The sequence below is a fragment of the Paraburkholderia sacchari genome (genome assembly GCF_000785435.2).
Taxonomy (GTDB): domain Bacteria; phylum Pseudomonadota; class Gammaproteobacteria; order Burkholderiales; family Burkholderiaceae; genus Paraburkholderia; species Paraburkholderia sacchari.
This window is the reverse complement of the sequence record NZ_JTDB02000004.1, coordinates 400135-456269: the sequence shown is the minus strand read 5'-3', so window position 1 is coordinate 456269 and position 56135 is coordinate 400135. Positions and strand designations below refer to the sequence as shown.

Here is a 56135-nt window from a genome sequence, read left to right as displayed (position 1 = left end):
CCCGCTAGATGCGGTGCCGTCGCTTGCGCTAGGCACTAGCCCGGTCACGCTCAAGGAAATGGTTTCGGCATACTGCACGATCGAGAACCGTGGCGCGTATATCGAGCCGCGCATGGTGACGCGCATCGAGGACCGCGAGGGCAACGTGCTCGCCGATTTTCCGGCGGCGCGGCCGGAGCAGGCGCTGCCCGCCAGCGCGGCGCTGAAGCTCGTGGACGTGATGCGCGATGTCGTGGACCGTGGCACGGGCACCGATATCCGCAGCCGTTTCGGAATTCGTGCCGACGTGGCCGGCAAGACCGGCACCACCCAGGGCAATACGGATAGCTGGTTCATCCTGATTCATCCCGAGTTGGTTGCGGGCGCGTGGGTGGGATTCGACGATGCGCGCGTCACGCTGCGCAACGACTACTGGGGCGAAGGTGCGCATAGCGCGTTGCCGATGGTGGGTGCGTTCTATGACATGGCGCTGCGTGCGCAGGTGGTCGATTCGCACGCGCAGCTTGCGCCGCCGCGCAAGGTGGTGCGCCCGAGCAGGCCGCGGCCCCGGCATCATTTCTTGTTCTGGAGTTTTTGAAGTGAAGAAAGGCCGCAAGCTGCGGCCTTTCTGTGCACTCGTCATGCCAGTCGGAGCATGAGTGTGAGGGGATGAATCGGTGACGGTGTGAACCCGTACGATTCGTAGAAGGCCGCTGCTTGTGCGTCAATCGCATGCACGAGCATCGCGCGCACGCCAAGCTCCTTTGCAATCGCGCTAGCGCGATTGACGGCGTCTTTCAGAAGGGCGGCGCCGAGCTGGATACCTTTTGTATTTATGTCTCGCGCCAGCCGGCCAAGCACAACCACTGGAATTGGATCCGGCAGGTTTCGGCGAACATTGCCGGTTGCATCGACATGGGCAACGGCTCCAGCCGCGAGAGCATAGTAGCCGTAGACCCGGCCGGCATCGTCGGTCGTTACAAATACACGGCTTGCCCCACTGTTGTGGTTAATCAGAGCGCGCCGCTTCAGACAGTCGTCAAGCTCCAGCCTCCCGCAGGAAAAGCTGGCAACGTCGTGCTCGGCCAACAGCGGCTGCGGCGAGGAAAGCTTCCGAGTCATTCGCCGTTTTCATCCCAAGGGGTCTTCACGTCCATCAGACGTGCAAGACCCGCGTTTGTGACTTTCGGCGCGTCCAGCAACTCGGTGAACCGCTTGAACCTTTCTGAATCAAGCCCAAAGAAAGTGCGATCCAGGACAACGGTCTGAGCGCGCTGGCAAGCGGCCTCCAACATAAAGTCAGAACGGTTTTTGCCAAGCAGGCTCGCCGCGTAGTCGATCAGGTCACGTTGCTCTGGCAGAGCGCGGAGATTAATAGGTGCGTCGCGCATGATACCCTCCATGCTGTATATGCATTAGATATACGCATGGAGGATCAATGTATATCTGATGTCAATACGCGATGTGGCAGGCAGTGTTCAGATGAACCCCTCTAGTGAAAACGCGACAGCACCATAAATCAACGCGCCTTCACTGACTCCAGCAGCCATTGCGCGAGCCGCTGAGCGCCGTCCGGCATTTCGGCATCGGCGCGCCAGCAGAGATAGTAGTGCCGCCCGTCGTCGAGCTCATGATCGAACAGCTTGCGCAACGTACCCGACGCAAGTTCGCGCGAAACCAGCGGCGCGCGCATGAGCGCCGCGCCCAGATCGGCGAGCGTGGCGCTCAAGGTCAACTGACCGTCTTCGAAGAGCGGGCCCTCGGTGCGCGCGACGTGGCGCACGCCCATGCTTTGCAGCCAGTTCGCCCACGTGCTGCGATCCTCATCGTGAACGAGCGGTACGCCCGCAAGGTCCGCTGGCTTGCGCAGCGGCCCGTAGCGCTGCAAAAAGCGCGGCGTGCAGACCGGCACGACCGCGCCCGACATGAGCGGCGTGCTCGTATATCCGATCCAGTCGCCGGTGCCGAAGCGGATCGACAAATCGGCGGCGTCGCTGCGGTAATTGCGGTGATTCGCGTAGAGCACCGTCACGTCCACGTCTTCATTGGCCGCGAGAAAGTCGTGCAGCCGGGGAATGAACCAGCCCATGCCAAAGAGCGGAATCAGACTGATCGTGATCTGTCGCCGCGACGAGCGCTCGCGCACGAATCCCGTGGCGCTGCGCAGCACCGAAAACGCCGCGCTGATCGAACGGTAGTAGTCGCGGCCTTCGTCGGTGAGCACGAGCGCACGGCCACGGCGAATCGTCAGCGGCGTATGCACGAACGATTCGAGCAATTGCAGTTGGTGGCTTACCGCCGAGGCCGTGATGTCGAGTTCGCGCGCGGCGCCCGCGACCGAGCCATGACGCGCGAACGACTCGAACGCGCGCACCGCCCGCAGCGGCGGATCGTCGGCCATTGGCTGAATTTTTTTCATGTGTCGAATTATATCGAAAGGTGTGAGATTCGCATGAAATCAAAATAACGCATATAAAACAGTGATTTAAATGCATTTATAGGGAGGTGCTATATCGATCGAACCAAACGTAATTTAGACCGCAGCACGCAAAAGACTAATCTTTTTCATTATTCAAGGCCGCGCCCCCCAAGCCCCCGGGTGGGCAGGCATGCGCCTCCATAGCACCTCAATACACGGGCTCATCGGGATCGATCGACATGAAAAAGAAAGCTCTGCTGTTGCCGCTCGCCGCGCTTGCGGCGTCGCTTTTCACGGGCGTTGCGCACGCTCAGGACGAACAGGTGGTGCTTATCGGGCTTGCCGCACCGCTTACCGGCGCATCGGCGCGCATCGGCAAGGATCTGGAAAACGGCGCGCAGCTCGCCGTCGACGACGCCAATGCGAAACATCCGACCATTGCGGGCAAGCCCGTGGTCTACAAGCTCGTGAGCGCCGACGATCAATCGGACCCGCGCACCGCTGTCACGGTCGCGCAGCAACTGGTCGACCGTCACGTGATCGGCGTGGTCGGCCACTGGAACACCGGCTGCAGCGTGCCGGCAGCGCGCGTCTATCACGACGCGGGCATCGCGCAGATCGCACCGGCCTCGACGGGCCATCAATACACGCAGCAGGGCTTCGACACCGCGTTTCGCATCATGGGCCACGACGACGATGGCGGCGCCTACACCGGCGCGTATGCCGTGAAAACGCTGAAGGCGCAGCGCATTGCCGTGATCGACGATCAAACCGCGTTTGGCGCGGGGCTCGCGAACCAGTTCATCAAGGGCGTGCAGGCCAACGGCGGCACGGTGATCGACCATCAATACGTCACTGACAAGACGCTCGATTTCAGCGGCGTGCTCACGGCAATCAAGGCGAAGCGTCCGGATCTGGTCTTCTTCGGCGGCCTCGATGCCCAGGCCGCGCCGCTCGTGAAACGCATGCGCCAGTTGCATATCCAGGCGCCGCTGCTCGGCGCGGGCGGTTTCGTGAGCCAGACCTTCCTCACGCTTTCCGGGCCTTCGGGCGACGGCGTGACGGCGCTGGAGCCGGGGCGTCCGCTCGATCGCATGCCGGGTGGCGAGGCGTTCGATGCGCAGTACCGTGCGCGTTGGCACGCGCCGATCGAACTGCACGCACCGTTCGCCTACGACGCGGCAGCGACGCTGATCGCCGCTACCCAGCAGGCCAATTCCGTTGCGCCGAAAAAGATTGTCGCGGCGCTGCATTCGATTCATCGTGATGGCGTGACCGGCGCGATTGGCTTCGATGCGCAAGGCAATCTCGTGGATCCCGCCTATACGATCTATCAGGTGAAAGATGGCAAATGGGCTGTGGTGGATGTGCTCGGCGGCACGGCCACGAAGACAGCCGCCAGGACTGTCGCGAAGACCGCTGCCCGCTGAACGCAACGACGCAACGACTTAACGACGTAACGAGGAGACGAAGATGACACAGCAACAAGGCGAAGGCGCTGCGGACCAGACGGGCGTGAACGGCGAGACGCTCGGCATACTCGCGCGCCGGCGTATCGAAGCGGAAATCATCAAGCCGATCTACGAGATCCTCAAGCGCGACTTCGGCATCGAGCGCGCCCAGGCCGTGATCGCCGAGGCCGTGCGCGGCGCGGCGATCGATGCGGGCCGCCAGTTCGCGGCGCGCGAACCGAACGGCACGAGCATCGCGTCGTTCGTCGCGCTTCAGGTGCTCTGGGAAAAGGACGATGCGCTAGAAGTTGAAACGCTGCGCGCCGACGATGATGCCTACGATTACAACGTGCATCGCTGCGCTTACGCGGAGATGTATCACGCGATGGGCCTTGGCGAGATCGGCCATCTGCTGAGCTGCGCGCGCGATGCCGAATTTATTTCGGGCTACGATCCGCGCGTCGAGCTCACGCGCACGAGCACCATCATGCAAGGCGGCAAGCGCTGCGATTTCCGCTACCGCATGCGCGATGCGAAGCCGGCAGAAACGGCTCAATCCGCCAAGTCCGCCAAGTCCGCCAAGTCCGCCGAGGAGCGTTCCGATGACTGAGCACTCGCAGCATGGCGTATTGGACCTGGCCGCATTGCGCGTGAACGGCGCGCGACTGTGGGATTCGCTCGAACGCATGGCGCAAATTGGCGCGACGGAGAAGGGCGGCGTGTGCCGCCTCGCGCTCACCGAACTCGACCGCGAAGGGCGCGACCTGTTCGTGCAATGGGCGCGCGAAGCGGGCTGCACGATTCGCGTCGACAAGATGGGCAACGTGTTCGCGCGCCGCGAGGGCCGCAACCCCGATGCCGCGCCCGTGCTGACCGGTTCGCACGCCGACACCCAGCCGACCGGCGGCCGCTACGACGGCATTTATGGCGTGCTAGGCGGGCTCGAAGTGATCCGCGCGCTCAACGACGCTGGCGTGCAGACCGAGCACCCCATTGAAGCGGTGATCTGGACCAACGAGGAAGGTTCGCGCTTCGCGCCGGCGATGATCGCGTCGGGCGTCTATGCGGGCGTGTATGCGCTCGACTACGGGCTCTCGCGCACCGATGCATCGGGAACGACGATAGGCGAAGCGCTCGCGCAGATCGGCTATGCGGGCGATGAGCCGGTCGGCGGCACGCCGGTGCACGCCGCGTATGAACTGCATATCGAGCAGGGCGCGATTCTCGAGCGCAGCGGCAAGACCATTGGTGTCGTGACGGCGGGCCAGGGGCAGCGCTGGTACGAGATCGAACTCGTGGGCGTGGACGCGCACGCGGGCACCACGCCGATGGACTTGCGGCGCGATGCGCTGGCCGGTGCAGCGCGCATGATCACGTTCGTCGAGTCGCTGGGGCGCAAGTACGCGCCGTATGGGCGCGCCACGGTCGGCGTGATCGAGGCGAAGCCCAACTCGCGCAACACGGTGCCGGGGCGCTGCTTTTTCACGGTGGAGTTTCGTCATCCGGACTCGGGCGTGCTGGCCGAACTCGATGCGCAATTGCGCGCCGAACTCGCGCGCGTGGCGCAGGAAGCGCAGCTTGGCCATACGATCACGCAGATCTTCGACTATGCGCCGGTGCCATTCGCGCCCGCGTGCATCGACGCCGTGCGGCGCGCGGCCGTGACGCTGGATTTGGCGCACGCCGATATCGTCTCGGGCGCGGGTCACGATGCCTGCTATCTCGCGCGCGTGGCGCCCACCGGCATGATCTTCGTGCCGTGCATCGACGGCCTCAGCCATAACGAAGGCGAGGCGATCACGCCAGAGTGGGCCGAGGCTGGCGCTAACGTGCTGCTGCAGGTGATGATGGAGAGTGCGTTGGCGGGCGGTTGAGCGGTTGCTGGCGCGCGCTGGTGTAGCTGGCTATCGCGTACGCGTTTACGCAATTTATGCATCGGGGCATGCAATCTTTGCTGTGTTTTGCGGATCAGGGCGGTATCGTGGAATTAACCGGCAACGAAATGCGACCTAGCGAGACTTCAGGTGCTGAAACTGCTCATTCCCATCATCGATCGCCATGGCGCCCAGGAAGCGGCGCGTCATGGCGCGTTTCTGTTCGCGGAACGCTGCGTGTCCGAGGTCGAGATCGTCGAGGTGCTCGATGATCTCGGCCTCGACCGCAGTGTGGCTTTCCATTCGATCGGCGCATTGCGGCGGCTCGAAAAGCAGGCGATGCAAGACGCGCTTTTACAAACGCGCGCAATTCTCGACGATGCGGGTGTGCCCTATACGTGGAAGCGCGTATTCGGGCCGCCCGAGCGCGTGATTGCTTCGTCTGCGAGACTCGGCCATGCCGATATGGTGGTGCTCGACGCGACCGGCCTGGGTTTCTTGCGCAAATGGAGCATGCTCGCGCGGCTGCGCCGCCTCACGCGTACGCCCGTTACGCTGGTGCAGTAGTTCTGCTCGCCACCTGCGTGGCCCCTCCCGCCGGGCGGGAGCCAGCCCGGCGAGACAAGGTTCACAAGGGCTTTAAGGCTTCACGGTATGCCAAATACCCTTGACTCCATCACCATTCATTTGACCCGGTTGTTTGTCGTTTGCAAAGCGATACAGCGGCTGTCCCTTGTAGGTCCACTGATGCTTGCCTGAGCCGGCGTCGATGAACCCCCAGTCGCCGCCCGGTTTGTCGTACGAATCCGCAACGGCAGCGGGCCACAGCGAGGCGCAGGCGTCAACACAGGCGCTCTTGCCTGGCACCGTATCCTTGTCGAATGCGTAGAGCGTCATCCCGTTGTCATCAACCACCACCCCGTTCGAAATCTTTGGTGTCTCGGCGTATGTCGACACAACCGGCAGCGTACAAGCCAGGATGCACAACAGCGTTTTGTTCATGTTTTCACTCCTTTTATTGGCGCGGCGCGCGGCATGATCGCGCGACCACGCAGTATGAAAGCCGCAAGCGGGGCACTCCTGCAAGAGGCGGTTCCTCCCTGAGCGCGGCAAGTGATAAACGCTTGCCGGCGCGAAATATTCCATCCTGTGCCTGCTTGCGTGGCCTTTATTCCGAACCCATCGAAATCATTCATACCTCGCATGAAGGAATAGCGTTGGCTGCGGCTTTTTGAAGCCTCTACCGTTCTTCCACAGCGCATCTATTGCGCGACCTCGATGGGAGAACAACAGATGGTCATTGAATCGTCCGTACTGGACGAGTGGTATCCGGTAGCGGTAATAGAGGACGTCAAGCCCGGCGTCATGTATTCGACGCGCCTGCTGGGCACGCCGCTCAACTACGTGCTCGACGACATGGGCGCCGTGCGCGCAACGCGCACGGACACGGGCAGCCCCTGCCAGGCGCGGCGGCGGCTGCATACCCTGTGGCTTTCGCTAGGCGAGCCGCCGGTGGAGACGTTTGCGCTACCCGAATTCGACGAGCCCGGCCGGCGCATTCTCGGCGCAGGCTCGTTCGCCGTGCGTGCGTCCGGGCTGCGCGTGATCGAGAATTTTCTCGACATGGCGCATTTCCCTTATGTGCATACGGGGCTGCTGGGCGAAGAGCCGCACACCGAGGTCGCGCCGTACCGCGTCGAACTCGAAGGCGGTGAGTTGTTCGCGCACGACTGCCGCTTCTATCAGCCGATGAGCGCGGCTTCCGCGCAAACGGGTATTGACGCCCACTATGTGTACCGCGTCGCGCGTCCGTTCACGGCGATGCTGTACAAGACCAGCCCGCAGCAGCCTTCGCGTCGCGACGTCATTTGCCTGTTCGTGCAGCCGGTCGAGGAGAGCCGCTGCATCGCCCACACAGTGCTGGTCTACCTCGACGACACCACCTCGGACAGCGGTCTGAGGCTCTTTCAGCAAACCATCTTCGGGCAGGACCTGATGATCCTGTCCAATCACGTGCCGCGCACGTTGCCGCTCGATCCCGCGTTCGAGATTCCTACGCGCGCCGACGCCATGTCGGTCGCCTACCGGCGCTGGCTGCGCGAGCGCGGCGTTGCTTACGGCACATTCAGCGCTTCAGGCACCGTCGGCATCTCTTCATCCGCTGCGCATTGAGCTTCGATCATGGATCAAACGATAACCTCGCTCCCGCGCGGCTGGCAGATGGTGGGCCGCGCCACCGACGTGCCGTTTCGGCACGTCTTTCACACGCAGTTACACGGCGTGGAGCTTGCGCTCTGGCGCGCCGACGACGGCACGCTCAACGCCTGGGAAAACCGCTGCCCCCATCGCAGCGTGCGCTTCACGCTGGGCACGAACACCGGCGAGACCTTGCGCTGCCAATACCACGGCTGGCAATACCGCGCCGGCGATGGGCGCTGCACGCATATTCCCGCGTTCTTGCAAGGGCAGCCTCCGGCGAGTCTGTGCGCGCGCTCGTTCTCGGTTGCGGAGAAAGACGATTGCCTGTGGGTCAACCTCGATCCAGCAGCGAAAAACATCGTGACCGATAGCCTGGATCATTCCGCCGCACCCGGCGTGGCGCTGCGCAGCCTGCCGTTCAATGCGCCGCTCCAGGCCGTGGCGGATGCGCTCGCCGCATATGCGCTTGCGGACGGCGAAGCCGTGCATGCGAGTGTTTCCGTGCGGCGGCGCGGCGAGCGCGTTGGCGTTGCGTGGCAGAACGCCGATGGCGCGCATTCGGTTCAGTTCTGGCTGCAACCGGCCAGCGACGCGCGAACGATCGTGCACGGCAATGCAGCTTTCGCCGCGACGGCGCAGATCGATCTGCCGCGCTTTCATAACCGCTTGCTGAATTCGCTGCGCCGCACGGTGGAGCGCGATACCCTTGCACCTGAATCGTTGCGCGAGCAACGTGTTATTCCGATCGCGGTCCGTTCAGGTACATCGAGTGCTGCGAAACGCTGGCTGACCGCGACGGTGCTGAGGCGCGAGGTGACCGCGCAGGACATTGTCGCGTTCGAGTTGAGCGTGCCCGAGATCGAGTCGTTGCCGATGGAGCCCGGCGCGCACATCGACGTGCAGACGCCCGCGGGCTGCGTGCGCCAGTACTCGCTCGTCAACGCGCCGGGCGAGCGCGATCGCTTCGTGATCGGCGTAAAACGCGAAATCGGCTCGCGCGGCGGATCGCGTTCGCTGCACGATGCATTGGACGTGGGCGCACAGATTCTCGTTTCGCCGCCCAAGGCGCATTTCCGGCTTGTGGAGGATGCGCCTGCCGTGCTGATCGCGGGCGGCATCGGCATCACGCCGATTCTCGCGATGGCCGGGGCATTGCAGCATGCGGGCGTACCTTACTGGCTGCACAACTTCGTGCGCAGTCGCGAGCACGTGGCGTTTGCGAGCCGGCTCGCCGAACTCTCTCGCGTGGAATTGCACGAGGGCCTGGACGCCGCCGGAACCGGGGTTGTCTTGCGGGAAACGTTGCGCGATGCCGTGGAGGGCGCTCATGTCTATGTGTGCGGCCCGCGTCCGCTCATCGAGTTGGTGCGCGAAAACGCGCGCGAGTTGGGGTTTCCCGAGTCGCACATTCACTTCGAGCTGTTCGCCAACGAGGTCTCGCATTCCGGTGACCAGCCGTTTCGCGTGCGCCTGCAACGCAGCGGGGAGGAGTTCGTCGTGCCGGCCGGTGTGAGTCTTGCCGATGCCATCGGTGCGCGCGGCGTGACCGTGCCCACCTCGTGCGAGCAGGGCGTGTGCGGCACGTGCCGCGTGGGTGTCGCGAAAGGCGAGCCCGATCATCGCGACGTCTACCTCTCCAACGACGAAAAACAGCGCGGCGACTGCTTGCTCGCATGCGTCTCGCGCAGCCGCTCCGACTTGCTGATTCTCGACCTTTAAGGAAGCGACTGTGATCAAGCTCTACGACTACGAACTCTCGGGCAACTGCTACAAGCTGCGCTTGATGATGAGTCTGCTGGAACTGCGCTACGAGCGCGTGGAGGTCGAGTTCTATCCGGGCAAGGCGCACAAGCAGGAGGCCTTTCTCGCGCTTAACCCGCTGGGCCAATTGCCCGTGCTCGACGACGATGGCTTCGTGCTGCGCGACGCTCAGGCGATTCTGGGCTATCTGGCCGCGCGCTATGACACGAGCCGCCGCTGGTATCCGACCGACGATCCACGCCGGCTAGCCGAGGTGAACATGTGGCTCGCGTTTGCCGATGGCATCACCGCAACTGCGTCGGCCGCACGCCTGGTTGAAGTCTTCGGCTACGACCTCGACGCCGACGCAGCCCGCAGCGGGGCGCATGCGCTCTTTCGCGTGCTGGACGAGCGGCTCTGGTTCGCCGAGCGCGACGACGACGGATGGCTCTGCGCCGGCACGCATCCGACCATCGCCGATATCGCCTGTTTCCCATACGTGACGCTCGCCGAAGAGGGCGGCATCTCGCTGCTCGACTATCCGGCCATTCGCCGCTGGACCGACCGGATCAAGGCGTTGCCAGGTTTCATTGTGATGGCTGGAATTTTCCCCGGCTCCGCTTCGCAGCAAGTTAATCAGCCATCCTGATAGTTGGAAAGACCTTCAGGCACGCTGATTCATTTCATTTAGATACACGTACCGCACACAGCAGAGAGGATCATATGGCTCAATCGAAGCGCTATCTGCCCGCGGACTCGCGGGAGCCCGTCGACGAAGTTTTGCCCACGGGACGGCTCGCGCTGCTCGGCATGCAGCACGTGATGGTGATGTACACGGGCGCGATCGCCGTGCCGCTAATTATCGGCATGGCGCTCAAGTTGCCCAAAGATCAGGTGACGTATCTCATCAGCGTCGACCTGTTTGTTTCGGGGCTCGTGACGCTCATTCAGTCGGTGGGTTTCAGGAATTTCGGCATTCGCCTGCCGATCATGATGGGCGTGACGTTCACCAGCGTCGGGCCGATGATCGCCATTGCCTCGAATCCCGCGCTCGGCTTGCCGGGTATCTTCGGCTCGATGATTTGTTCCGGCATCGTCGGGCTATTGGCTGCGCCACTCATGGCGAAGCTCCTGCGCTTTTTCCCGCCAGTGGTGATCGGCACCGAGATTCTCGTGGTGGGATTGTGCCTGATGGGCGTGAGCGCGAACTGGGTCGCCGGCGGAATCGGCAATCCCGACTACGGCAGCACGCATCTGATCGGTATGTCGTTTCTCGTGCTCGTATTCATTCTCGTGGTGACCAAGTACTTCAATGGTTTCGTGCGCAATATCGCGGTCTTGCTCGGCATCGTCTTCGGCATGGGGCTCACGGCGTTTACCGGCACGATCGATTTTTCCGCCGTGCATCATGCAGCGTGGTTCGGCATGGTGACGCCGTTTCATTTCGGCGCGCCGAAGTTCGATTTGTGGTCCAGCGTGGCGATGTCGATCGTAATGCTCGTGACGTTTATCGAAGCAACGGGCATGTTCGTCGCCGTGGGCGAGATGACCGGCAAGCCTGTGGACGCGAAGCAGATGGCCAACGGTTTTCGCGCCGATGCCGCCGGCACGCTGCTCGGCGCGTTCTTCAATATCTTTCCCTATACCTCGTACGCGGAGAACATCGGGCTCGTGAGCATTACCGGCGTGCGCAGCCGCTGGGTTTGCGCGGTGGGCGCGGTACTGCTCATGATCATGGGGCTGGTGCCGAAGATGTCGGCTCTGGTGGCGTCGGTGCCCGCCTGCGTGCTAGGCGGCGCGGGCCTGATCATGTTCGGCATGATCGCGGCATGTGGCGTGCGCATTCTTGGTCAGGTCGACTTCACGGAAAACCGCTTCAATGCCTATATCGTGGCGATCAGCGTGAGCGTCGGTCTGCTGCCGGTGGTCAATCCCGACTTCTTCAACCGGTTTCCGCAACAACTCGCGCCCTTGCTTCACAGCAGCATTCTGCTCGCGGCCGTGACGGCGGTGGTGTTGAATCTGTTCTTCAATTTGATCAGAGGCTCGAAGGCCGAAAAGGCCACTTTCGCGCCAATCGAAACGGTGCAGTCGAATTCCTGAAGCGTGTAGCGCCTGCACGAGTTGCGCAGCCAGGTGTGGCGCGGGTTGTGGCGCGAGTTCCGCCGCGGGTTGGGCCGCGGGTTGCGCCGCGGGTTGCGCCGCGGGTTGCGCCGAATAGGCGAACCCGCTTCCGCATGCGATTCTCCCCCCGGCGAGCCGCGGGCTTGCGTGCTCAATACAAGGAGGAGGATTGCATAACGTCGACTTGAAATCGTTGCAGCTATTCGCAACGCTGCTCAGGGAGTGCAACGTCACGCGCACGGCGCGGCAGCTCAACATGACGCAATCGGCGGTGAGTCATACGCTCAACCGCTTGCGCGATCTGTTTCGCGATCCGCTCTTCGTCACGGCCGGGCGCAGCCTCGCGCCGACGCCGCGCGCACTGGAACTGGCCGAGCCGCTGCATCGCGCGCTGGCCGTGGTGGGCGCGCTGATCGAGCCTGACGACGGGGTCGATCCCGCAACGTTCGAAGGCACGTTCGAGATTGCCACCACCGATTACATCGGCTTTCTGCTGCTGCCCGTGCTGATGGACCGTTTGAGCGTGGCGGCGCCGGGAATCGCAATCAACGTCAAGCCGCTCGAACCGGACGACGATCTGGCCGCGCTGCGCGAAGGCGCACTCGATCTGATTCTCTGGAACGAGGATGCGGCCCCGTCGAACTATTACGTGCGCAAGCTCTTTACCGACCGGCTCAAGTCGATCGTGCGCACAGGACATCCGCATATTCAGGGCAGTCTGTCCGCCGAACAGTTCCGCGCCGGGCGGCACATTCGCGTGAGCGGCCATTACGGCGCGGTCAAGGAGGCGGTGGACGCGTTCTACGAGCATCTCGGCATTCGCGTGAGCACGGCCGTGACCGTGCCGCATTTCATGCTCGCGCATATGCTGGTGTCGCAATCGGACATGATCGGCATGATTGCCGAACTGACTGCGCGGCGAATCGTCGGCAATCTGCCGTTGCAGGTGCTCGAGCCACCCGTGGAAATGGCGCCGTTCACCGTATCGGCGGTCTGGCACGCGCGCCGCCATACCTCGGGCGCGCACCGATGGCTGCGCGGGGAAATCGCGGCTGCGGCCGAACAATTGACTCAGCAGCCGGCGGCAGTCGCATGAGACTCGGGCTCGCCGCTCACCACAACGCTATACGCTGCAACACGCGGTCGCGAAACACGAAGCGATGCAGCAGCGCTGCCGCGACATGCAGGCAGATCAGCGCGAACAATGCCCATGCGAGTACGCTGTGAACGTCGCCCATGGCATGCCCGAATGACGATCCCGCCGGCGAGAGCGCGGGCAGCGGCACGACGCCGAACAGCGTCAGCGGCCAGGCCCGCGACGAGGCATTGATCCAGCCGAGCACCGGCACGGCCACCAGCAACGCGTAAAGCGCAATGTGCGTAAGCGAGGAGAGCGTGCGCAGCGGCTGCGAAAGTTCGCCGGCGTGCGGGGGCGGGCGATGCGTGGCGCGCCAGAGAATGCGCAGCGCCATGGCAGCGATGAGCGAGGTGCCGACGATCAGGTGCGCCGCAATCAGGCCGACCGGCTGCGTATCGCGGTGGACATCCGGCATGGTCCAGCCCAGCACGAACTGCGCGCCCACGAGCGCGACAACGAGCCAATGAAGAAGACGCGCGGGCGCATCGTATCGTAATGGGGCTTGCATGGTGACCTCGGCGCAGGAGAGTGGATTCGAGGTCGGATTGTAGCGGCAGAGGGTTAACTAAAAATTAAGAGGGAAAGAACCGTTAGCGAGTAGTTAATGTTTTCGTCAGAAAACATTGTTACGCTCGCTTATCTGGCGAACCGCGGACGATCCAGATTGGCATTCGAAGGGGGGCGTGTAATGTTTTTGCAAACCTGGCTTTTGCAGCTTTGCCTTTCCGCTGTGCGACGGCGCGCATGGGCGGCGTCATGGTATTAGCCGCCGCGTTTGTCGATATCGCTTCGGTTGCCGTCGTGCCAGCGCATGTGGCGCTGCTAACGATTTTTCATGTGTTGGCGCAGTGCCTCGCGATTCTGTGCGGCCTCGGCGCCATCCTCGGTATTGTCTACACTGCGGTGGCGTGCTGGTTGATCGGCCGCTTTTTTGCGCGTGACGTGGCTGCGCCGCAGCGCTTTCCCGCCGTCACCATCGTCAAGCCGCTGCACGGCGACGAATGGCAGCTCGAAGCGCATCTCGCCAGTTTCTTCGAGCAGGATTATCCGGGGCCCGTGCAGTATCTTTTTGGCGTTGAGGATGCGTGCGACGCGGCGCTCGCAGCCGTCGAAAGCCTGCGAACACGCTATCCCGGCGCGCACGTCACCGTGGTAGCCGATGCTCGCCTGTACGGGCCGAACCGGAAAATCGCGAATCTCGTGAACATGCTCGAAAAGGCCGAGCATGAGGTGCTGTGTTTCGCCGATAGCGACGTCTGCGTCGAGCCGAATTATCTGCGCCATATCGTCGGGACGCTGCAGCAACCGGGCGTGGGGCTCGTGACGACGGTTTATCGCGGCCGCCCTGCGCCGGGGTTCTGGCCGCGCCTTGCCGCCGCGCTGACCAACTATCATTTTCTGCCTGGCGTGGTCACGGGTCTTGCGCTCGGCCGCGCCCGCCCGTGTTTCGGCCAGTCCATCGCCATGACTCGGGAGATGCTCGAGCGCATTGGCGGTCTGGCCCAGTTCGCGCATCACCTTGCCGAGGACCACGCGGTGGGCCAGGCCGTGCGGCGCGCGGGCGCCACCGTCGCGATTCCGCCCATTGTGGTCGAGCACGCTTGCGCGGAGAATACGTTTTCCAAGGTGTTCGCGCACGAATTGCGCTGGAGCCGCACTATCCGCGCGGCGGACCGTTCGGGGCATCTGGGCGCGGTGCTCATGCATCCGTTGCCGCTCGCGCTGCTTGTGGTGGCGATGTCGGGCGGCGCGCTCTCTGCATGGGTGCTGGCCGGCGTTGCGTTGTGCGTTCGCGCGCTGCTGGTCTGGAGAACCGATCGCGCCACCGGGAAAAAGTGCAGCGGGTTGCTGTGCCTGCCGCTTTGGGATGCGGCCCAGTTCGCGATCTATGTGGCGAGCTTTTGCTCGTCGGGCGTGGTGTGGCGCGGCACGCGCTTTCGCGTCGATGCGAATGGGATGCTGTCACCCGTTCACGACAAGTGAGCGGATCAAAAATATTAGCGGATGAAACACCTCGGACGTATTGCTGCGCTGTGCGGTCTGGCGGTTGCCGTGTGGCTCGTATGGCGCGACCATCCCGCGGCCGTGCTGCAACTGCTGCAAGGGGCGGGCATGGGCCTCGTGCTGGCCGCCGTGCTGCATATCCTGCCGATGTGCGCGAACGCCTGGGACTGGCGCACCCTGATCCGCCGGGCGCAGCGCCCGTCGTTCGCGACCATGCTCCGGCTCGTGTGGATTCGCGAGTCCATCAACAATCTCTTGCCCGTTGCGCGCATCGGCGGGGAAATCGTGTCGTTCCGCCTGCTCGGGCGTGCCGGCATGCGCCCCGCGACGGCGGCGGCGAGTCTTGTCGCCGACATGCAGCTCACCTTGATCAGCCAGCTCGTCTTTGGGCTGATTGCCGCCGGCTATCTGCTCGAACATTCGAGTTCCGATGCCGCGCGCGTGGCGGGGCGGCTGGCGTGGGGCATCGCCGCATTCGCGCCGGTGCTGATGCTGTTCGCACTCGTTCAGCATGCGCGGCCATTCGAGCGGGCCGCTCACGTCATCAACCGGATCACGAGCGGCAAGGTGGTCGATCTGGTGGGCAAGTCGGCGCGCGTCGATCAATCGGTCAAGCTGATCTGGCGGCAGACGGGCGTGGTCGTGCGTTATCTGCTCATCTGGCAGACGCTCCAGTGCGCGGGCTACACGCTGGAGATCTGGTGCGCGCTGCATGTGCTTGGCGCGCAGGCGAGCTTCGCGCAGGCGTTCGTGATCGAGGCGCTGATTCAGCTTGTCAGTAGTGCTGCATTTCTGGTGCCGGGCGGTCTGGGCGTGCAGGAGGGCGGCTTCGTGTTGATCGGCGGGCTGCTCGGTTTCGATGCGCCCACCTGTCTTGCGCTCGCCGGCGCGCGGCGCGTGCGCGATCTGCTGTTTTATGTGCCGGGCTTGCTTGCGTGGCAGGCGGCGGAGTATGCGCTGCCGGCGCGGCGCCGGGCCGCGCGGGTGCAGTAGCGGGTCCGCTTCGGCGCATTTCCGTGCGGATATGCCCATTCGATCTCACGGTAGGTTTCCATTTCCGAAATGCGGCGCTCGAGAACGAACAGGGCGCTCCACTGTTCGGGATCGGCTAATGGCGCCGCGCTTTTGGCGTGGATTAGCGCGTCGACGCGCTGCGGCAATGGTTCGTTCCGGTGTGCGTCGATGCAATCGCGCATCGCGGCTGCGATATTCCGGATGCGCAGGCGGATGCACACGGCGGCCAGTTCGTCCTTGCTCGAATAGTATTCGTAGAAGCTGCCGGTGCCCACGCCCGCCAGCGCCACGATCTGGCGAATCGACACCGCGCGGTAGCCGCGCTCGACCAGCAACTGGATAAACGCTTGCTGGATGGGTTCGGTGGTGGCGAGCGCCCGTGATTGGGCGGGCCGGCGGCGCCTGGTCGCCGTGGCTGCCTCGGCAACAGGCGTGGGCGGCGTGGCTTTTTTCAAACCCGTACACCCCCGCGAGCATTCCTCCCTAAACTGGTATGTGAATCCCGCGTCGACTGATGGCAGTGCAGTTCGCGTGCCGGTAGATGTCGACGCAGGATAACGGAACAGGAAAGGGACATTGCGATATGAACTGGAAAACCCACGAAGTCACGAATGTCGTGCCGGAATTGAAAAATTATAACCTTTACAGCACCGATATCGCGCTGCAAGAGGCGGTCCGGCGCGGCGGCGGCGCGGCCTTTGAAGAGGAATTGACGCGCCATGGCGCGCTGCTCGGCAGCGAAGAAATGGTGCAAATGGCCGAGGACGCCAACCACTTCAAACCCGAACTCCACATGTTCGACCGCCAGGGCAATCGCATCGACCGCGTGGAATTCCACCCCGCGTGGCACGGCTTCATGAAAATGGCGCGCGAGCATGACCTGGTCTCGCGACCATTCAGCGATTCGCGTCCGGGCGCATGGGCGGCGTATGCGGCGGGATTTTCGATGCATGGCCAGATCGAGGCTGGATCGCAATGTCCGAATTCGATGACCTTCGCATGCATTCCGGTGCTTCAGAAGGAACCCGAACTATTCCAGCAGCTTGCCCCGAAGCTCTATTCGCGCAGCTACGACGCTCGCGATATTCCATTCGAGCAGAAGTCGTCGATGCTGGTCGGTATGGGGATGACGGAGAAGCAGGGCGGCTCCGACGTGCGCGCCAATAGCACGCGCGCCACGCCGCTGCGCGGCGAAGGGCGCGGTGCGGAGTACGAAATTATTGGCCACAAATGGTTCTTCTCGGCGCCCATGTGCGATGCGCACCTCGTGCTCGCGCGCACGGACAATGGTCTTTCTTGTTTCTTCGTGCCGCGCTGGCGTCCGGACGGCAGCAAGAACGCCATTCATATCCAGCGCCTCAAGGAAAAAGTCGGCAACCGCTCGAACTCCAGCAGCGAGGTCGAATTCCTTGGGGCTTGGGGGCGCATGATTGGCGAAGAAGGGCGCGGCATCCCGACCATCATCGAAATGGCGTCCTATACGCGCCTGAATTGCGTCATGGGAAGCACCGGCACGATCCGCCAGGCGCTCGTGCAGGCGATTCACCATGCGCGCGGTCGCCAGGCATTCGGCAAATATCTCGTCGATCAACCGCTGATGCGCAACGTGCTGGCCGACCTGGCACTGGAAAGCGAGGCCGCGACGCAATTGATGATGCGCCTTACCGAAGCGTTCGCGCGCGCGGAAGACTCGCCGCTTCAGCGCGCCTACAAGCGGATCGTGACGCCTGCGGCCAAGTACTGGGTCGCCAAGCGCAGCATCGAGTTGACCGGCGAAGCAATGGAAGTGTTTGGCGGCAATGGCTATATGGACGAAGGTCCGATGGGGCGCCTGTATCGCGAAGCGCCGGTCATTTCGATCTGGGAAGGATCAGGCAACGTGATGGCGCTCGACATGCTGCGAGCGATCGGCCGCGAGCCGGACGCGCTCGAAGCGCTGATGGGCGAGCTGGCTTCGGTGTGCAGCAGCGACGCGCGTTTGCGCCCGAGCCTTGAAGCCATTCCACGCGCGCTCCGGCAAGATGGCGATACGCTCGAATTCCTCGCGCGGCGCGAGGCGCAACGGTTGATTCTGCTGGTGCAGGCGCGTTTGCTGCGCGAATTCGCGCCCGCTCCGGTCGCGGACGCGTTCATCGCCAGCCGCTTCGACGACCAGTGGGGCCGCGTGTTCGGTACGCTGCCCGCCGGCGTGAAGGTGGACGCCATTCTGGAGCGCGCGTTTCCGCCCGGGTAATCGCGCTCGGGTTGCAACAGTTGGCCGATGCGTTTTCCCGAGCGCATCGGCACCCTGCGCATCGAGCCGGAACTGCTCGGCGATCCACGGCGCAAAGCGCCTCCTAGTCGCTGTCGTTTTCGCTGTCGCTATCGGGCACCTTGTTCCAGCCCGGCCCCGGATCGAACGACTTCGTGGCTTGCGCTTTCACTGCGCTCTCCATGCCGAGATCGCGCTCGTAGACCTGCCCAGCATGACTCACCATGAAGGTCTTGATCCCGGTTTCGCCGTACTTTACCGGCCAGGCGATAACCGCGAAGCCCCCAAACAATTTGCCTTTCACAACGTAGTCGTAAGCGCCGCCCGGCGCATGCGGCCCCTGTGATTCGAGCAGCTTGAAGTGATACCCATAGTAGCCGGCATTCTGCGCGTTGCGCGAACTCGCGTCGACGAAGGCCTCGCCGAGCGGACTCGGCGGGTCATCCGCTCCGGTGGGCCAGTACAGGCCGTCGTGCTTGCCTGGCGAACTCACCATCTTCGAGGCGTAGGCCAGCACACCCTGGTCGTCGTGATTGGTTTGTGCGTACTCGCGCTGCGCATCGTAGATCGCGAGCATGGTTTGAATCACGGCGAGTTCGTTGCGGCCGATGCGTCGCAGGCGTATCTCCTCGGCTCCGGCGCGCGTATCGAAGTGCCATCCCTTGTCGGTTTTGACGAGCGGGATGGGGAACGTCCAGCCTTCGTCGCCCACGACGATATGCGAGCGAGTGCTGTCCGTGGGCTCGATCTTGTGGGATTTCGCCCATTGCGCCACAAAAGTATCGCGCACCGGTGCGCCGAAGGGCGGAATCAGGGTCCGGAAATCCGCCCCGAAGAGTGCGCGAAGGCGGTCCTCGCGATCCTTGATGACAGCGTCGCCAAACGCGTCCATTGCGGCTTCGGGCTTGCTGAAGTTCTGTTGCGCATGCGCCGCGGGCATCGTTGCGGCCAGCAGCGCGACCGCGGCCACGAGGTTTACGAACACCAGGGATACCAGTGCCATGGTCCTGTGCACACTTCCGGGACGAGCGTTCATTTCAGTTCTCCCTAGCGTCTGCCACCGCGTCCACCGGCGCGTATGCCGCCTCCGCCGCCGCCCCGGCTGAAGCCCGAGCCCTGCATGCTCCGGCTGCCCCGGTCGAAGTTGCGCTGCGAGGCGCGGCCGCTCGAGCCGACACCTGAAAACGCGCTGTCGCGCCCGCCTCCATATCCGCCACCGTATCCTCCGCTCCGATTATTGCTGGCACGATTGAAGTTGCTGTTGGCGCTTCTATCCGATGCGCCTGCGCGATTGGCCCCGGCGGAGCGGTCTGCCATCGACGCGCGATTGCCGGCACCACTCCTGTCCGCACCTGTGGCCCGATTGCCCCCGCCCAGCCGGTCCGCCGTGGCCACGCGGTTGCCTCCGTTAGCGCCGCGCCCGCGATACTGGGACCGCTTGTCGGCGCCCCGCGAACCGGCGAACTTGTCGCGCGTGGCGTTATCGCGGTAGGCCACGCCCTGGCGATGGCCCGCATCGTGCTGCCAGCGGCCGTTCCGTTCACCGTTCTTGAGCTTCGAGTTGTCGAAGTTCCTGTCGATGTTCCTGGCCCTGTCGGAGTTGATGTTGACGTCGCCGCCTCCCCAGCACGAGTTGCAGTCGCTGAAGATCGCGCCGGCGGCGGCAAGCCCGATGCCCCAGGCGAATCCGGTCGCGAGCGCCGCCCCGGGGTAGTAGCCGGGGTAGTAGGCCGGATAGGGCGGCCAGTAGTAGGGCGGATAAGCAGGGTAGCTCCACCCACCATAAACGACGGCCGGGTCGTAAGCGGGAACGTAGATCACCTCGGGGTTGGCGGGCTCGATCCGCACGACGGACGTCTGGCCATTGCTTGCAGGCTCGACGGTTACCTGTTGCTGTTCGTTCGACTTCAGGTTGCCCGCTTCCTGCGCGCGCGCCCGCAAGCGCTGCACGGCGGCGAACACGTCTTGCTGCTGGGCGAGGAACGCGTCGCCGAGCTTCTGGGTCCAGTCCAGCTTGTCGTACATCGGTTCCAGGATCTGCGGGAAGGCCACCAGCGACTTCACACTGGTATCCCAGGACTGGTTCTGGACCGCCTGCACGGCGGCGTCGCCCTTGGTGTTCGGGTTCTCCTTCACCCAGCGGGCCGCGTAGACGATTTCAAGCGGATACGTGGACGCCATCAAAACCTGAGCGAGAACCGAGTCCGGATAGAGCGCAATTGGCGCAACCAGCGCTTCGAGCTCCTCGGGCTTGTATGGAGTGGGTCCATCAGGACCACCGCGGTCCGCAAAGGCAGGCGCCGCCACCAGCAGGATCAGCCACAACAAGGCGGCCTTGACCCATCGTTTGTTCCAGTTGGTCATGTCCCCTCCCTACGGCGGATGTCGACGCGGACAACGATGCGCTTTTTGCGGGCTCTTTACCGGGTTACTACAAGCTGGCTGCCACCTCGTTATTAACGATGTATTGAATTCTGGGGGGCATTTGTCGGATATGATTTTTTGGGCTTTTCTATCGTAATTGCCAGTTACTTACAAAGCAAGCTTGCCAGGAGGGAACAATATGAACTCCGAACATTCATGAGACGGTTTCGCGGCGAATAGTGAAAGCGAATAGGTTAAAGTGTTACGAGACGATCGCAGAAGTGAACAAAGCTGCATACCTTCGCACACCGATTGTTTGCCGGCTGCAACGGCGTGAAAAATTCAATAGGACTTTGGTCCTATACGGAAGAGTGAAATGATGCCGGAGTGACAGGCTTATAACGAACCGGTCACATACATCTGCCAGTGTATGGAAAGATAAGGTCTCGCTTGGAAGGTGAAGCAATGAAAGATCTGGCCAGTCAATACGCGCGCCGTCAGGAAATCGGCGGCAAGGTCGCACGGCTTTTTGCAAAGCGATCGGAAATCGCACAAGCGCAATTCAGCCAGCGTATGGCCGATGCGGCAGAGCGGCTCTGCGCGAGCAGTCAATCCGCAGCCGATCATCGCGCATGGACGGCGGCGCTGGACCCGTGGGCCGGTTACCGTTATGCCGTGGACGTGGTCGAGCGCTCCATGCTCTTCTGGGACACCTTGCGTCAGCGCGGCAATGCTTTCGTCGATCAGGCGAGCCGCGGCCTCCAACCGGTCCTTCATTTTGATCACGAACTCGTCGTCGATGGCCGCAAGCTGCCGCGCCCGGTCAACTACGCGTTGATCCGGCTATTGCCGCCGGACGGCGTGGTGGTCGACGTTAGCAAGCGTCCTTATGTGATCATCGACCCGCGTGCGGGCCACGGTCCCGGCATCGGCGGATTCAAGGACGACTCGCAGGCTGGTGTCGCGCTCAGAGCCGGCCACCCCGTGTATTTCGTCATTTTCTTTCGCGACCCGGAGCCCGGCCAGACGCTGCTCGATGTCTGCGAGGCCGAGCAGCAATTCATCAGAAAGGTCGGCGAACTGCATCCGGACAGCGAGAAACCAGCGATCGTCGGCAACTGCCAGGGCGGCTGGGCCGCCATGATGCTGGCGAGTTCCGACCCGGACCACACCGGCCCGCTCGTCATCAACGGCGCGCCGATGTCTTACTGGAGCGGTGCGTGGAGCGAAGGCGAGGGCGACAATCCGATGCGCTACTCGGGCGGCATGCTGGGCGGCACATGGCTCGCGTCGCTGACCGCGGATCTGGGCAACGGCAAGTTCGACGGCGCCCATCTCGTGCAGAACTTCGAAAACCTCAACCCCGCCAACAGCCTGTGGGACAAGTACTATCACCTGTTCGACAACGTCGATACCGAGCCGCCGCGCTTCCTCGATTTCGAGCGCTGGTGGGGCGGCTACTACCTGATGAACCGCGAGGAGATCGAGTGGATCACGAGCAACCTGTTCGTCGGCAACAAGCTTTGGTCGGGCGAAGTGCGGGGTCTCGGCGGCACGGCCTTCGACCTGCGGGCAATCAAGTCGCCGATCATCCTGTTCGCCTCGCTTGGCGATAACATCACGCCGCCTCAGCAAGCCTTCAACTGGGTCGCCGATATCTACGCCAGCACGGAGGAGATCAAGGCGCGCGGTCAGGTGATCGTCGGGCTCGTGCACCAGTCCATCGGCCATCTCGGCATCTTCGTGTCGGGCAAGGTGGCGAGGAAGGAACACCAGCAGATCGCCTCCGTGCTCGAAGCGATCGAAGCTTTCCCGCCCGGCCTGTACGGCATGGAGATTGCCGAGCAGCGCGGCGCGGACGGGAAAGTGGAATACGACGTGTCGTTCAGGGAGTATCGTCTCGAAGACGTCGCCGCGCGCCTGAACCGGTTCGAGCGCGCCGACGAACAGCCGTTCGAGGCCGTCAAGCGCGTATCGGAATTGAATCAGCGTGCGTACGAGCTTTTCCTGCAACCGTGGGTGCAGGCGCTGTCGAATGAAACGACGGCGAACCTGCAGCGCCAGTTCCATCCGTTGCGCGCGCAACGGTGGGCGTATTCGGATTTGAATCCGTGGCTTGCATGGCTTGGGCCTGCCGCCGAGGCGGTCAAGGCGAAACGGCATGCCGGCACTCACGAGGAAACGCCGATGAAATCGGTCGAGCACTACGGCTCGGAAATGATCAGTGCATCGCTCGACCTGTATCGAGCGATGCGCGACGCCATGACGGAGAGCGCGTTCTTTTCGTTCTATGGAAACTTGTTCTCCGCTGGTCAAGACGAGCAGGCGCAAGCCCTGCCCGCCGAAGCGGCGAGGAACCCGCGCGAACTGCCCTTCGTGAAGGATGCGCTGGCGTCGATGAGCGAGGGCGGGTATACGGAAGCGCTGGCGCGCATCGCCTGCCTGCTCGCGCGCCAGGGCGAACCGCTGCCGCTGGCACGGCTGACCCTGCGGCATGAACTCGCGAAAGACTATGCCGCGTATCTGCCCGCGCTTGCCGATGATCAGTGGCGGCGCGTGCGCGGCGAGCAGGAAATCATCGTGCGCTACGCGCCGGATCAGGCATTCGCCACGCTGCCGGGACTGCTGAAAGACCGCGAGGACCGCCAGAAACTGCTCGATCTGGCGGAAAAGCTGCTGGCCGACCGGCGCGTTCAGGAAGTGGAGCCCACGGGCGCCCAGATCGACATGCTGGACAAGATCCGTTCGGCGCTGCCGTTGGCGCGCCGGTCCGCGTCAACGAAGTAACCCGCGCTCAGCGCCGGAAGCCGCCGTGAAAGCCGCCGCCGCCGAATCGGCCGCCCATTCCGCCTCCGCCCATCCCGCGCGAACCGAAGCCGCCACCGCCGCCGAAGCGCTGCTCGCCGAGATCGCGCGCGCCTTGCTGGCGATTGAGGTCGTTGCCGAGATCGCCGCTTGGCTGCGTCGATTGCCAGCCGTTTGACGTGTGCTGTTGCCAGCCGTTGTCGGCGGTATGCCGGTAGACGTTGCCGTCGTGGCCCGCATAAACGTCGCCGTTGTTCCAGGCGACGGTGTTGCCATTGTTGTGGTTCGTTACGTAGCCCCGGCTTTCTGCTTCATGCTGGCCAGTTTGGGTATTGCCCGCCACGCCGACCTCCGCGGCGCCCGAACGGCCGGTGTTCGGGTTGTAGCCGGCGACCTCGCGCCCGCCCGCGTAGTTGCCGTTGTACTGATTGCCGACCACGCCGCCCCGGCCCGCAGCCTGGCGTCCGGTCACCGGATTGCTGTAAGCGCCCTGGTGCCCCGCCGCGTAATTGCCCGAGTACGGATTGAACGCGCCGCCCGCGGCGCCCCGATAGTGGGCGCCCGTTGCGGGGTTGTAGCCCGCACCCGCTGCGCCGCGCCACTGCGTGCCGGTCCAGCCGTTCCAGCCCGCGGCGTGGGTCACGGTGCCTTGCCCCCAGCGGCCATAGAAGTTCGTCTGGTTGATGTTGACGCTGCCCCAGCTTCCGCCACCCCAGTAGCCGCCCCAATACGGCCCCCAGTAGGGCGATGCGCAGCCCCAGATCGCGCCGGCCGCGAAGCCGAAGGCGAAGCCTTCCGCCGTGCCCAGCGCGAAGCCCGCGCCGTAGCCATAGGTGGCGGGATAGCCGTAGTAGACGTCGCCGACATACGCCGGATAGACATAGCCGGTGCCGTACACCACGGTGCCGTCCGGGCTGATCACGACGCCCATGTAGCCGGGCGTGTAGCCCACCACGACCGAGGTGGGCGTATAGGAATAGATCTGCACGTACGTGACGTAATGAATCGGACTGCTGACCGGTATCGTGTAGATGACGCCCGGCACCGCGGTCGCGACCGTCCACGGCCCGAGCGCCGAGCCAGCGACGAACCAAACGCCATTGGACACGGCGTAGAAGTTCGACGTATCGACTTCGATCACGGGCGTGGCCGTGTTGACGGCGTAGTTGAGCGACGTGCCCGACACCGGCTGGAAGCGCGGCGCACCATCATAGTTCACCGTCAATTTGGCCTGCGAGCGCGATACCGTCGCTGTCTGCGGAATCGTCGCGGCTATCGCTGCCTCTTTCGCTTCGGGGGTGTTCGGCACGGAGACCAGCACGTTGGCCTTCGGGTCGTGCGTCGATATCCTGGCGAAGTCGGGCGGCAGGTCGCTGCCCTGTACCCAGCTCCATGGACCGTTCGTCGAGGCCGCGCGGAACCAGCGGCCCGAAATCAGCAGGTAATACGTATTCGTGGGCGGATAGACGAAGACCGCGTGATCGGTATTGGTGATCGTCAGCAGGTTGGTTCCCGCGACCGGTGACATCTGTGCGGCGCCGTTGGTCACGACCAGTTCGGTGGGCTGCGTGGCGAGCATCAAGGCCGGCGGCGGCACGGCGGGCTTGCCGCCTGACGGCAACATGGCGTCGGCGGCCGTGTGCTTTTCGCTCGTTTGCGCCGCTGCAAGCAGCGCTTGCTGCGGACTGGCCACTTGCCGCCATGGGCCGTTCGGGTCCTGCGCCGCGTACCAGTAACCTGCTGCATGCACGTAGACCGCGCCGCTTGCATCGCGCATCAGCAGCGCGCGGCTGTTGATCGCGCGCGAGAAGCCGGTGTCGGCAATCGGGCGCCAGGCGGGTGCGCCATCGACGAGGACCAGCACTGTGGGCGTGTCCGTGAAGACGATCTGCGGCACGTCGTTCTTGACCGCGACGCGCATCGATTTTTCGAGCCCTTGCGACGCGGCGTAGCTCGTTTGCAGTTGGTCGAGCGAAACGGTCATGCCGCCGGCGGGAATGTGAGCGGCCAATGCTCCCTTGACGCGCTCGGCCATGTTCTTGTCCGTCGGCACTTCGACCGAGGCGATCTGGATTTGCGTCAACTGCACGAGACCGGCGGCCTTGTCGATATCGGCAAGCGCCGAGAAATGAGCAATGCCGTAGGTCGGTGTGCCGTTCGACGCGCCAACGGCGATAGCCGCGCGGCCCGCGATGCGGTTGCCGGTCCATTGCTCGATCTGCGGCTGGAACATCTCGATACGTACGGCGCCGTTCTCCAGCGTGCGCGGCCAGTCGTGCTGATTGGCGGACTGCGTCTGCGCTGCCGTGGTGTTGGCTGCACGTGCCTCGGGCACATTCCATGTCAGTGCAGTGATTGCCAGCATGGCGGCCAAAACCGTGGCGCATGCGGGTTTTACACGGTGTGGCTCAACTACTCGACTCGCTTTTGTTGAAATCAACTGGCGCTCCTGAGCTGGCGTCGCAATAGCGGCAGGAGCAAGCGCAACTGCCGAAGGTCATTGGTGCGAGACGTGGCGGCAGGGCCGCCGCCACGTCCGGCGTGATTGTAGCGATCGGCAATGCCTGGAAGCGCTTAGAAGCGGTGCCGGATCCCCGTGGTCACCACGACCTGGCTGCGGCTCGTGGAAGGCGCGCCGGTGCCGTTGATTTGCGCGGCGTTCGTGCCCTCCGCATTGTTGGCGCCGATCTGGAACACGCTCTCGGCGTAGAGGTCCGTGCGCTTGGACAGCGAGTAGTCAGCCTGAAGGCCGAACTGGTTCCAGTGCGCCGAGCGGTTGTTGGTGTCGCCGCTTCCCGGCGTGTTGCGCAGACCCTGCGTATAGGTGTAGGCCGCACCCAGGTAGAATGCCGGCGTCAGATCATAGCGGGCATTGACTTCATAGTTGTTGTAGCGCACCGACGCATCCGCGATCTTGTCCTGCAAGCGGGTCTGCGTGAACACGGCGCCGACGATCATCGGGCCGAATGCATAGCTCGCGCCAAGACCCCAGGTGCGCTGATTCTGGACGCCGGGCAGATTGGCCGTCGTGAACGCCGGCAGATTCTGCACCGCGCCGTTGGCGTTGTTGGCGTTGAGGCCCTGTAGCTGCAGGTAGGCCGCGCCCAGACGCAGGCCGCCGTTGGTGTAACCCATGCCCGCGCTATAGGCGCGGTTGTCGGCAAAGCCTGCGTTGTTGGAGAAGCCGTACAGGGCGCTTGCCGAGAAGCCGGCGTAGTTCGTGCTCTGGTACTTGATGGTGTTGCTGAGGCTAAACGAGCCGTTGAGGTTGTCGTTGTCGCCCGGGTGCGCGAAGTAGGTGCCGCCCCAGGCGCCGGTTGCCGACATCGGCGCGACGTAATCGACCATGGAGTCGTACTGGCGGCCCAGCGTCACCGTGCCGTATTGGCTCGAGAGACCGACATAGGCCTGGCGGTTGAACAGCGAACTGTTCACGGCTTTACCGTTCGTTACGTTGAAGCCGCTTTCGAGATTGAAGACCGTTTTCAGGCCGCCGCCGAGATCCTCAACGCCGCGCAGACCCCAACGGCTTTGCTGGACGTTGCCGCCCGTCATGCCGAACACGGCCTTGCCACCAGTCAGGCCGTTCGGCGACATCGGCGAAGAAGTGCTCGCCTCGTTGCTCACGTAAGTCAAACCCGCATCGATGAGGCCGTAAAGCGTCACGTTGCTCTGGGCATGGGCAGTGCCGGCGGCTGCGGCAACAGTAGCCGCAAGAAGATAAGTCTTTTTCATGGATCGCTCGTATCTGAATGACGATTGCCGAATGGAGAATAAGCACATAGGTCGTCTATGCGGGAACCGGACTATACATATCCGTTGAAATGCCAGCTACGGAGCGTCGATGAATTCCTCTTTGCACCAATTTAAAGAGATGGATATTGGTGATATGGGCTCTGGCGGGGATCACATGGACTTGTCATAACCATTTAATTTTAAATGGAAATTTTTATTTTCGTATATCCATTTGAGAATGGGTTCTCAATGGCTTTATCAAGATTTTGAGAATTTTGGTTTCAATGATTTGATTCAAATCATTGAGCGTAATATATTTAAATGATTGAGATTTGCCTCGTCATCGGAATTGTTCCGAATCGATCGCAAAAATACGAATTCTTGTCAAAGACCACAGAAAATATTTATACATACAGCAACAACTGGCCGTCCGGCTGATGAGCGTTGAAGTCCACTTCAAGGGCAGCCGAAGAGTTTGCGCCTGTTTTTCCCAGGCGCTGCGGAGATTCATTGCTCCAGCACGGCTTGAGGCGTGTTGCGGAAGCTGATCGCCATGCGGTTGTACGTGTTCATCAGGCCGATGGCGATCGTGAGGTCCACGAGTTCGCGCTCATCGAATAACGCGCGGACTTCGTCGTACGCCGCATCGGGAACGCCCGTCTGAGCGACGAGCGTGACCGACTCGGCCCACGCCAGCGCCGCGCGCTCGCGCGGATCGAACAGATGGCCGGCCTCCCTCCACGCTTGCACTAGCGCCAGCTTTTCCACTTTCACGCCTTTTTTCAGCAGGTCGCGCGTATGCATGTCGAGGCAATAGGCGCAGTTGTTGATCTGCGAGATCCGCAGGTACACCAGGTCGACGAGAACGGGCGAAAGCCCGCTTTGCATGATGTAGCCATAGACGCCGCCAAGCGCCTTGGCGCCCGCGGGTGCGATCTGGTTGTAATCGAGACGTTTGCTCATGAGTGTTCTCCTGTGACTGCTGGACCGGCTTACTTGACCGGCGTGGTCAGAACCTTGTCTCCGGTATCGACGACGAACACCGCAAGCAGCTTCGCGGGTGCGGTCGCGCTCGCATTGCGGCTGACGCGGTGAATGGCGCCCGGCGCTTCGAAGAAGCTTTCGCCGGCGTGATAGATGCGTTTGGGGCCGTCGTCCACTTGCGACTCGATTGCGCCCGAAACGACATAAGCATAGATAAATGCCGACCTGGCATGTTCGTGCGGCGGCGAGGCGCCGCCCGGGGCATAGTCGACCACCACGGCCGTCAACGACTTGCCGGGCAGGTTGGGAAGGGCGTGCTCGAAATTGGGGGTGACGGTGGCACCGTCGTCATGCGCGATGGCTGGCGCGGCGACGCCGAGAGCGAGCGCCGCGCAGGCCGTGCCGAGTGCGATTCGAATCTTCATGACAGGTTCTCTCCTTGTGACCAGAGCTATTGTGGCCGGGCGCTGGGCCACAAGAAAGCACCAGAAATGAACATTTTTTATGTACCATGAACCCATGTCCCAACCGCTCGAAATCGCACTCGACCGATCCGCGAAAACGCCTCTGGCCGAGCAGATCCGCACAGCAATCAGTGCTGCCATCGAGGGCGGGGTGCTCGCGCCCGGTGCCCGCTTGCCCTCGTGGCTCGATCTTGCCGCGCAACTGGGCGTGGCGCGCGGTACGGTGCGCCTCGCCTACGAGCGGCTCTCCGACGCTCAACTGATCGTCGCTTCCCGGGCGGCCGGAACGCGTGTGGCGGACCGGCCGCCCGCCGCGCCTGTCGCGGAGGAGCGCAGCGATCCGGGGTCGTTCATGGAGATGTATCGGGAGCTCACCTCCGGCCCGGCCATCTTCCAGATGGGCGTGCCCGCCCAGGCAACGCTCCCCGCGCGGCTCTTCACCAAAGTGCGCTCGTTCGCGCTGCGCGCCGAGTCGAGCGCCTCGGTCGGCTATCCCGACCCGCGCGGCGAGCCGGAGTTGCGGCGTGAGATCGCCGCGTATCTGGCCATCGCGCGCGGCATGGCGTGTTCGCCCGCGCAGATCATCGTCACAAGCGGGTTCAGCGGCGGTCTCGGACTGACGCTGCGCGTGCTCGGCCTCGATGGACACAAAGCCTGGTTCGAAGACCCCGGTTTTCCGTTCACGCGGCACGGCCTGGAACTCGCGAGGCTCGAACTCGCGCCGGTGCCGGTGGACATGGAAGGTATCGATGTCGATTACGGCATGAGGCATGCACCCGACGCGGCGCTTGCCGTCGTGACGCCAGGGCAGCAGGCGCCACTGGGCCCGACGCTGTCCCTCGCAAGACGGCTGCAACTGCTCGACTGGGCAGCGAAGCAGGGTGCGTGGATCATTGAGGATGACTATCTAAGCGAGTTGCAACTGAATGCGCGCGCTGCGCCCGCGCTCGCGTCGCTCGATCGCGGCCAGCGTGTCATTCATATCGGCTCCTTCAGCAAGACGCTCAGCCCCGCGCTGCGGTTGGGATTCGTCGTTGCGCCCCTGCCGCTCGCGGCGCGGTTCGCGGAGGTGGCGGCTTGTCTCGCGCCTGCGCCGTGGCCTTCGGTGCAGCTCGCAACGGCGCAGTACATGCGCGAGGGCCACTACTTGCGCCATCTGCGCCGCCTGAAGCGGCTTTATTGCGCGCAGCGCGAGACCTTGCTCGCATGTCTGGACGAGCGCGGCTTCGAGACCCGAGCCGCCGGCCTGGCGGTGCTCGTGCGCCTGCCCGATGGCGCGCCGGACGTGTCCATCTTCAGGGAATTGCTGGCGTTCGGACTGGGTCCCGCGCCGTTGTCGCCCTGGTATATATCGCCGGCGCAGGCGCGATCGGGGCTGTTGCTGGGTATTGCGACATCGCCGGAGCGCAACCTCGCCAGAAACTGCGATCGACTGCGGGACGTGATACGACGGCACGCGTGAGTGGTAACCATCCGCACCGATTGTCGATGTGCCGTGCTACCCTGCGCGCAGTTTTTTGTAAGCCGCCAGAAAGGCGATATATTTTTTATTGCAAGGAATTCATGGAGTCCACGTTGATGAAGCCCTTCGAGTCGATCGATGGGAACCGGCCGCGAATGCAACGCCGCGCACGTATGTGGCCTCGCGAAATATGTGGACTGGACGGTCGGCTACATCCACGAAGGCAGTAGCGCGATCGCCCGGCGCGACGGCATTGCCAGCCAGCTTTGGCTCACGCGCGCGTTCCTCAACGACGCCGTGACGCTGGGCGTGGGCGCCGGTGCGTACTACGCAATCGATGAAAACGAGAACAGCCCCTCGCCGGGGCCGGGCGCAGGCACATTCTCGGGGATCGTCACGATTGCCGACTCCTATCGTTTCAGCCCGCACTGGGATGCGCGGCTGGAATGGAATCGCGTGGTGACGAGCTATAACCGCGACACCGATATCATCTCGGGCGGTATCGGCTATCGGTGGTAACCCTGTGGGGGCTATGGGCTGCAGTGGACCGTCTGGTTCGTTGCGGCCCGAATTACGGGTTCGATAATGCGCCCATAAGCGACTTTCATCGTTTATACAACACGTGCGTTAGTGCACTCACTGCTTTCATTCGACTCTGTTAGCCTTTTCTGCAGTATCACTTCGGGCTGATCCGCGCCCCGGCTTGTGCGATTGTCGAATCGAAAACAGGAGGGCTTATCCATGTTGCACTGGCTTTCAAACTTGATTGCCCATCATGCCGCAACGCCGGAGAAGCAGGCTGAACGTGCGTTGGGCGAATTGCGCATGGCGCTGTTTCAGGCCGAGCAGAGGGTTTTGGATGCGCAATTGCAGGCCGAATATTATCGCTTGCGCATTGCGTTCTGCGAAGAGGTCTTGAAGGCGGGGATCGAACAGGTATCGGATCACCGCAAGGGGCAACAAGAGTCCGTCACGCATGAATTGCGGCCGAATTTAAAGCTGACGACTTCACAGCAGGCGTAAACGAACGGTTGTGCCACGGCGATTGCGATCGGGCCGAAGCAGGCGGCCCAGTCGCTGGGCATGGTCACCATGGACTGTGGCCGCTGCTTACGGCCGCTATGGGAAACGCGCGCCTGGCGCGAACCGAGCACATCGGATGCTGAAGCACACTTGACCATTTTTGACTCTCTTCCTGAACCGTCCTTGATACGATTTCGAATTCACAGGACTCATGAACCACGAGTTCAATTCGAAGGGGATGGAACGATGAAGCGGTTCGCGATGACAATCCTGCTGACCATTGCGGTCATACTGCTCGTGACGCTCATGGTCGTGCTCAAGACGGCGCCTCCCCATGAAATTCCGACTGTCGGCAGCGCATCGGCGCTCAATGATTTGACATGCTAATCATTTGCGCCGATCAATTGAGCTGATACGAGAACGTAGCATTCACACGCTGTAGTACTTGCCGTCCGCGATCCGGAACCCCGCCGAAGCCGACGAAAGCCGCGAAGGCGAGGGCATGCCCGCATGCAGATACACGCGCGCCACGTCGAACGTCACATACGGCGTGATCGACTGCAGCCACACCTTGCCCAGCTTGAACGGATGATTGAGTTCGAGCACGAAGGCCCAACCCGAATCGCCTGAAGCCTCGCTGAGAGCGTTGCAAATGGCAGCCCAGAAAGCGCTTTACGTATGCGCGATATTGAGGGCCTTTAAAGAGCCGTATCGATACCCAACGCGTCGACAGCCTTGCGCTGATAGCCATGGGTCGCGAGCAACAGGCTGCGTGAATACTCGTTATCGACTTGTTGTGCCCTGATTTTCTCCACATCGAGTTCTTCAACAATTTGGCCGTTGCGCATAATCGCGACACGTGAGCACAAAAAGCTCACGACAGCGAGATTGTGGGAGACAAGAATCATCGTCAGGTTGCGTTCGCGATGCAGGCGCTTGAGCAAGTTCAATATCTCAGCTTGCACGGAGACATCAAGCGCCGATGTCGGCTCGTCGAGCAGCAACACACGCGGTTCGACGATCAGCGCGCGCGCAATTGCCACGCGTTGCCGCTGCCCACCCGATAGCTGATGCGGATAGCGAAATCGAAACGAAGCATTGAGCCCGACTTCACGCAACGCATTGACGATACGTTCTTCATGCTGGCCAATGCCGTTGATACGCAACGGCTCGCGCAACGTTTGATCGACAGTGAAGCGTGGATGCAGCGAGCCGTATGGATCCTGAAACACCATTTGCACAGCGCACTTTTGCGCGACGCCGGCTTGCTGCGCAATGCGCACCGTGCCTTGCGCGCCAGGCGTCAATCCGCTTAGCGCACGAAGAATGGTGGACTTGCCGGAACCCGACTCGCCGACGAGCCCGAACACTTCGCCTTGCGCGACATGAAAGCTCGTATCGCGGACCGCATCGACTACGCCCGCGACCGTCTTGAAGCGCACTGTCAACGCATCGACATCGATCATGCGGACGCTCCTTGCGTGTCGTTGAGCCATGCAGGATCGCGCGACAAAACGGGCAATTCGGCAGGCGGATTGGCAAGCGGCGGATTCGCGGCAAGCAACCCGCGCGTATAAGGATGTTGCGCATGCACGAGATCGCGCGCCGCGCAAGTTTCGACGACTCGCCCCGCGTACATCACCACCACACGATCGCAGAACGACATCACGAGCGGCAAGTCATGGCTGATAAAAATGAGACCGGTATCGTGTTTGGCGATCATTTCGTCGAGTACGGCAAGCACCTGCATCGATACGAGCACGTCGAGCGCACTGGTCGGCTCATCGGCGATCAGCAGACGTGGTCCCGTCGATACCATCATCGCGATCATCACGCGCTGTCCCATACCGCCGGAAAGCTCATGCGGATATGAATCCGCGACGCGCGCGGGGTTGCGAATATGCACCGCCTCGAGCGCTGCGATGATCTTCTCACGCATCGCACGCCGGTTGAGCTTCGGATCATGCAGGGCGAACGCCTCGCGCATTTGCTGCGCGACAGTCATTACCGGGTTCAGCGAGTACTTCGGATCTTGCAGGATCATGCCCATTTGCTGACCGCATAGACGGCGGCGCTTGTCGGCACGCATATTCAGCAGATCGTTTCCGTCGAAGCGCAACGTTTTCGCGGTGCAATGCGCGGCAGGCGGCAGAAGTCCGAGCAGCGCGCGGCCCGTCAGCGATTTGCCCGAACCCGATTCACCGACGATGCCAAGCCGCTCGCCTTTATTCAGCGTCAGCGAGAGACCGCGCACGGCTTCGTTCAGCGTGCCGTCGTGCGTGCGAAATGCGATGCGCAGATCGTCGATCTCGCAGAGAGGCGAGCGCGTTGTGCAGGGCGTTGCGTTCGTGCCCATATCAGTCTCCATGGCGGGGGTCGAACACGTCGCGCAAGCCGTCGCCGAGCAGATTGAATGCGAGGCTCACGAGCAGAATCGCGAAGCCCGGAATTGTCGCCACCCACCACGCGTCGAGCAGCACGTTGCGGCCCGACGCGACCATGAAGCCCCACTCGGGACTAGGCGGTTGTGCGCCGAGCCCCAGAAAACCAAGGCCCGCGACGGTCAGAATGATGCCCGCCATATCAAGCGTCGCGCGAACGATCACCGACGACGAACACAGCGGCACGATATAGCGCAGCAGAATGCGCAGCTTCGACGCGCCTTGCAGCCGTGCGACGTGTATGAAATCGGCTTGCACGAGCCTCAATGTTTCGGCGCGTGCAAGACGCGCATACGCGGGCCACGCGGTAATCGAAATCGCGATCACCGCATTGAACACACCCGGGCCCAATGCCGCGGCGAATGCGAGTGCGAGCACGATCTTCGGGAACGCTAGCGCGATATCCGTCACGCGCATCAGCACGTTATCGACCCAGCCTCCGAAGAAGCCCGCCGTCGTGCCAATCATCAAGCCGATCGGCACGACGACCACGACAACCAGGATCGCAATCGACAGCGTCAGGCGCGAGCCGTACATGATGCGCGAAAGAATATCGCGCCCGAGCTGATCGGTGCCAAGCCAATGAGCGGCCGAACCGGGCGGCAGCAGACGGTCGGACAACACCTGCCGGAGCGGATCATGCGGCGCGATCCAGGGGCCGATGACGGCGACGATCGCGAGCACCATGAGAATCGCCAGACCGAACACCGATAGCGGATTACCTGAGAAGCGCCGCCAGCGCCGATACGCAAGACCGAGCGCCGCCTGCCTGCGCGAAGCTGGCGTATCGGTCAGCAGCCAGGCTCTCCACGTTGGGCGAGGCGCGTTCATCGGCAAGTCCTGCGTTGAAGTTTCAACAGGTGGACGCACGTTGCAAATCTCCGTTGCATCAGCGGGCGCGCGGATCAAACACGCGATAGAGCGCATCCGTCAGCAGGTTCAACGCAATGAAAGTCATGCCGATCACGAGCGTGCTGCCGAGCACGGCATTCATATCGGCGTTGAGCAGCGCGCCCGTCAGATACGAACCGATGCCCGGCCACGCGAATACGATTTCGGTGAGCACCGAGCCTTCGAGCAAAAAGCTATACGACAGTGCGATCACCGTCATCAACGGAACCGCGATATTGCCGAATGCGTGCACCCAGACGACTCGCCGCTCGGACAAGCCTTTTGCGCGTGCCGTCGTGATGTATTCCTGGTTCAACTGGTCGAGCATGAACGAGCGCGTCATTCGGCTCAAATAGGCGACCGAGTAATAACCCAATATCGCAGCGGGCAACGCGATATGCGACAGTGCATTGAAAAAAACATCCCATTCCCCCGCGATCAGCGAATCGATCAACAGGCTGCCCGTGTGCGTATCGACCATGCCATCGAACACGGGGTCGATTCTTCCGGGTCCCGACACCCAATGCAGCTTCGCATAAAACAACAGCAGTCCCATCAGACCGAGCCAGAACACGGGCACTGAACTGCCGATCAGGCCGATGAAACGCGCGACGTGATCGATCCAGCGGTTGTGCCGTGTCGCCGCAATCACGCCGAGCGGCACACCGACCAATACGCCGATGATCGTCGACAGCGTCGCGAGTTCCAATGTGGCCGGGAAAACGCGCTTGATGTCGTCGATCACGGGATTCGCTGTCAGCAGCGATACGCCAAGATCGCCGTGCAGCACCGCGCGCACGTAGATGAAAAACTGCTCGGCAAGGGGCTTGTCGAGTCCGAGCTGAATGCGCGCGGCCGCATAAGCGCTCGCCGACGCGCGGTCGCCGAGTATTGCGAGCACGGGATCGATCGGCACCTTTCGGCCGATCACGAAGGTCACGGCCAGCAAGCCCGTGAAGGTGACGGCGAGCGTGAGCGCCCAGCGCAGAGCGCGCAACGTCCAGCGCATTGTCGCGCTGCGCGCGGAGGCAGCGCGTATCCGGTCAATGGGAGTGATCGTTGTCGACATGTCTCGCGTGCTTACTGCTTCTTCACATGCAGATACGACACGAGATCGTTGATTGGACCGACTTCGAGGCCCGACACGTCCGGACGCATCGCCACTTGCGACACCTGCTGGAACATGATGACGAACGGCGACTTTGCGAGCATTTCCTTCTGCATCGCCTGATAGAGTTGCGCGCGCTTGGCCGTCGACGATTCGGCGAGCGCCGCATTGGTCTGTTTCGTCAGATCGGGAATGTCCCACGAATTACGCCATGCGAGCATTTTGTACGCAGACTTGTCGGAGTTGTCCGGATTCCATGCGTAACCCTGCGCATTGCTGTGCGGGTCGATGTAATCCGCCGACCATTCGCCGATATAGATATCGTGCTGACGCGCACGATACTTCGCGAGCGTCTGCTTGTTGTCGCCCGGAATGATCTCGACCTTGATGCTGCCTTGCGCGAGATTCGCTTGTACGGCCTGCGCAATTTCATTGTACGGGTAAGCGCTGCGCACATCCATCGTCACGTTGAAGCTATTGGGCAAGCCCGCTTTGGTGAGCAGCGCCTTGGCTTTGGCAACGTCCTGATGATAGGGATTGGTATTCAACGCGCCGAGGAAACCTTCGGGCAGGAACGTTTGATGAACCTTGAACGTGCTCTTCGTCACGTTCTTCTGAATGCCGTCATAGTCGATCAGCCATTTCATGGCTTCCTGTACTTCCGGCTTCGCGAGATTCGGGTTCTTCACGTTCAGGCCGAGGTAGAGCAACGTCGCTTGCGGCACCGACATCACCTGCACCTTGTTGGCCTTGGTCAATGCGGCGAGATCGTCGGGGCTCAGATTGCGCGCGACGTCCGCGTCGCCGTTTTCGAGCAGCAGGCGCTGGCTCGCGGCTTCCGGCACATGGCGCATCACGATGCGTTTCATCGCGAGCGGCAGTCGGTAGCCGTCGTATTTCTGCAAGATGATGCTGTCGTTCGCCGTCCATTTGACGAGCTTGTACGCGCCAGAGCCCGCTTCGTTCGTACGCAGCCATTCGTTGCCGAAATCGTTGCTCTTCTGATGCGACATCAGGAGCTGCTTGTCGAGCACTGATGCGGGCCACGCACCCAGCACGTTCAGCACGAACGTGGGCGCGTATTTCTGGTCGGTCGTAACGCTGACGGTCGAGTCGTCGATCTTCTTGACGTTTTTCAGCGCGTTTTCTTTGGTCAGGCCAATGCCTTGCAATACGGCCGCCGCGCCTTTGTCGAGCAGCACGCAGCGCTGGATCGACCACGCGACGTCATCGGCTGTGAGAGGATTGCCCGAGTGGAACTTGAGACCCTGGCGAATCTTGAACGTGAAGGTGAGCCCATCAGGACTTACCGTCCACGATTGCGCGACGTCGCCATTGAATTTCGCCGGGTCTTTCAGGTCGACGCGCACCAGTCGGTCATAGGTATTCGCGACATATTCTTCCGGCACGAGCTCATAGACTTCGCCGGGATCGAGCGTCGAGAATTCGTCGAGCGTGGTGGCGATCACCAGCATGTCTTTCGGCGTCGCCGCAATTGCAGTGCTTGTTGTCGTCATCGTAAGCGTCAGTGCGGACACGACCGCGACTGCCGCCAGCGCATTGCGCAAAACCAGATTCATACTCGATCCGTATCGAGAGGGAAAATCGGTGAGAAACCCGCAAACGGACAGCAAAGAACCAGAACGCGATTACATCAATTTCAGGGGGCCGCTTTCGCTATTGTCAATAATGGGCAGCGAGCGTGAATCCTGAATTTCGTAATGCCACCATTCGCCTGGAATATGCGTGAATCCTGCCGCATGCATGATGCCGAGCAGCAGCAAGCGATTGCGCTGCACATGCTGCGGCAAGCCGCGGTGGAAGTGCTCGGACGCCTTGATCATTGCATCGAAGCCCGTGCCCATGTCGAGCGCTTCGCCGTCGCTGTCGATCAAGGTGAGATCGAGCGCCGTACCCCGGCTATGGTTCGAGCCTCGGCCAAGTTCTGCGACATACGTGGGATCGGGCAGAAAATCCCACAGAACTTTTTGTGCTTGCGGCGGACGGTACGCATCGAAAATACGCAGCTTCATGCCGACGCTTTCAGCAAGCTCGACGGCTTTGCGCAATCGGGCTTCAGCGGGCGCGAGCAGCAGGGCGTGCGCTTCCTTGTAGATCACCTTGCCGGTGAAATTGCGATCGGTCGCATACACGAGGTCGAGTTCGACGCCATGCGTTTCCGGTGTGATGTGAATGAGGTGCGGTGTGCCGGTCATGATTGTCAAAGATCGAATTGATCGAGTTCGCGTTGCAGCTCGCGGCTGTGCGCGATACGTTTGTCGATGGAGGAGCCAAGCCGCCCGACAATCGACGTAATCAGCAGGTTGAACAGGCAAGTGAGCGGCGCCAGCGAATCCCAGAACTGACCGACATCCGTTTTCACTTGCAGCAGATCGCAGGCGAAGTCGCGCGCCCACGGGCAATAGAGATCGGTGACGAGCACGAACGGCAATTCGCGCCGTGCCGCCGCCTCGCAATAGCGGCGGGCAATGCGCGAATAGGCACGCGTGTCGGTGACGATCAGATACGGCGACGCGAACTCCGAATTCAGCGACTCCACATACGAACCAGACATGCCGTCGGAAAAGAACACACGTGGCCGCAGATACTCAAGGTAGCTGTAGAACGCATTCGAAATGCCGCGCGTCGATTGAATGCCGAGAATAAAGACGGCATCCGCAGTGGCAATGCGCTGTGCGACGCGGGCGAATGTATCGCCTAGCGCAAGCTGGTACACATAGCGGATTGCATCGATCTCGAGATCGAGCGAGTGCGCGAGCGCGGTTTCACCCGGATTTTCCACGCCGTTCGCGTAGCCGTCGCGGCGCTCGCTGCGCCAGGCGTCGAGGCGATCAGTAATGAACCATGGCCGTACTTGTGCACCGCGCAATTCGCGCTTCAGGTCGTCGAGATTGCGATAGCCGACGCTGCGCAGAAAGCGCCCGACCGAAATGCCGCTCGTGCCCGTCTGTTGCGCGATCTGATCCGCCGTCTCCAGGCCGAGGCGCTCCAGATTCGCCAGCATATAACTGGCAATGCGCTTGGCCGTAGGCGTGAGCGTTGCAAAACTCGCTTCGACTGTATGAGCGAATGCGGTGGACATCGAGTCGTGTTTCCGGTTTTCTAGTTAGTTATCTGTCATTGCTCGGCGTACTGGTATGTATATGACAAGGACAATAAAGCGAGTGCTAACTTGATTTTTTTATTGGATCGCGAAGATCAATAGCGAGAAGGCGCTATCGCGCCGTTCTCACTTCTTCTCATGCCCGCTCCAGTTCATGCGGTGACGGTCCACCGTTTCGCGATGGCGTTCATCGTCTTCGGCATGCAGATAAAGGCTGGTGGTGTTGAGCGACACATGGCCGAGATTGTCGCGGATCGTGCGCAGGTCCACGCCGCCGTCCGCCTGGTGCGAACCGGCGGTGTGCCTCAGCCAGTGTGCCGATGCGCGGTCGAGTTCGTCGGCGCGATCGGCGAATTCCGGACCCTTGTCGCGCAGCCACGCGGCAGCGCCCCCGAAAATGCCCTTGATGGCGTCGTGAACGGCGGAACGCGAGAGGCAGCGAGCGGTGCCCTTGAACGGGAGAATGAGCGGCAGTTCCTCGGCGCGCGTGGGCAGGGCGGGCAGCCCGTTCGCGATCCTGTACCGGCGCAGCTCGGCAATCAATTCAGGCGAAGCGGGGACGATGCGCGCCTTGTCGCCTTTGCCCACGGTTTCCAGCCACCACTGATCCTGGCCGTCGGCGCCAAGACGCCGGAAGAAGTCGCCCATCCGGCCGCCCGCGACTTCTGAAATGCGCATGCCCTGGAGATAGAACAGCGTGGTGAGCCAGCGGCAGCGCGCGTGATATTTGCGCTCGGCTTCGGATTCCAGCGGCAGTTGCTCAACCCAGACCTTGACTTCGTCCCACAGCGAGGTGGACAGATAGCGCGTCACGCGCGGCGCCGAGCGCTTCGTGCGTTGCCGCAGGAGCGCCATAGGATTGCCGCGCAGGTAGCCTGCGTTGACGAGCCATGTGAACATCGCGTTAAGGATGATGAGCGCCTGGCGCTGGCTGGCTGGCGAAAGCGGGCCATTGAACGGACGCCAGCGTTCGTCGCTGCGCGCATATTTGCCGCCGTTTGCGGAAACCCAGCGGCTGGCCGGCTGCGGGTCGGTGAGGAAGGTCTTGTACAGCAGCAGATCCTCGTGCGTGAGCGAGGAAAACGGCTTGCCCAGCTGCACGACGGCCCAAAGCAGCAAACGCTCGGCTTCCTTGCGGTAGTTGTCGAAGGTGGTTTTGGTGTCCGCGTAGTTCGAGAGCCACGCGCGCAAGGCGTCCAGATCGTTGTTTGCCGCGAGCTGGCTGTTTTCGGCAACGCCACGGTTGCTGCCATCGCGGCCATCGAGCGCGGACGGCACAACGAGCGATTCGACAGGCTGGATGGTGGCGAGATCGGTGTTTTTCACGGCTGGAAGGCTCCGGCTGGGCGCGCACGGCTGCAATTTTGAAGATCAAACGATACACGACATTATAGTACTAATGTCGTGTATATGAAGTGGTAAGTTGATAATTTAGCGTATTACGTTAGATTATTAATTCTGCGGCCGAGCAGTCGATTCCCGCAAATCCGGTGCGGCGCAGCCCACCGAAACGCACGACGGCTCAGGATTTCCCTGCCCACCCCAGTGTGGGTAGTACCCGCCGGTTTTCCACCGCCGTACCGTGATCGCATCCGGCCGTTCGAGCGGCAATCCCGGCGCTTTCGCGCTACAACACCCGATGCCTCCGAGACTCCCGATGACCATTCACACTCGCTACAGCCCGAAGTCCGCGTGGGGCATGGAACTCACGCAGCAGTTGCGCGGCAAATCCGACGATCGCCAGGTCGAAGGCGTCCGCGTCGCGCTCGCGCACAACGTGGGCCTTTGCGGCGCTGGCGTCGTGACGGTCTACAAATCGATTTGACGGCGTACTGCACGGAGCCATCGACATGATCGACAAGCAACATATCGGCCGCAAGCTGCCCGCGTTCCGCGCGCTAGCCGAGCCGGGCCGCCTGCGCTTTTTTGTGAAGGCCATCGGCGAGACTAACCCCGTCTACTTCGACGAATCCGCTGCGCGCGACGTGGGCCACCCCGCCCTGCCGCTGCCGCCCACGTTCCTGTTCTCGCTCGAATTCGAGTAGCTGGCGCGACGCGGTTCGCGCGCCGGGGCGTTGCGGGACGCTGCCCAAATCGATATCACGTGGATGGCTACGCCGCCCCGATTATTCACAATTCGTGTTCAATGTTTCTACGCCAATGGGGGCTTATTTCGGGCGTCCTTTGAGGCATCCTTGCAGTCATCGAACGCACGCCAATCCTGGCGTGCGTGGCAACGGAGAACGAGACATGAGCAAGACCCTCAAGATCGCGGCGATTCCCGGCGACGGCATTGGCGTGGAAGTGATGCCCGAGGGCGTGCGGGTGGTGGAGGCCGCAGCAGCGAAGTTCGGGCTGAACATCGAATTCACGCATTTCGACTGGGCGAGCTGCGATTACTACCTCGAACACGGCAAGATGATGCCGGACGACTGGTTCGCCACGCTCAATGGCTTCGACGCCATTTACTTCGGCGCCGTGGGCTGGCCCGACAAGGTGCCTGATCACATCTCGCTGTGGGGGTCGCTGCTCAAGTTCCGCCGCGAATTCGACCAGTACGTGAACCTGCGCCCGGTGCGCCTGTTGCCCGGCGTGCCCTGCCCGCTCGCGAACCGCAAGCCCGGCGATATCGACTTCCTCGTGGTGCGCGAGAATACCGAAGGCGAATACACCTCGGTGGGCGGCAAGATGTTCGAGGGCACCGAGCGCGAGTTCGCGCTGCAGGAGGCGGTGTTCACCCGCCACGGTGTGGACCGCATTCTCAAATACGCATTCGAGCTTGCGAACCAGCGCGGCCGCAAGAAGCTCACGGCGGCCACGAAGTCCAACGGCATCTCGATCAGCATGCCGTACTGGGACGAGCGCGTGGCCGCGATGGCCGAGGCCTACCCGGACGTGAAGTGGGACAAGCAGCACATCGACATCCTGAGCGCGCGCTTCGTGCTGCAGCCGGACCGCTTCGACGTGGTCGTGGCATCGAATTTGTTCGGCGATATTCTTTCCGACCTCGGTCCCGCGTGCACGGGCACGATCGGTCTGGCCGCTTCCGCGAACCTGAACCCGGAGCGCAAGTTCCCGTCGCTGTTCGAGCCGGTGCATGGCTCGGCGCCGGACATCTTCGGCAAAGAGATCGCCAACCCGATCGCGATGATCTGGTCGGGCGCGATGATGCTTGAGTTCCTCGGCAACGGCGACGCACAGTTCAAGGCTGCCCACGACGCGATCATGCGGGCGATCGAGATGGTGCTCGTGGAAGGCCCGCGCACGCCTGACATGGGCGGTGCGGCGAAGACAGCGGACGTGGGCAAGGCAGTGGCCGCCGCGTTGTGAGGTGATGTAAGCCTGGGATCAGCTCAGCCCGGGCTCAATCCTCGCGCTTGATTGGAGTTCGATTCGGGCTCGACCCGACGGCCTCGCTCCAAACCCTCAGTTTCCGGCCGCCGCGCCATTGGGCGCCATGTCGGCGGGCTGCGCCGCGCGGCTGAGCGCCGTGAGCCATACGTCTTCGCCATGCGGCGCCACGCGCGCCTGGCCTTGTTCCACCACGAGCCGCGACGTATCGTCGGGCAGGCAAGCGCGGTACAGCACGCGATAATCCCCGCGGTGCGCGAGCGCATCGTTGACCGCCGCCTCACGTGCCGCGCGGTCGTCGGGATGAATGTGCCGCGAAAGTTCGACGTAATGGCGCGGCGCCTGCGCGGGATCGACGCCGAAGAGACGGCACCACTCGTCCGAGACGATCATCTCGTCTTGCGCGCGCAGCCAGCGCCATGCGCCGAAGCCCGCCATGCGAGCGGCGTCGTTGAGCAACTGCAGGCTCCGCTGTAGCGCAAAGTCCGCCTGCCTGCGCGCGCTGATGTCGATGGTCGTGCCCACCACCCGCAGGGGACGCCCCGCATCGTCGAGCAGGGTGGCCAGGCGCGATTCGATCCAGCGCGTCTGCCCGTCCGGCAAAATGATGCGAAAGTCCCACACGCGCGGCGCCTTGCTGGCGACTACTTCTTTCATCGCTTCGTCGTTGAGCCAAACCGAGTCTTCGGGATGCAGGATTTCCCAGAACTCTTCGTTGCTATGGATCTCGCGGCCGTAGACTTGCGCGCAGTTGCTCGAATAGATGAGTTCATCGGTAACGAGATTCCATTCCCATGTGACGATGCCCGTCGACTCCTGGGCCTGCTTCATGCGCGCTTCGTTCGACACGATCTCGGCCGTGTAGCGGCGGCGCAGGTCGGTCATGGGCAGCTCGGTCGTGCCCGCGAGGCCCAGGTCCCTTACGGCATCGTCGCCGTATCGCAGCCAGACCCAGTTCACATCGAGGAACGCCGCGAGGCGGCGCAGATTCGAGTAGTCGATCTCGCCGCCGCGCGTCCACTTGTGCACGGCGGGGCGCGAAATACCGACGGCGTCGGCCACTTGCTGCAAACTCAGCTTCTTGTGCTCGAGCAGCACTTTCAGACGAAACGCGAACGTATCCTCGGACATCCATTTCCCTCTATGACGAATCGCGCGGTCAAACTGGGCAGGTGAAATTCAGGCGACAAAAAACGACGCAAGGCAAACAAAAAAGGCGGCATATGCCGCGAGCCGTCGATCGGGCCGCGACATATGCCACCGGTAGTTTAACGGATCGGCACTGTAGCCGTTTCATGGAGCGCTATCGCGGCCTCGCGGGAAGCCGTCCTGTGCGGTTCCTTTCCGTGTCGGTTTGCAACTCGATCTACAGATCGATCACGAGGCGCGGAGTGCGCGAGCGCGAGACGCACAGCAAAATGGTTTTCTGCGCGGCCTTTTCCTCGTCGTCGAGATACTGGTCGCGATGATCGGCTTCGCCTTCGAGGATCGCCACTTCGCAGGTGCCGCACACGCCTTCGCGGCACAGCGATTCCACCGTCACGCCTGCGCGCTCGATGGCCTTGAGGATGGTCTCGTCTTCGCCCACTTCGAGCTCGATGCCGCTCTTTGCGAGCACCACGGTGAAGGCCTTGCCGGCGGTATCGGTGGCCGCGAACTGCTCCGAGTGCAATTGCGCCTTCGGCCAGCCGAGCAGCGCGGCATTCGCGTAGACGGCGTCGTTCAGGCCCTGAGGGCCGCACACATACACATGCGCGTCGGCGGGCAGGCCCTTGAAGAGCTTGAGCAGGTCGAGGCGCTGGCCTTCGCTATCCACGTAGCAGTGCACGCTGGCCGCGTGCGGGCCAGCCTTCAGCTCGTCGACGAAGGCTGCGTGCTCGGGGCTGCGGTACGCGTAATGCAGTTCGAGTTCGAGATCCTCGGGGCGATGCTCGGCGAGCTGCGCGAGAAACGGCGTGATGCCGATGCCGCCCGCGATGAACACATGGCGCTTCGCGCCGGGTGCCAGCTCGAACAGGTTGGCGGGCGAGCCGATGGCGAGGCGCGTGCCGGCCGCCACCTTGTCGTGCATGAACGCCGATCCTCCGCGCGAGGCTTCTTCGCGGCGCACGGCAATCTGATACTGGCGCGTGTCGTGCGGCGAGCTCAGCAGCGAATAGGCGTTGTGGTGCCACGCATCGCCGTCCTGCATCGAGACGAGCACGTGGGCGCCGCCGCTGAACGACGGCATCGGTGCGCCATCGGGCAGCGCGAGCGTGAAGCGCTTGATGAGCGGGGTGAGTTGCTCGACGGCGACAACGTCGACAGTGATCGATTCGCGGGCGTTCATGGTGCCTTCCTTTGCCCCAGGCTGTGCCGCTCGAAAGAGCGTGGGCGTGGCCTGAGGTTGCTTCGTTATTGCCCGTACAGGTTGCGCGGGCGGTTGATTCTGAATCCGGAAAAAGGAGCGGATGCGGCGCGGACCGCACCCGCCCGAAAGTCGGCGTGTTATCGCCCGACGCCTGCCATGCAGAGGTACTTGATCGACAGAAAATCTTCGATGCCGTACTTCGAGCCTTCACGGCCGATGCCCGACTGCTTCACGCCGCCAAACGGCGCGACTTCGTTGGAGATCAGACCCGTGTTGATGCCGACGATGCCGTACTCCAGCTGCTCGGCCACGCGCCAGATGCGGCCGATGTCGCGGCTGTAGAAGTACGCCGCGAGCCCGTAGATCGAATCGTTCGCGAGCTGCACGACTTCGGCGTCGCTCGAAAAGCGCACGATGGGCGCGACCGGCCCGAAGATTTCCTCGGAGAGCACGGCCATGCCGGGCTTCGCGTCGGCGAGCACGGTGGGCGCGTAGAAGTTGCCGCCGCGTGCGTGCGGCGTGCCGCCCGTGACCACGCGTGCGCCTTGCGCCACGGCGTCGCGCACGAGGCCGTCGACTTTGTCGCGCGCCGCTTCGGTGATGAGCGGGCCGATATTCACGCCCTCGGCAAAACCGTCGTCCACCTTGAAGGCGGCCACGCGCGCGGCGAAGCGGCGGCAGAACTCGTCGTAGACCGAGTCGTGCACGTAGAAGCGATTCGCGCAGACGCAGGTTTGACCCGCGTTCCGGTACTTCGAGACCAGTGCGCCTTCGATGGCGGCATCCAGATCCGCGTCGTCGAACACGATGAACGGTGCATTGCCGCCCAGTTCCAGCGAAACCTTCTTGACCGTGTCCGAGCACTGACGCATCAGGAGACGGCCCACTTCGGTCGAGCCCGTGAACGTGAGCTTCTTGACGAGCGGGCTCGACGTCATTTCGAGGCCGATCTCGCGCGACTTGCCCGTGACGATGTTGATCACGCCGGCCGGAATGCCGGCCTGCTCGGCAAGCGCTGCGAGCGCGAACGCGGAAAACGGCGTCTCGTTGGCGGGCTTGATGACCATGGTGCAGCCGGCGGCCAGCGCCGGAGCGGCCTTGCGGGTGATCATCGCGGCCGGGAAATTCCACGGCGTGATGGCGGCGCACACGCCGATCGGCTCCTTCGTCACGACGAGACGCTGGTCGGGGTTCGGGCTCGGGATCACGTCGCCGTCGATGCGCTTGCCTTGCTCGGCGAACCACTCGATGAACGAAGCGGCATAGGCGATCTCGCCGCGCGCTTCGGCGACCGGTTTGCCCTGCTCGCGCGTCATCAGTTCGGCCAGTGCTTCCTGGTTCGCCATGATGAGCTCGAACCAGTTGCGCAACAGGCGCGCACGCTCCTTGGCAGTGGTGGCGCGCCATGCGGGGAAGGCGCGGTGCGCGGCCTCGATGGCGGCGCGCGCTTCGGGCGCACCCATGTTCGGTACGCTTGCGATGCGCTCGCCGGTCGAGGGGTTGGTGATGTCGAGCGTGGCGCCGTCGTCGGCGTTGCGCCACTGGCCGTCGATATATGCCTGCTGGCGGAACAGGCCGGGATTTTGCGGTGAGTTCATGTCAGTCCTGATACTGTTGAGCGAGCAGGTTGTGGAAGTGCGCAATGCCGTGCTCGCTGACGCCGCTGCGTTGCTTGTCGACCATGATGCGGCCCTGCCCGCGATAGCCGCGCGATTTCAGGCCCTTTTGCACGCTCTCCACGAGGCGCAGGTCTTCTGGACGGAACACGGTGCGATACCACTCGATGAGCTTTTGCTGCTCTTCGGTCGGCTCGTCGTTCAGGAAATAGATGTCGTAGTGCTGAAGCGTGACTTCGGCGCTCATCGGGAATTCGTAGATGACCGTCATGAAGTCGCCGCCCGGCGGCACGTTGAACATCGTGCACGGCCATGCCCAGTAGCCGCTGAAGCTCGGGTCCTTGATGGACGGATCGAGCTTGAACGAGCGCTCCGACGACTGCGCGTGGCCGAACTGCACCGTCCAGTTGCCGTGCAGCGTGTGCGTGTACTGGTCGATCTTCACGGAGTCGGAGAAGCCGGGGTGCGCCGGGCCGCAGTGGTAGCACTCGAGGTAGTTATCGACGATCGACTTCCAGTTGGCGGGCGTCTCGGTCACGAAGCGCGCGGCGAGTTTGAGGTCGTCGATGACCGGACACGCCTTGCGCAGGCTCGCTTCGAGGCCGGGCAGCTGTGCTTCCACGCCTTCGGCGTCCGGGTTCAGGTTGATGAACACAAAGCCCGCGTATTCTTCCACGCGCACCGGCACGAGCGTGGAATTCTCCTTGTCGAACGACTCCACGTGGTCGCAGTTGTTGGCGTGCGCGAGTGCGCCGTCGAGCTTGAACGCCCAGGCGTGGTACGGACAGGTGATGACGTTCTTTGCCTTGCCGCTGCCTTCGAGCAGCTGATGGCCGCGGTGCGGGCAGACGTTATAGAAGGCGCGCAGGACCTTGTCCTTGCCGCGCACGAGCAGGATGCTCTCGCCTACCACCTCGCGGGTCACGTAGGCGTTCGTCTCGGCCAGCTCGCTGCGATGCGCCACACAGATCCACGCGTTTTCGAAGATCTTCTTTTCTTCAGCCTTGTAGACCGACTCGGACGTGTAGTAGCTCGCCGGGATGGTCCAGGCAAGCTCCGGGTTGGCGCAGAAGTCAGCCGGCAGCTTGGGAAGTTCGGGTTTCTTATGGAATTCGATCGGGAGATAAGTCATGGGGTCCGTCGTACTGGGTGTGATTAACTGGTAGTTACAACAAAACTATGGGTTAACGGAAATATAAGAGAAATCTCGCTGGGAGTTGATCAGGGTTATCCCTCGATGTGGTCCTAAAGCGGTTATGATTTGATGCGGAACGCCTATCCTTACTGTTTGAAATCAACGGGAACTGATCGAGCGCATTACGAGTGCACTTTTCCGGTCGACGTCAATAGGAGAATGCGATAGTGAGACGAAACCCTCCAGGCTGCGTACCATTGTTAACTGATAGTTTGATGTTAACCGTAGGATAACCGCGCCGTGTCAGGAAACTGGAACTTCTGGTATCGGGACCGGCGTGGCGGGCGGAACCGCGTGGTGCGGGGCCGCTCGAGCTACCCCACAACTGGAGGAGACATGTCACAAGAGGCAATCGCCGACGCGCTGGCCAACGAGCCGTCGCGCGGTAAATCGCGGATTGAATCGCGCTCGATCGATTACGTGCCGCTTGCCGAGCGCAAGGGCAAGGCCTGGCACCTGTGGCCCGTGTGGTTTACGGGCGATGCGAACCTCGCGACCATCGCGGCGGGCGCGATCGGCATCAGCATGGGCGGCAACCTGTTGTGGAGCGCGATCGCCATCGTGCTCGGCAACATGCTGGGCACCTTCTTCATGGCGTTCCATTCGAGCCAGGGGCCGCAGCTCGGGCTGCCGCAGATGATCCAGTCGCGCCCGCAGTTCGGCTACATGGGCGCACTGCTCGTGTGGGTGGTCGCACTCGTCACCTATATTGGCTACAACTCGTTCAACCAGCTCATGGCGGGGCAGACCGCGCATCACCTGCTCGGCACTGAACCGCACGTGAGCTACATCGTCTTCACCGTGCTGTCGGTCGCGCTCGCCGTGTTTGGCTATGACCTGATCCACAAGGCGCAGCGCTGGCTCGCGTTCGCGCTGCTGGCCGCGCTCACGATCTTCAGCATCGGCGTGTGCATGAAGGTGCAGTTCCCCGCAGGCCAGCTGAGTCTCGCCGGCTTCAAGACCACGCCATTCCTCGTGCAACTCTTCTCGGCAGCGGCTTACCAGCTCTCGTGGTCCATCTACGTTTCGGACTACTCGCGGTATCTGCCGCCCAATACCGGCGTGCGCGCCACCTTCTGGTGGACCTTCCTCGGCGCGCTCATCGGCGGCATCTGGATGATGCTGGTGGGCACGGCGGCGGCGGCGCTCAACTCGCAGATCGAAATCTCGGACGCAGTTCAGCGTGCGGGCGACATGATCTATCCGGGCTTCGGCACAGTCACGCTGCTGCTCTCGCTGCTTGGGTTGCTCGCCATTACCGGCCTGAACTTTTACGGCGCCTCGCTCACGCTGCTGAGCATCACCGACTCGTTCAAGCCGCTCAGGTCGAGCGCGACCAAGCGTATTGTGAGCCTCGTTATCGTGGCTATCGTGGCGACCTCGCTCGCGTTCTCGGCCTCCGATAATTTCATGGGCAAGTTCGGCGACTTCCTCGGCATCCTGGGCTATCTGTTCACGCCGTGGACCGCGATCAACCTGATCGACTTCTTCGTCGTGCGTCACTCGAGCTACTCGGTGCGCGAGATCTTCAACCCGCGTGGCATCTACGGGCGCTGGAACTGGCGCGGCCTGACCGCGTACGTCGTGGGCTTCGTTGCGATGATTCCGTTCTTCAAGACGGAGATGTACACCGGGCCGGTCGCTCGCATGCTGGGCGGCACCGACATCGCAATGCTCGTGGGCCTGCCCGTGGCCGCATTGGTCTACCTGTGGACCTGCCGCTCGCTCGACCTCGAAAAGGAACGCCAGCTCGTGCGCGAAGCCGACCGTGGCCTGAACTGATCCGCTTACTCCCATAACATCATGAATAAGACACATAAATTGCGGAATACAGTACTCCTTACCGCATTGCAGGCGGCGATGCTCGTATTCGCCGCGCTCCCGATGGCCTCGTATGCGCAAAGCAGCGTCACGCTGTACGGCATCATCGATGGCGGCGTCACCTACGTCTCCAACGCGGGTGGCTCGCACCAGGTGAAGTTCGACGATGGCGTCTCGTATGGCAACCGCTGGGGCCTGAAGGGCACCGAATATCTGGGTGGCGGATTGAAGGCCGTGTTCAAGCTGGAAAGCGGTTTTCACCTGGGTAACGGGCAGATCTCGAACGGCGGCTCGCTGTTTGGACGTCAGGCTTATGTAGGTATCGAAAGCGACTGGGGCACGCTCACCTTCGGCAACCAGATCGACATGACGCAGGAGATGGTCTACACGTACAACGTCAGCGCATGGGCCAGCGGCTACGCCATCAACCAGGGTGACTTCGACCGCATGAACGGCGACCATCTGCCTAACGCCGTGAAGTTCATGTCGAACAGCTACGGCGGCTTCCAGTTCGGCGGCATGTACTCGTTCAGCAATACGCCGGGCCAATTCCACACGGGCAGCGCGTGGAGCGTGGGCGCGCAGTATCAGCACGGCGCGTTCTCGATGGGCACGGCGTACACGCAGTTGAACAACCCGTCGGGCATCTATGCCTTCGACCCGTACGCGATGATCGGCACACACACGTTCTTCGGCCGGCCCACGGTGAGCGTCGATCCTGCCTCGGGCGCGATCACCGACCTCTATGCGAGCAATCCGTTTCCGGTGGACAAGCAGGGCGCGTTCGGCGTGGGCGCGAGCTACGTGATGGGTCCCGTCACGCTGATGGGCGATTTCACCTACACGCAGCTCAAGGCGTTCGGGCAGACCGAGCACATGCAGGTGGCCGAAGGCGGCGCGGACTGGCAGATCACGCCTGCAGCAAGCCTGATTGGCGGCTACCAGTACACGCACTTCGACGGGCACCACTGGAACATGCTTTCGGCGGGCTTCCATTACCTGCTTTCGAAGCGCACGGATGTCTACATCTCGGGCGACTGGTTGAAGGCTTCGCAGGGCGTGGACGCGGTGATCGGCTATAGTTTTACGCCATCCACCACGACCACTCAGGCTGACGTACGCATCGGCATGCGCCATTCGTTTTAAGCGCGCGTTCCGACGCTGCGGGCGCAAGCGAAGATGCCGCCGCGGGCCACCGTGCCCCGCGTCGGCACCCATAGCTCACGCCCGCGTGCCGGCCTGTGCATTTGTCAGACTTCCCGCTATGAAACTGCCCGCCTCACCCGAACTCGGCGACCTGCGTGTGTTCTGCATGGTCGCTCGCAAGTCCAGCTTCAGCGGGGCGGCCGAGGCGCTCTCCGCTTCGGTCGCCTACGTCAGCAAGCGAGTGGGCGTGCTCGAGACGAGCCTCGGCACGCGCTTGCTGCACCGCTCGACGCGACGCGTGGCGATGACGGCGGCGGGCGAGCGCGTGTTCGCCTGGGCGGAAAAAATCCTCGACGACGTGGACCAGCTCGTCGAAGACGTCTCCAGCACGCGCCGCATGCCACGCGGCACGCTGCGCGTGTCAAGCAGCTTTGGCTTTGGCCGCCAGTTCGTCGCGCCCGCGCTGGCGGATTTGCAGGACCAGTATCCGCAACTGAACGTGCGGCTCGATCTGTTCGATCGCGTGGTGGATGTGGCGGGCGAAGGCTTCGACCTGGACGTGCGCATCGGCGACGAAATCGCGGGCCATCTGATCGCGAAGCGACTAGCGACGAACTATCGGGTGCTGTGCGCCGCGCCCGCTTATCTGGAGGCGCACGGGGTGCCGCAGCGCATCGCGGATCTGGAGTCGCATGCCTGTCTCGCGATCAAGGAACGCGATCATCCGTTCGGCGTCTGGCGTCTGAACGCGGGCGGCGAGACGGTGGGCGTGAAGGTGACGGGGCCGCTTTCGACGAATCACGGCGAGGCGGCGGTGCAATGGGCGCTGGCGGGGCGCGGCATCGTGCTGCGCTCGATCTGGGACGTCCAGCCCCTGCTCGACGAAGGGAAGCTCCAGCGAGTGCTGCCCGATGTGACGCAACCGGCCAATGTGTGGGCGGTGTTTCCTGAGCGCCTCGCGCAGTCGGCCAAGGTCAAGGTGTGCGTGGATTTTCTGGCCGAAACGTTTGCCAGGGCCGGGATCGGCGGAGCACAGGCGAAGGTGCGAACGCCGCCCGGCGCGCCCGCGCGGACGTCCCGCTCGCGTACAAGGACTGGAACGTAGTCAGTTCGGCTCTGATGCAAATAAGCGTTGCAGCCAATTGTTTCGCACCGCGCCAATGACACGCTCACGCAGTTCGCGCTGACGAGTCAGGCGCCGTGGTGATTCGGACCGGGGCGCCAGCGCGCGGGCGCCGCATGCGTCAAGGGTGTTGCGCGCCGGTGCGGTCCTGCTGTACCTTGAGCCCCTCCAGATTAGCCAAAAGGAGAAACTCCATGTTCAAGTCCAAGCTACGCCGAGCGTTGACCAAGGAACGGCGAACCACGATGGATAGCAGGCGCCTCGATCGGGAAGCGGCCGCGCAGCGCCAGTCCGATCAGCCGGAGCACGAGCCGAAATCGGATGTACCGCGCTTTGGTGAGCGCCCGTCACGTCACTGAACGCCAACGCTTGCGCGCGCCGGTACCCAGCGCCTCCCCCCCCGACTGCTCACGACGAGATCAAAACTTCCGCGGCAGCCTCGGGATGGGGAGGTCCCTTTCATTCTCTAGATAGCGGCGATCAACTCCGGCACCGCCGAGAAAAGATCGGCCTCGAGCCCATAATCTGCAACGCTAAAGATCGGCGCTTCAGCATCCTTATTGATGGCGACGATCACCTTGGAATCCTTCATCCCCGCAAGGTGCTGAATCGCCCCGGAAATACCGCACGCCACATAAAGCTCGGGCGCGACGATCTTGCCGGTCTGCCCGACCTGCCAGTCGTTCGGTGCGAAGCCCGCATCCACGGCCGCGCGCGATGCGCCAAGCGCCGCGCCCAGCTTGTCGGCGAGCGGAGTGAGTACTTCGTGGAATCGCTCGCTGCTGCCCATGGCGCGGCCGCCGCTCACGATGATGCGCGCATCGGCAAGCTCCGGACGATCGCTCTTCGCCACCACGCGCTCGACAAAGCTCGACAGGCCCGTGTCCGCCACGGCAGCCACCTGCTCCACCGCTGCCGCGCCGCCTTGCGAAGCCGCGCCCTCGAATGCAGTTGCACGCACCGTCACGACCTTCACGGCATCGCTGCTTTGCACCGTGACAATCACGTTGCCCGCATAGATCGGACGCTCGAAGGTATTGGCGCTCACGATACGCGTGATGTCCGAGACCTGGGCCACGTCGAGCAGCGCGGCTACGCGCGGCGCGACGTTCTTGCCCGTGCTCGTCGAAGCAAACAGGATGTGGCCGTAGGCTGGCGCGAGCGCCACTACCTGCGCCGCGAGGTTTTCGGCAAGCGCCTCGGCCAGTTGCGGTGCGTCCGCGTGCAACACGCGCGCGATACCGACGATGTCCGCAGCGGCTTGCGCCGCGCCGCCGGCATTATGGCCGGCAACCAGCAGGTGAACTTCGGCGCCACATTGCAACGCGGCGGTTACAGCGTTGAGCGTTGCGTTCTTGATTGAAACGTGATCGTGTTCGGCCACGACCAGCACTTTGCCTTGCGCAGTCATTGCAGCTCCCTCAAATTACCTTGGCTTCGTTCTTCAGTTTCGCGACCAGCGCGGCCACGTCGGGCACCTTCACGCCGGCGCTGCGCCCGGCGGGCTCCGCGCTCTTGAGCGTATTCAGGCGCGGCGCGACGTCTACGCCCAGTTGCTCCGGCGTTACCGTATCCAGCGGCTTTTTCTTCGCCTTCATGATGTTCGGGAGAGTGGAGTAGCGCGGCTCGTTCAGGCGCAAATCGGTCGTGACGATTGCCGGCAGCGAGAGTTTCACGGTTTCGAGGCCGCCGTCGATTTCCCGCGTAACAACTGCCTGACCATCGGCGAGCTCGACCTTGCTGGCGAACGTGGCCTGGCCCGCGCCCATCAGCGCGGCAAGCATCTGGCCGGTCTGGTTGCAATCGTCGTCGATTGCCTGCTTGCCGAGGATCACGAGCTGCGGCTGCTCCTTGTCGATCAGCGCCTTGAGCAGCTTGGCCACGGCGAGCGGCTGCAACGCCGCATCCGTTTCGACCAGCACGCCGCGGTCGGCGCCGATCGCCATGGCGGTTCTCAGTACTTCCTGGCAAGCGCTCGCGCCGCACGATACGGCCACCACCTCGGTCGCCGCGCCCTTCTCCTTCAGGCGCACGGCTTCCTCAACGGCGATTTCATCGAACGGATTGATGCTCATTTTGACGTTCGCGAGATCGACGCCCGTGCCATCCGACTTGACCCGGACCTTGACGTTGAAATCGACGACTCGTTTGACTGCTACCAACACCTTCATCTTTGCCTCCATAAATTAGTTTCCCAGTCCTGACTAACTACCGAGGCCAGCAGCATGCCACCGCCGCCATAGTCGCCAACGAGGTTCAGCGGCGGCACCGGTGCGCTGTCTGCGCCTCGGCCGATGCCCGAAAGCACGCCAGAGCGCGCGATGTAGTTCAGATCGTGGCCCGCGCGCGCGGCGAGCGGCCCGGTCTGCCCCCAACCCATCATGCGGCCATAGACGAGCCGCGGATTACGCGCGAGTTCGGGCCGAGGTCGTCCGGCGCTACGGGCCGATCGATGCGCATGACGTTCGCGCCCATGTCGGCCAGCATCATTACCGCAAATGGGGCGGGGCCAATCGCCTCGAATTCGAGGACGCGAATTCCGCTTAACACACCCATTGTTTGTCTCCGTCATGTTTGGACTTGTCTGGCGATTCCTGCCGTCATGAGCAACCGCTACGCCCACTCAAGTAAGCCAGATAGGGGCAAGCGCGTGACCACCCTCATTGGGTGGCGCGAAGGGCGGGCTGCGGGTGGCCGCCGCCCATGGCCGGGCGCGTGAATGGTGGGGGGAATACGCACCACGAACCGTCGTGGTGCCTGAAGAACACGATGGCATAGCCGCCGGAATGTCTCGCCGTCTCGACGCGCACGCAGCGCCACGGCGTCGAGCGGCATGGCTGCACGCGGGTCAGCACGATCTGCGCTGCGGGTTGTGGCGCGAGCCACTTCTCGATTACCGCGCGCAACGACCTTCCGTGCGCGCTTTTATGCGCTTTTTCGTGCCCCATCATCGCTGTCTCCCGCGCTGCTCCGTTCATGAGGCGGCATGCGGCTAATCGAACCGATGCACACCTGCCAGGACATGAGCATAGCGACCGCGTGGGCGCATCCAACCCCCTGCGATTGGGGGGCGGCGCATGCAGCGGAACTACGCGAAAGCGGGAGTCAAAGCGGCGGATCGGCGAACCACGAACCGTCGCTGGACCCCGGATGCGCATTGCGGATCAGCGCGACCGCTTCATCGCAGCTCGACACTCTGAGCTTGCCGTAGATGCTTTTAAGTTGCCACTTGACGGTCTCGGGGGAGATCGACAGCGCCCGCGCGATGCGCTCGTTCGGAATCGCATGCACGAGCAGCCGGACGATTTCGGTCTCCCGTTCGCTGAGCAGGTCGAACGCGCTGGCCTGCTGGCGCGACTCGCCGGGGCGCTGCGCGCCGTCGGAGGCGGGCACGGCTGAATTCGTAGAGCACTTCGCCCATCAGCGCGGCCGCGTTGCAGGTACGCTCGAAGTCGCCCTGGTGCATCGCATGCCACGAAAGCAGATTGGTGGCCCCGCCGATGCCGACGGTGTCCGCGCCGTCCGGCACCGCGAGCAGTTGCGGGATGCTCGCGGCGCACGCATCGAATTCGCGCGCGAGCACCTGCAGTTGCGCTTCCCACAGCCGCAAGCCCACGCGCGAGCGAATTTCTGCCCATGCCGTCGCACCGCCCGATGTTCAATGCCCGGCGTAAATCGACCGCGTATCGGCGCGAGGGGTGGCGTGACTGCCCGAATCCGAGCTGCCCGACAGGGCGACGCCGCCCACCGCGCCGTCGCCCGGCTTCGCCTGATCTTGCGCGACGATGGCCTCGGCGCGCTGGATGTCGTCCGGATAGCTGTTATCGGCAGCCGCAGGACGATACCCCACCTGCTCGACGCGCACGAGATCGGCGCGAACCTCGGCGCGCGTGACCGGGCCGTTGGTGCTGGACGTGCTGGACGTGCTGGACGTGCTGGCAGCGTTCGCCTGGGCGAATGCGCAAACCGGAGCGGCCAGGGCGCAGGAAACGAGCAGTGCGGAAATGAGTGCTTTCATGATGTTCACCTTTGCATGGGGTTGCGTGGAGTTGCATGTATGGCTGCTGCATCGGGAAATGAGGCAGCTTCGGCCCGCCTTCGAAAGAACCCGTATGCCGGTTCCCGCGAAAGTTGTCCTCATTCTGGTTGCCCGCCGCTGACCCGAACCTGACCCGCTCATTACAAGTTTGTTATCCGCGCAGATAACAGATCCGTAATGCAAGGGTCAGCACGAGGTAAGCGCTCCCTTCCGATACTTGCGTCCGTCACGCCGCCCGTTGCCGATGGGCGGACCCGCCCCAGCTTCAGCCTCACCCACCGGACCCCGCCATGTGGATCGTCAAACTGGCCCTCAAGCGCCCCTACACGTTCATCGTGCTCGCCGTGCTGCTGTTCATCCTCGGGCCGCTCGCGATCATGCGCACGCCCACTGACATTTTTCCGAACATCGACATCCCGGTCGTCAGCATCGTGTGGACGTACAACGGCTTCTCAGCCGAGGATATGGCGCATCGCATCGCCTCGAATTACGAGCGAGCGCTTACCTCGGACGTCGACGATATCGAGCACATCGAATCGCAGTCGCTCAACGGCGTGTCGGTCGTGAAGGTGTTTTTCCATCCGGGCGCGGACATCAACCGCGCGATTGCCGAAGCGGCCTCGAACTCGGCGTCGATCCTGCGCGTCCTGCCGCCCGGCACGCTGCCGCCGAACATCATCACCTACAGCGCCTCCACGGTGCCGGTGCTGCAACTCGGCCTCTCCAGCGATTCGCTGCCCGAGCAGTCGCTTTACGACTTGGGTAACAGCTTCATCCGCACGCAGCTCGCCACGGTCCAGGGCGCGGCCGTGCCGCTGCCCTATGGCGGCAAGGTCCGCCAGATCATGGTGCAGCTCGATCCCAAGGCACTGCAGGCGAAGGGCCTCGCGCCCGTCGACG

The 56135-nt window shown here is 62.8% G+C and carries 55 protein-coding genes and 2 pseudogenes (2 of these 57 only partly in view); 26 read left to right on the top strand and 31 right to left on the bottom strand.

Annotated elements, in window-relative coordinates; genetic code table 11:
- Positions 1 to 577, top strand: partial view of a penicillin-binding protein 1A gene (locus tag NH14_RS17670; protein WP_035530381.1) — the end only. It extends 1637 nt beyond the left edge of the window; only the last 577 of its 2214 coding nucleotides appear in the window; its start codon lies off the left edge, out of view; it ends in the stop codon at positions 575 to 577.
- A 41-nt stretch (positions 578 to 618) separates the two neighbouring features.
- Here the strand turns inward: NH14_RS17670 and NH14_RS17665 are convergent, their stop codons facing one another.
- From NH14_RS17665 to NH14_RS17655, 3 genes are all read right to left on the bottom strand, one after another.
- Entirely contained in the window at positions 619 to 1101 is a 483-nt protein-coding gene (locus tag NH14_RS17665; RefSeq protein WP_035530379.1) for a GNAT family N-acetyltransferase, read from the bottom strand.
- The gene (locus NH14_RS17660) at positions 1098 to 1370 is read right to left on the bottom strand and encodes a type II toxin-antitoxin system TacA family antitoxin (RefSeq protein ID WP_084225778.1); all 273 of its coding nucleotides are present in this window, start codon (positions 1368 to 1370) and stop codon (positions 1098 to 1100) included. Before NH14_RS17660 ends, NH14_RS17665 begins: the two co-directional genes overlap by 4 nt.
- A 128-nt stretch (positions 1371 to 1498) precedes the next feature.
- Positions 1499 to 2398: a LysR substrate-binding domain-containing protein gene (locus NH14_RS17655; protein ID WP_035530375.1), complete on the bottom strand. Its 900-nt coding sequence runs from the start codon at positions 2396 to 2398 to the stop codon at positions 1499 to 1501.
- A gap of 239 nt (positions 2399 to 2637) precedes the next feature.
- On the opposite strand from NH14_RS17655, the gene NH14_RS17650 reads away from it, so the two are divergent.
- The 4 genes from NH14_RS17650 to NH14_RS17635 all read left to right on the top strand — a co-directional run bounded on the left by NH14_RS17650 (position 2638) and on the right by NH14_RS17635 (position 6290).
- The gene (locus NH14_RS17650; RefSeq protein WP_035530372.1) at positions 2638 to 3828 is read left to right on the top strand and encodes a branched-chain amino acid ABC transporter substrate-binding protein; all 1191 of its coding nucleotides are present in this window, start codon (positions 2638 to 2640) and stop codon (positions 3826 to 3828) included.
- 43 nt (positions 3829 to 3871) lie between these two features.
- Positions 3872 to 4459: an L-2-amino-thiazoline-4-carboxylic acid hydrolase gene (locus NH14_RS17645; RefSeq protein ID WP_052148291.1), complete on the top strand. Its 588-nt coding sequence runs from the start codon at positions 3872 to 3874 to the stop codon at positions 4457 to 4459.
- Positions 4452 to 5723: a Zn-dependent hydrolase gene (locus NH14_RS17640; RefSeq protein WP_035530370.1), complete on the top strand. Its 1272-nt coding sequence runs from the start codon at positions 4452 to 4454 to the stop codon at positions 5721 to 5723. Before NH14_RS17645 ends, NH14_RS17640 begins: the two co-directional genes overlap by 8 nt.
- A 150-nt stretch (positions 5724 to 5873) precedes the next feature.
- Complete coding sequence (locus NH14_RS17635; RefSeq protein ID WP_035530367.1) at positions 5874 to 6290, top strand: universal stress protein; 417 nt, start codon at positions 5874 to 5876, stop codon at positions 6288 to 6290.
- A 72-nt stretch (positions 6291 to 6362) separates the two neighbouring features.
- On the opposite strand, the gene NH14_RS17630 is transcribed toward NH14_RS17635, so the two are convergent.
- Positions 6363 to 6725 (bottom strand): COG4315 family predicted lipoprotein, encoded by a 363-nt coding sequence (locus NH14_RS17630; RefSeq protein ID WP_035530365.1) that lies wholly within the window; start codon positions 6723 to 6725, stop codon positions 6363 to 6365.
- A gap of 291 nt (positions 6726 to 7016) precedes the next feature.
- Between NH14_RS17630 and NH14_RS17625 the strand changes: the two genes are divergently transcribed.
- From NH14_RS17625 to NH14_RS17605, 5 genes are all read left to right on the top strand, one after another.
- Positions 7017 to 7895: an aromatic ring-hydroxylating oxygenase subunit alpha gene (locus tag NH14_RS17625; protein ID WP_052148290.1), complete on the top strand. Its 879-nt coding sequence runs from the start codon at positions 7017 to 7019 to the stop codon at positions 7893 to 7895.
- Between the two features lie 9 nt (positions 7896 to 7904).
- On the top strand, positions 7905 to 9641 hold the full coding sequence (locus tag NH14_RS17620) for a Rieske 2Fe-2S domain-containing protein (RefSeq protein ID WP_052148289.1): 1737 nt from the start codon (positions 7905 to 7907) through the stop codon (positions 9639 to 9641).
- A gap of 10 nt (positions 9642 to 9651) precedes the next feature.
- Positions 9652 to 10311: a glutathione S-transferase family protein gene (locus NH14_RS17615; RefSeq protein ID WP_035530363.1), complete on the top strand. Its 660-nt coding sequence runs from the start codon at positions 9652 to 9654 to the stop codon at positions 10309 to 10311.
- A 74-nt stretch (positions 10312 to 10385) separates the two neighbouring features.
- A complete protein-coding gene (locus NH14_RS17610; RefSeq protein ID WP_052148288.1) occupies positions 10386 to 11765 on the top strand; it encodes a nucleobase:cation symporter-2 family protein in 1380 nt (459 codons plus the stop codon).
- A gap of 190 nt (positions 11766 to 11955) precedes the next feature.
- Positions 11956 to 12882: a LysR family transcriptional regulator gene (locus NH14_RS17605; protein ID WP_052148287.1), complete on the top strand. Its 927-nt coding sequence runs from the start codon at positions 11956 to 11958 to the stop codon at positions 12880 to 12882.
- Positions 12883 to 12898: 16 nt separating this feature from the next.
- On the opposite strand, the gene NH14_RS17600 is transcribed toward NH14_RS17605, so the two are convergent.
- On the bottom strand, positions 12899 to 13432 hold the full coding sequence (locus tag NH14_RS17600; RefSeq protein WP_035530361.1) for a cytochrome b: 534 nt from the start codon (positions 13430 to 13432) through the stop codon (positions 12899 to 12901).
- A 248-nt stretch (positions 13433 to 13680) separates the two neighbouring features.
- On the opposite strand from NH14_RS17600, the gene hpnI reads away from it, so the two are divergent.
- Positions 13681 to 14907, top strand: a complete 1227-nt coding sequence (gene hpnI, locus NH14_RS17595) for a bacteriohopanetetrol glucosamine biosynthesis glycosyltransferase HpnI (protein ID WP_237179662.1) — start codon at positions 13681 to 13683, stop codon at positions 14905 to 14907.
- Positions 14908 to 14928: 21 nt separating this feature from the next.
- Positions 14929 to 15921 (top strand): lysylphosphatidylglycerol synthase domain-containing protein, encoded by a 993-nt coding sequence (locus NH14_RS17590; RefSeq protein WP_035530359.1) that lies wholly within the window; start codon positions 14929 to 14931, stop codon positions 15919 to 15921.
- Here the strand turns inward: NH14_RS17590 and NH14_RS17585 are convergent.
- A complete protein-coding gene (locus NH14_RS17585) occupies positions 15843 to 16277 on the bottom strand; it encodes a TetR/AcrR family transcriptional regulator (RefSeq protein ID WP_052148286.1) in 435 nt (144 codons plus the stop codon). The two genes, NH14_RS17590 and NH14_RS17585, sit on opposite strands and share 79 nt — an antisense overlap.
- A 248-nt stretch (positions 16278 to 16525) precedes the next feature.
- On the opposite strand from NH14_RS17585, the gene NH14_RS17580 reads away from it, so the two are divergent.
- Complete coding sequence (locus NH14_RS17580; RefSeq protein ID WP_035530357.1) at positions 16526 to 18175, top strand: acyl-CoA dehydrogenase family protein; 1650 nt, start codon at positions 16526 to 16528, stop codon at positions 18173 to 18175.
- 103 nt (positions 18176 to 18278) lie between these two features.
- Here NH14_RS17580 and NH14_RS17575 read toward each other — a convergent pair whose 3' ends face one another.
- Both NH14_RS17575 and NH14_RS17570 read right to left on the bottom strand, forming a co-directional pair.
- Entirely contained in the window at positions 18279 to 19196 is a 918-nt protein-coding gene (locus NH14_RS17575) for a DUF2950 domain-containing protein (RefSeq protein ID WP_152617220.1), read from the bottom strand.
- Positions 19197 to 19240: 44 nt separating this feature from the next.
- Positions 19241 to 20557: a DUF3300 domain-containing protein gene (locus NH14_RS17570; RefSeq protein WP_035530352.1), complete on the bottom strand. Its 1317-nt coding sequence runs from the start codon at positions 20555 to 20557 to the stop codon at positions 19241 to 19243.
- 465 nt (positions 20558 to 21022) lie between these two features.
- Here NH14_RS17570 and NH14_RS17565 point away from each other — a divergent pair, with 465 nt between their 5' ends.
- The gene (locus NH14_RS17565) at positions 21023 to 23344 is read left to right on the top strand and encodes a DUF3141 domain-containing protein (RefSeq protein WP_168727148.1); all 2322 of its coding nucleotides are present in this window, start codon (positions 21023 to 21025) and stop codon (positions 23342 to 23344) included.
- Positions 23345 to 23351: 7 nt separating this feature from the next.
- Here the strand turns inward: NH14_RS17565 and NH14_RS17560 are convergent, their stop codons facing one another.
- The 4 genes from NH14_RS17560 to NH14_RS17545 all read right to left on the bottom strand — a co-directional run bounded on the left by NH14_RS17560 (position 23352) and on the right by NH14_RS17545 (position 28506).
- Positions 23352 to 25727: a carbohydrate-binding family V/XII gene (locus NH14_RS17560; RefSeq protein WP_052148631.1), complete on the bottom strand. Its 2376-nt coding sequence runs from the start codon at positions 25725 to 25727 to the stop codon at positions 23352 to 23354.
- A gap of 209 nt (positions 25728 to 25936) precedes the next feature.
- The gene (locus NH14_RS17555; RefSeq protein WP_035535225.1) at positions 25937 to 27097 is read right to left on the bottom strand and encodes a porin; all 1161 of its coding nucleotides are present in this window, start codon (positions 27095 to 27097) and stop codon (positions 25937 to 25939) included.
- Between the two features lie 507 nt (positions 27098 to 27604).
- Positions 27605 to 28060 (bottom strand): carboxymuconolactone decarboxylase family protein, encoded by a 456-nt coding sequence (locus tag NH14_RS17550; protein WP_035535220.1) that lies wholly within the window; start codon positions 28058 to 28060, stop codon positions 27605 to 27607.
- Positions 28061 to 28089: 29 nt separating this feature from the next.
- On the bottom strand, positions 28090 to 28506 hold the full coding sequence (locus NH14_RS17545) for a cupin domain-containing protein (protein WP_035535217.1): 417 nt from the start codon (positions 28504 to 28506) through the stop codon (positions 28090 to 28092).
- Positions 28507 to 28600: 94 nt separating this feature from the next.
- Here NH14_RS17545 and pdxR point away from each other — a divergent pair, with 94 nt between their 5' ends.
- The 4 genes from pdxR (at position 28601) to NH14_RS17525 (ending at position 31417) form a co-directional block, all read left to right on the top strand.
- Positions 28601 to 30007 (top strand): MocR-like pyridoxine biosynthesis transcription factor PdxR, encoded by a 1407-nt coding sequence (gene pdxR, locus NH14_RS17540; protein ID WP_035535236.1) that lies wholly within the window; start codon positions 28601 to 28603, stop codon positions 30005 to 30007.
- Positions 30008 to 30145: 138 nt separating this feature from the next.
- Positions 30146 to 30526, top strand: coding sequence for a hypothetical protein (locus NH14_RS17535; RefSeq protein WP_052148629.1), 381 nt, complete (start codon positions 30146 to 30148; stop codon positions 30524 to 30526).
- 222 nt (positions 30527 to 30748) lie between these two features.
- Entirely contained in the window at positions 30749 to 31030 is a 282-nt protein-coding gene (locus NH14_RS17530) for a hypothetical protein (RefSeq protein ID WP_035535215.1), read from the top strand.
- A gap of 246 nt (positions 31031 to 31276) precedes the next feature.
- Positions 31277 to 31417 (top strand): hypothetical protein, encoded by a 141-nt coding sequence (locus NH14_RS17525; protein WP_161790909.1) that lies wholly within the window; start codon positions 31277 to 31279, stop codon positions 31415 to 31417.
- Between the two features lie 42 nt (positions 31418 to 31459).
- Here the strand turns inward: NH14_RS17525 and NH14_RS17520 are convergent, their stop codons facing one another.
- The 9 genes from NH14_RS17520 to NH14_RS17480 all read right to left on the bottom strand — a co-directional run bounded on the left by NH14_RS17520 (position 31460) and on the right by NH14_RS17480 (position 39920).
- A complete protein-coding gene (locus NH14_RS17520) occupies positions 31460 to 31636 on the bottom strand; it encodes a hypothetical protein (RefSeq protein ID WP_161790908.1) in 177 nt (58 codons plus the stop codon).
- Positions 31637 to 31728: 92 nt separating this feature from the next.
- A complete protein-coding gene (locus NH14_RS17515; protein WP_035535212.1) occupies positions 31729 to 32496 on the bottom strand; it encodes an ABC transporter ATP-binding protein in 768 nt (255 codons plus the stop codon).
- On the bottom strand, positions 32493 to 33386 hold the full coding sequence (locus NH14_RS17510; protein ID WP_035535209.1) for an ABC transporter ATP-binding protein: 894 nt from the start codon (positions 33384 to 33386) through the stop codon (positions 32493 to 32495). Before NH14_RS17510 ends, NH14_RS17515 begins: the two co-directional genes overlap by 4 nt.
- A 1-nt stretch (position 33387) precedes the next feature.
- Entirely contained in the window at positions 33388 to 34302 is a 915-nt protein-coding gene (gene nikC, locus NH14_RS17505) for a nickel transporter permease (RefSeq protein ID WP_035535206.1), read from the bottom strand.
- A 58-nt stretch (positions 34303 to 34360) separates the two neighbouring features.
- Positions 34361 to 35371: an ABC transporter permease gene (locus NH14_RS17500; RefSeq protein WP_407947152.1), complete on the bottom strand. Its 1011-nt coding sequence runs from the start codon at positions 35369 to 35371 to the stop codon at positions 34361 to 34363.
- A 71-nt stretch (positions 35372 to 35442) separates the two neighbouring features.
- Positions 35443 to 37050, bottom strand: coding sequence for an ABC transporter substrate-binding protein (locus NH14_RS17495; protein WP_035535200.1), 1608 nt, complete (start codon positions 37048 to 37050; stop codon positions 35443 to 35445).
- Between the two features lie 69 nt (positions 37051 to 37119).
- A complete protein-coding gene (ddpX, locus tag NH14_RS17490) occupies positions 37120 to 37686 on the bottom strand; it encodes a D-alanyl-D-alanine dipeptidase (protein WP_035535197.1) in 567 nt (188 codons plus the stop codon).
- 5 nt (positions 37687 to 37691) lie between these two features.
- On the bottom strand, positions 37692 to 38573 hold the full coding sequence (gene sapR / locus NH14_RS17485; RefSeq protein ID WP_035535194.1) for a sap1 transcriptional regulator SapR: 882 nt from the start codon (positions 38571 to 38573) through the stop codon (positions 37692 to 37694).
- A gap of 147 nt (positions 38574 to 38720) precedes the next feature.
- Positions 38721 to 39920: a tyrosine-type recombinase/integrase gene (locus NH14_RS17480; protein ID WP_035535191.1), complete on the bottom strand. Its 1200-nt coding sequence runs from the start codon at positions 39918 to 39920 to the stop codon at positions 38721 to 38723.
- Positions 39921 to 40251: 331 nt separating this feature from the next.
- Between NH14_RS17480 and NH14_RS17475 the strand changes: the two genes are divergently transcribed.
- From NH14_RS17475 to NH14_RS17465, 3 genes and pseudogenes are all read left to right on the top strand, one after another.
- Positions 40252 to 40419, top strand: coding sequence for a thiolase C-terminal domain-containing protein (locus NH14_RS17475; protein WP_407947151.1), 168 nt, complete (start codon positions 40252 to 40254; stop codon positions 40417 to 40419).
- A 25-nt stretch (positions 40420 to 40444) separates the two neighbouring features.
- Positions 40445 to 40636, top strand: a pseudogene (locus NH14_RS17470) (FAS1-like dehydratase domain-containing protein); the annotation flags it as partial.
- A gap of 208 nt (positions 40637 to 40844) precedes the next feature.
- A complete protein-coding gene (locus tag NH14_RS17465; RefSeq protein ID WP_168727147.1) occupies positions 40845 to 41924 on the top strand; it encodes a tartrate dehydrogenase in 1080 nt (359 codons plus the stop codon).
- A gap of 96 nt (positions 41925 to 42020) precedes the next feature.
- Here NH14_RS17465 and NH14_RS17460 read toward each other — a convergent pair whose 3' ends face one another.
- The 4 genes from NH14_RS17460 to NH14_RS17445 form a co-directional block, all read right to left on the bottom strand.
- The gene (locus NH14_RS17460) at positions 42021 to 43076 is read right to left on the bottom strand and encodes a PAS domain-containing protein (protein ID WP_035525150.1); all 1056 of its coding nucleotides are present in this window, start codon (positions 43074 to 43076) and stop codon (positions 42021 to 42023) included.
- Positions 43077 to 43311: 235 nt separating this feature from the next.
- Positions 43312 to 44274, bottom strand: a complete 963-nt coding sequence (locus tag NH14_RS17455) for a PDR/VanB family oxidoreductase (protein WP_035525152.1) — start codon at positions 44272 to 44274, stop codon at positions 43312 to 43314.
- Positions 44275 to 44432: 158 nt separating this feature from the next.
- A complete protein-coding gene (locus tag NH14_RS17450) occupies positions 44433 to 45893 on the bottom strand; it encodes an NAD-dependent succinate-semialdehyde dehydrogenase (protein WP_035525155.1) in 1461 nt (486 codons plus the stop codon).
- Position 45894: 1 nt separating this feature from the next.
- Positions 45895 to 47043, bottom strand: a complete 1149-nt coding sequence (locus tag NH14_RS17445; RefSeq protein ID WP_052147956.1) for an aromatic ring-hydroxylating oxygenase subunit alpha — start codon at positions 47041 to 47043, stop codon at positions 45895 to 45897.
- A 399-nt stretch (positions 47044 to 47442) separates the two neighbouring features.
- Here NH14_RS17445 and NH14_RS17440 point away from each other — a divergent pair, with 399 nt between their 5' ends.
- The 4 genes from NH14_RS17440 (at position 47443) to NH14_RS17425 (ending at position 51555) form a co-directional block, all read left to right on the top strand.
- A complete protein-coding gene (locus NH14_RS17440) occupies positions 47443 to 48888 on the top strand; it encodes a purine-cytosine permease family protein (protein ID WP_052147957.1) in 1446 nt (481 codons plus the stop codon).
- A gap of 78 nt (positions 48889 to 48966) precedes the next feature.
- Entirely contained in the window at positions 48967 to 50073 is a 1107-nt protein-coding gene (locus NH14_RS17435) for a porin (protein ID WP_052147958.1), read from the top strand.
- A 118-nt stretch (positions 50074 to 50191) separates the two neighbouring features.
- Entirely contained in the window at positions 50192 to 51178 is a 987-nt protein-coding gene (locus NH14_RS17430) for a LysR substrate-binding domain-containing protein (RefSeq protein WP_084225312.1), read from the top strand.
- A 212-nt stretch (positions 51179 to 51390) separates the two neighbouring features.
- Positions 51391 to 51555, top strand: coding sequence for a hypothetical protein (locus NH14_RS17425; protein WP_161790837.1), 165 nt, complete (start codon positions 51391 to 51393; stop codon positions 51553 to 51555).
- A gap of 107 nt (positions 51556 to 51662) precedes the next feature.
- On the opposite strand, the gene NH14_RS17420 is transcribed toward NH14_RS17425, so the two are convergent.
- From NH14_RS17420 to NH14_RS17395, 6 genes and pseudogenes are all read right to left on the bottom strand, one after another.
- Complete coding sequence (locus NH14_RS17420; RefSeq protein WP_035525160.1) at positions 51663 to 52607, bottom strand: electron transfer flavoprotein subunit alpha/FixB family protein; 945 nt, start codon at positions 52605 to 52607, stop codon at positions 51663 to 51665.
- Between the two features lie 10 nt (positions 52608 to 52617).
- Entirely contained in the window at positions 52618 to 53367 is a 750-nt protein-coding gene (locus NH14_RS17415) for an electron transfer flavoprotein subunit beta/FixA family protein (protein WP_035525161.1), read from the bottom strand.
- Positions 53368 to 53411: 44 nt separating this feature from the next.
- A pseudogene (locus tag NH14_RS17410) lies at positions 53412 to 53752 on the bottom strand (CoA transferase); the annotation flags it as partial.
- A 104-nt stretch (positions 53753 to 53856) separates the two neighbouring features.
- Positions 53857 to 54147 carry a hypothetical protein gene (locus tag NH14_RS17405; protein ID WP_237179661.1) on the bottom strand — a complete coding sequence of 97 codons (291 nt, stop codon included), beginning with the start codon at positions 54145 to 54147 and terminating at the stop codon, positions 53857 to 53859.
- Between the two features lie 154 nt (positions 54148 to 54301).
- Positions 54302 to 54589 (bottom strand): response regulator transcription factor, encoded by a 288-nt coding sequence (locus NH14_RS17400; protein WP_035525166.1) that lies wholly within the window; start codon positions 54587 to 54589, stop codon positions 54302 to 54304.
- Positions 54590 to 54854: 265 nt separating this feature from the next.
- Entirely contained in the window at positions 54855 to 55214 is a 360-nt protein-coding gene (locus tag NH14_RS17395; RefSeq protein ID WP_035525168.1) for a DUF4148 domain-containing protein, read from the bottom strand.
- 311 nt (positions 55215 to 55525) lie between these two features.
- Between NH14_RS17395 and NH14_RS17390 the strand changes: the two genes are divergently transcribed.
- Positions 55526 to 56135 carry the beginning of an efflux RND transporter permease subunit gene (locus tag NH14_RS17390; RefSeq protein ID WP_035525170.1) on the top strand. It continues 2591 nt past the right edge of the window, so only the first 610 of its 3201 coding nucleotides appear in the window; its start codon is at positions 55526 to 55528; its stop codon lies beyond the right edge, outside the window.

Excerpts from the sequence above, each read along its gene's own strand:
- NH14_RS17665 (WP_035530379.1), bottom strand. The coding sequence starts at position 1,101 with ATGACTCGGAAGCTTTCCTCGCCGCAGCCGCTGTTGGCCGAGCACGAC.
- NH14_RS17660 (WP_084225778.1), bottom strand. The coding sequence starts at position 1,370 with ATGCGCGACGCACCTATTAATCTCCGCGCTCTGCCAGAGCAACGTGAC.
- NH14_RS17655 (WP_035530375.1), bottom strand. The coding sequence starts at position 2,398 with ATGAAAAAAATTCAGCCAATGGCCGACGATCCGCCGCTGCGGGCGGTG.
- NH14_RS17650 (WP_035530372.1), top strand. The coding sequence starts at position 2,638 with ATGAAAAAGAAAGCTCTGCTGTTGCCGCTCGCCGCGCTTGCGGCGTCG.
- NH14_RS17645 (WP_052148291.1), top strand. The coding sequence starts at position 3,872 with ATGACACAGCAACAAGGCGAAGGCGCTGCGGACCAGACGGGCGTGAAC.
- NH14_RS17640 (WP_035530370.1), top strand. The coding sequence starts at position 4,452 with ATGACTGAGCACTCGCAGCATGGCGTATTGGACCTGGCCGCATTGCGC.
- NH14_RS17630 (WP_035530365.1), bottom strand. The coding sequence starts at position 6,725 with ATGAACAAAACGCTGTTGTGCATCCTGGCTTGTACGCTGCCGGTTGTG.
- NH14_RS17625 (WP_052148290.1), top strand. The coding sequence starts at position 7,017 with ATGGTCATTGAATCGTCCGTACTGGACGAGTGGTATCCGGTAGCGGTA.
- NH14_RS17620 (WP_052148289.1), top strand. The coding sequence starts at position 7,905 with ATGGATCAAACGATAACCTCGCTCCCGCGCGGCTGGCAGATGGTGGGC.
- NH14_RS17610 (WP_052148288.1), top strand. The coding sequence starts at position 10,386 with ATGGCTCAATCGAAGCGCTATCTGCCCGCGGACTCGCGGGAGCCCGTC.
- NH14_RS17600 (WP_035530361.1), bottom strand. The coding sequence starts at position 13,432 with ATGCAAGCCCCATTACGATACGATGCGCCCGCGCGTCTTCTTCATTGG.
- hpnI (WP_237179662.1), top strand. The coding sequence starts at position 13,681 with ATGGTATTAGCCGCCGCGTTTGTCGATATCGCTTCGGTTGCCGTCGTG.
- NH14_RS17590 (WP_035530359.1), top strand. The coding sequence starts at position 14,929 with ATGAAACACCTCGGACGTATTGCTGCGCTGTGCGGTCTGGCGGTTGCC.
- NH14_RS17580 (WP_035530357.1), top strand. The coding sequence starts at position 16,526 with ATGAACTGGAAAACCCACGAAGTCACGAATGTCGTGCCGGAATTGAAA.
- NH14_RS17575 (WP_152617220.1), bottom strand. The coding sequence starts at position 19,196 with ATGGCACTGGTATCCCTGGTGTTCGTAAACCTCGTGGCCGCGGTCGCG.
- NH14_RS17570 (WP_035530352.1), bottom strand. The coding sequence starts at position 20,557 with ATGACCAACTGGAACAAACGATGGGTCAAGGCCGCCTTGTTGTGGCTG.
- NH14_RS17565 (WP_168727148.1), top strand. The coding sequence starts at position 21,023 with ATGAAAGATCTGGCCAGTCAATACGCGCGCCGTCAGGAAATCGGCGGC.
- NH14_RS17560 (WP_052148631.1), bottom strand. The coding sequence starts at position 25,727 with ATGCTGGCAATCACTGCACTGACATGGAATGTGCCCGAGGCACGTGCA.
- NH14_RS17555 (WP_035535225.1), bottom strand. The coding sequence starts at position 27,097 with ATGAAAAAGACTTATCTTCTTGCGGCTACTGTTGCCGCAGCCGCCGGC.
- NH14_RS17550 (WP_035535220.1), bottom strand. The coding sequence starts at position 28,060 with ATGAGCAAACGTCTCGATTACAACCAGATCGCACCCGCGGGCGCCAAG.
- NH14_RS17545 (WP_035535217.1), bottom strand. The coding sequence starts at position 28,506 with ATGAAGATTCGAATCGCACTCGGCACGGCCTGCGCGGCGCTCGCTCTC.
- pdxR (WP_035535236.1), top strand. The coding sequence starts at position 28,601 with ATGTCCCAACCGCTCGAAATCGCACTCGACCGATCCGCGAAAACGCCT.
- NH14_RS17535 (WP_052148629.1), top strand. The coding sequence starts at position 30,146 with ATGGGAACCGGCCGCGAATGCAACGCCGCGCACGTATGTGGCCTCGCG.
- NH14_RS17530 (WP_035535215.1), top strand. The coding sequence starts at position 30,749 with ATGTTGCACTGGCTTTCAAACTTGATTGCCCATCATGCCGCAACGCCG.
- NH14_RS17525 (WP_161790909.1), top strand. The coding sequence starts at position 31,277 with ATGAAGCGGTTCGCGATGACAATCCTGCTGACCATTGCGGTCATACTG.
- NH14_RS17515 (WP_035535212.1), bottom strand. The coding sequence starts at position 32,496 with ATGATCGATGTCGATGCGTTGACAGTGCGCTTCAAGACGGTCGCGGGC.
- NH14_RS17510 (WP_035535209.1), bottom strand. The coding sequence starts at position 33,386 with ATGGGCACGAACGCAACGCCCTGCACAACGCGCTCGCCTCTCTGCGAG.
- nikC (WP_035535206.1), bottom strand. The coding sequence starts at position 34,302 with ATGAACGCGCCTCGCCCAACGTGGAGAGCCTGGCTGCTGACCGATACG.
- NH14_RS17500 (WP_407947152.1), bottom strand. The coding sequence starts at position 35,371 with ATGCGCTGGACGTTGCGCGCTCTGCGCTGGGCGCTCACGCTCGCCGTC.
- NH14_RS17495 (WP_035535200.1), bottom strand. The coding sequence starts at position 37,050 with ATGAATCTGGTTTTGCGCAATGCGCTGGCGGCAGTCGCGGTCGTGTCC.
- ddpX (WP_035535197.1), bottom strand. The coding sequence starts at position 37,686 with ATGACCGGCACACCGCACCTCATTCACATCACACCGGAAACGCATGGC.
- sapR (WP_035535194.1), bottom strand. The coding sequence starts at position 38,573 with ATGTCCACCGCATTCGCTCATACAGTCGAAGCGAGTTTTGCAACGCTC.
- NH14_RS17475 (WP_407947151.1), top strand. The coding sequence starts at position 40,252 with ATGACCATTCACACTCGCTACAGCCCGAAGTCCGCGTGGGGCATGGAA.
- NH14_RS17465 (WP_168727147.1), top strand. The coding sequence starts at position 40,845 with ATGAGCAAGACCCTCAAGATCGCGGCGATTCCCGGCGACGGCATTGGC.
- NH14_RS17460 (WP_035525150.1), bottom strand. The coding sequence starts at position 43,076 with ATGTCCGAGGATACGTTCGCGTTTCGTCTGAAAGTGCTGCTCGAGCAC.
- NH14_RS17455 (WP_035525152.1), bottom strand. The coding sequence starts at position 44,274 with ATGAACGCCCGCGAATCGATCACTGTCGACGTTGTCGCCGTCGAGCAA.
- NH14_RS17450 (WP_035525155.1), bottom strand. The coding sequence starts at position 45,893 with ATGAACTCACCGCAAAATCCCGGCCTGTTCCGCCAGCAGGCATATATC.
- NH14_RS17445 (WP_052147956.1), bottom strand. The coding sequence starts at position 47,043 with ATGACTTATCTCCCGATCGAATTCCATAAGAAACCCGAACTTCCCAAG.
- NH14_RS17440 (WP_052147957.1), top strand. The coding sequence starts at position 47,443 with ATGTCACAAGAGGCAATCGCCGACGCGCTGGCCAACGAGCCGTCGCGC.
- NH14_RS17435 (WP_052147958.1), top strand. The coding sequence starts at position 48,967 with ATGCTCGTATTCGCCGCGCTCCCGATGGCCTCGTATGCGCAAAGCAGC.
- NH14_RS17430 (WP_084225312.1), top strand. The coding sequence starts at position 50,192 with ATGAAACTGCCCGCCTCACCCGAACTCGGCGACCTGCGTGTGTTCTGC.
- NH14_RS17425 (WP_161790837.1), top strand. The coding sequence starts at position 51,391 with ATGTTCAAGTCCAAGCTACGCCGAGCGTTGACCAAGGAACGGCGAACC.
- NH14_RS17420 (WP_035525160.1), bottom strand. The coding sequence starts at position 52,607 with ATGACTGCGCAAGGCAAAGTGCTGGTCGTGGCCGAACACGATCACGTT.
- NH14_RS17415 (WP_035525161.1), bottom strand. The coding sequence starts at position 53,367 with ATGAAGGTGTTGGTAGCAGTCAAACGAGTCGTCGATTTCAACGTCAAG.
- NH14_RS17405 (WP_237179661.1), bottom strand. The coding sequence starts at position 54,147 with ATGATGGGGCACGAAAAAGCGCATAAAAGCGCGCACGGAAGGTCGTTG.
- NH14_RS17395 (WP_035525168.1), bottom strand. The coding sequence starts at position 55,214 with ATGAAAGCACTCATTTCCGCACTGCTCGTTTCCTGCGCCCTGGCCGCT.